This is a genomic window from Kitasatospora sp. NPDC001664 (assembly GCF_053596675.1).
Window position 1 is genome coordinate 165097 of the sequence record NZ_JBSFGS010000008.1, and the last position, 57237, is coordinate 222333.

Below are 57237 nucleotides of genomic sequence, written 5' to 3' on the forward strand. Positions count from 1 at the left end.
CGTCCCGGGCGCACTCGGTCACGTCGTCCGGCGTGGTCTCCAGGTGCAGACCACCCGGGACCGCGCCGACGCTCAGCAGCGCGTCCTGGAAGGCGCGCACCTCGCGGACCACGGTCTCCACCAGACGGGTCTTCAGCCCGCCCGGCCCGTTGACCGTGTTGCCGTGCATCGGGTCGGTCAGCCAGACCACCGGGTGCCCCTCGGCCTTGACCGCGGCCGCCATCGCGGGCAGCTTCCCGGCCACGTTGTAGGCGCCCATCCGGGCGATCAGCACCAGCCGGCCCGCCTCGCGCTCGGGGTCGAGCGTGCGGCAGAGCGTCAGCAGGTCCTCGATGCTCATGCTCGGACCGACCTTGGAGGCCACCGGGTTGGCCACCGAGGCCAGCAGCGCCACGTGCGCGCCGTCCAGCTGGCGGGTCCGGTCGCCGATCCACGGCAGGTGGGTGGAGGCCAGGTAGGGCCGGCCGTCGTCGGTGCGGCGCAGCATCGGCACCTCGTAGTCCAGCAGCAGCGCCTCGTGGCTGGTCCACACCGGAGCACCGGCGGCGGCCAGGCCGGCGTCGGCGCGCTCGCGCAGCGCGTCGAAGGCCCGCGCGGCGGCGTCGTAACCGGCCAGCAGCCGGGTCGGGTCCGGCCGGCGCAGCTCCGGGTCGGGCTCGGGGCTGTTCACCATGTGCCCCCGGTAGACCGGGAGTTCGACGCCGGCGACCGTCTCGGTCGGCTTGGAGCGCGGCTTGCCGAACTGACCGGCCATCCGGCCGATCCGCAGCACCGGGCGCCGGGTGTTCATCGAGACCACCCCGGCCATCGCGTCCAGCAGACCCACCTTGCGGGTCACGTAGCCCGGCTCGCACTCCGCCGGGTCCTCCGCGCAGTCGCCGGACTGGACCACCTGGAGGCGGCCGGTGGCCACCTCGGCCAGCAGGCCGCGGAGCTCGGCGAGCTCCGCCGGGGTGACCAGACCCGGGCGGTCGGACAGCTCGGCGGTCACCCGGGACAGCTGCTCGGCGTCCTCCCAGGCAGGCTGCTGCTGGGCGGGGAGAGATTTCCAGTACTGGAGTTCGCTCTCCGACAGCGGCGGGCCGGCCGGAGCCGACTGTGCCGCCATGACGTCGCTACTCACTCAGAACCTCCGTGGTCATGAATTCTTTTCCATTTGCCCGGAAAGCGCGGCTGCCGAATATCCGGACAATGTTGTGGATTCAGTGCGGAAGGCAACCTTTACTTGAGTTTGAGTAGCGCAAACTGGCTGGTCAACGGCGACTTTGACACTCCGTCAGGTGGACGCAACCCTGTCACTAGGAACCGTCCGGTTGGATTGTTTTGGCAATTGACCGGTCGCCGACGAAATTCCTGGCATCGGAATTCCCGAATTCCCGGTGGTCCGTCGGCCACTTCGCCAGATCAGCCCTTCCTGAGGCACCGGGCCCGGTACTGCGTCAGATCGCCGGCCGGGGGCGGGAACGACGGAGCGCCGCCCGGCGAAGCCGGACGGCGCCCTGGGGCCCTGCGCGTCGTGGTGGATCAGGCGACGCGGTCGCGCACCTCGGCCAGCCTCAGCCGGGCCCGCGCGGCCACCCGCTCGGCGGCGAAGGCCACCTGCTCGTACAGCGTCTGGTACGGCGCCGACAGGCCCGCGCCCGCCAGGCCCACCGGCGCACCGGCCTGGCCGGCCAGCGCGTACCAGCCCAGCGAGGCGCCGGCCCCGACCGAGACCCGCACCCCGGCACCGCGGGGCAGCACCCGCTCCCGGTACTCGCGCGGCTGGCGGTCGAAGCGCGCCGGACAGGACATCGCCACCACCCGGGTGGCCACCCCCGCCGCCTCCAGGATCTCCCGGGCCCGCAGCGCCACCCGCTCCTCACCGCCGTCCGCGATCAGGATCACCTGCGGCAGACCTGCGGACGCCTCCGCCAGCACGTGCCCGCCGCGGACCGCCGGCGTGTCCTCTCCAGGGATGCCCATCGCGCCCGCCCGCCTCTCCGTCGAAGCCGCTCCCCCACCGTACGAACGACTCTCCGCCCGCACCCCGACACGGACAATCCCGCTTCTGTCACTCCGTCACATGTCCATCACCGCACTGTGGTTGGATCGCCGCGAAGGATTTCCGACCGGAGAGGGGGCTCCGATGGGAGCGCTGGAGGGCAAGACCGCACTGGTCACCGGTGCCAGCCGGGGGATCGGCCGGGGCATCGCCCGCAGACTGGCCGCCGACGGCGCACTGGTGGTGGTCCACTACGGGGTGAACGAGGCCGCCGCCGAGGAGACGGTGCGGCTGATCGAGAAGGACGGCGGCCGGGCCGTCGCGGCCGGCGCCGACCTGGCCGAGCTGGACGGGCCCGACCTGCTCTGTGCACGGCTCTGGGAGGCGCTCGCCGCGGTCGGCGCCGACCGCGGCCTGGACGTCCTGGTCAACAACGCCGCCCTCTCCGGCGGCGGCCACCTGGCCGAACTCTCGGCCGAGCACTACGACCGGCTGCACCTGGTCAACACCCGCTCACCGCTGCTGCTGATCCAGCGGCTGCTGCCCGACCTGCGCGAGGGCGGACGGATCGTCAACATCTCCTCCGCCGCCACCCGGGTCTCCTTCCCCGAGTCGATCGGCTACGCCATGACCAAGGGCGCCCTGGAGGCCCTCACCCTGGCCCTGGCCAAGGACCTCGGCCCGCGCAACATCACCGTCAACACCGTGGCCCCCGGCTACGTCGCCACCGACATGAACGCCCGCCGCCGCACCACTCCCGAGGCGGCCGCGTCACTCGCCGCCCTCTCCGCCCTCGACCGCATCGGCTCCCCCGAGGACATCGCCGAGATGGTCGCCTTCCTCGCCTCCCCCGCCGCCGGCTGGACCACCGGCCAGCGCCTGGAGGTCAGCGGCGGCCTGCTGATCTGACGCCCGCTCGGAAACGACCGAGGCCCCCGACCACCTGGTGGTCGGGGGCCTCGCCGCAGCGGAGAGTGTGGGATTTGAACCCACGGTGACGGGTCACGCCACGACAGTTTTCAAGACTGGTCCCTTAGGCCGCTCGGGCAACTCTCCAGGCGGAGGTCAGCCTAACGGTTCCCACGGGGATCCGTGCACACCCTTTAGTTGTCGCCCTTGCGCTCGCCGAGGGTGACGGTGGTCTTGGCGGTCTTGCCGTCGCGGGTGTACTCGACCTCGACCTTGTCGCCGGGCTTGTAGGTCCAGATCTCGCTGACCAGGGTGGGGCCGCTGTCGATGACGTGGCCGCCGAGCTTGGTGATGACGTCGCCGGGCTTGAGGCCGGCCTGGTCGGCGGGGCCGCCGGGGGTGACGGCGGGCTTGCCCTGGACGGAGGAGGTCTGGATCTGGGCGCCGTCGCCCTTGTAGTCGTCGTTGCGCAGCACGCCGAGGATCGCGTAGACGGGGGTGCCGTTGGCGATCAGGTCGCCGGCGACGCGCTTGGCCTGGTTGATCGGGATGGCGAAGCCGAGGCCGATCGAGCCGGCCCGGCCGGAGCCGCTGCTGTTCGACTGGATGGCCGAGTTGATGCCGATCACCGCGCCGGAGGCGTCGAGCAGCGGGCCGCCGGAGTTGCCCGGGTTGATCGAGGCGTCGGTCTGCAGCGCGTTCATGTAGGAGGCCTGCGCGCTGGTCTCGTCGCCGGAGGCGACCGGGCGGTCCTTGGCGCTGACGATGCCGGTGGTGACGGTGCCCTCCAGGCCGTACGGGGCGCCGATCGCGATGGTGGCGTCGCCGACCGCGACCTTGTCCGAGTCGCCGAGGGCCAGCGGGACGAGCTTGTCCTTCGGCGGGTTGTCGAGCTTGATGACCGCGACGTCGTAGCCCTGGGCCCGGCCGACCACCGAGGCGGCGTAGGAGGAGCCGTCGGAGAAGCGGACCGTCAGCTTGCCACCGCTGGCGGCCGGGGCCACCACGTGGTTGTTGGTGAGGATGTGGCCCTCGGTGTCGAAGACGAAGCCGGTGCCGGTGCCGGACTCGCCGGAGCCCTGCGCCTTGATGGTGACGACGCTCGGCAGCGCCTTGTTGGCGATCCCGGCGACCGACTCGGGCGCCCGGTTGACCGCCTGCTGGTTCTGACTGGCCTGCACCGTGGTGCTGGAGCCCCGGCCGGAGGAGGACGAGGTGCGTCCGTCCCGGTCGGCGACGGAGACGCCGATCGCGCCGCCGGCCAGACCGGCCAGCAGGGCGACGGCCGCGACCAGGGCGATCAGACCGCCGCGCTTGCGGCCGGGCACCGGGGTGGCCGCGCCCGGGAACTCCGGGTACCCGGGCAGACCGGGGCCGCCGCCACCGGGCGGGGCGGCCCAGCCGCCGAGCGGGGTGCCCGCGCCGAAGGGGTGCGGGTGCGCCTGCGGCTGCGGGTGCGGGTGGCCGTGCGGGTCGGCGACCGGCGGCAGCGGGGCGGCGGCCGGGACCGCGTACGGGTTCTCGGACGGGACCACCGGCGGCGGCGCGTCGAGGTAGGACGGGGCGGCGGCAGCGGGCGCGGGCGGCGCGGCGGGCGGGGCGACGGGCGCGGGGGCCGGCGGGGCGGCGGGCGCGGGCGGCAGCACCGGCGGCGGCGCGTCCAGGTAGGAGGGCGCCGGGGGCGCGACCTTGCCGAGGGCCACCGTGTCGGCGGGCGCGGCGGGGGCGGCGGTTGACGCGGTGTCAGCCGCCTCCCGGGCCGTGGAGGTGCGCTCCTCCTCGGGACGCGAGTCCCCACTCACGTGCTCGGTGCTCACGGACGACCTCCATAGCTGACAGGACCTTGGGCCACAGTTTTCCGCATGTCCGATTCAGTTGTCGTAAGGAGCGTTCTGAAGGATTGGTGAGAATCCTTAGCCGTTCCCGACATCCCACGCCTTGGGCCCCGCCTTGGTGTTCGACGGTCCTGCGGCTAGCCTGGCGCTCCAAACTGACACGCGGGAGCTTGGACCGTCCAGGCTGAGAGTGCGCGGAACGACCGTACGCCATGCAGCAGCTGGCCGTGCGGCGAGGGAGCGCAGACCGCTCGAACCTGTCCGGGTAATGCCGGCGTAGGGAGCTTCGGCCATGACGGCTGCTTCGCCTTCCCCTGTCCAAGACGTCTCCGCGAGAGCCGAGGCGCCGCTGGTCCTCGACACGGCGCCGCCGCGCACGCTGGACTTCCGGGCGCTCTTCTCGCTCTGGGCCAACCTCGGCGTCAGCCTGATCGGCTTCACCAGCGCCGCCACCGTGATCGGCGTCAAGGGCGCCGAGCTCTCGCTGGCCGCCGCGATCACCGCGACGGTGGCCGGCACCGCGATCGGCACCTCGATGCTGGGCGTCGCCGCGCTGATCGGCGCCCGCACCGGCGCCCCCGCGATGGCCCTGCTGCGCGGCCTGTTCGGCACCAGGCTGTCCTACGTGCCGACGGTGCTGAACATCGCCCAGTGCATCGGCTGGGGCGTGTACGAGCTGCTGGTGATCGCGATGGGCGCCCAGGAGGTGACGGGCACCCAGGGCTGGCGGTGGCTGTTCGTGCTGCTGGCCGGGGTGCTGACCACGGCGCTGACCATCTGGCCGCTGGGCTCGATCGCGGTGCTGCGCAAGTACGTGACCATCGCGGTGGGCATCGCGATGGTGTACTTCACCGTCCAGCTGGTCCGCCAGGGCGTGCCGAACCCCGGTGCGGGCAACTGGACCGGCTTCCTGACCGCGACCGACGCGATCATCGCGGTCTCCATCTCCTTCGTGCCGCTGGCCGCCGACTACACCCGGCACGCCCGCACCGCCTCCTCCGCCTACTGGGCCACCTTCTCCGGCTACTCGCTGGCGCAGGTCTGGTGCTACCTGCTCGGCGTGGTGGCACTGCTGCAGTCGGACGGCGACGCGACCCGGATCTTCTCCTCCTTCACCGGCGTCGCGGCCGGCTGGGCCTTCCTGCTGGTGCTGGTGATCCGGGAGACCGACCAGTCCTTCGCCAACGTCTACTCCACCGCGATGTCGGTGCAGAACCTGCTGCCGAAGGTGGACCGCCGCCTGCTGACCGGCGGGATCGGCGCCCTGGTGACGGTGCTGGCGCTGAACATCGAGGAGTTCACCGCCTCCTACTACGCCTTCCTCGGCCTGATCGGCGCGGTCTTCGTGCCGATGTTCGCGGTGCTGGCGGCGGACTACTTCCTGGGCACGGGCCGCACCGCCCCGAGCCGAAGGGGCGCGCCGGTGTCGAAAAGGAGGAGCGAGGAAGGGAGCGAAGCGACCGCGGGAGGGACGACTGTCGACACCGGGTCGAAGCGCCCCGGAGGCGAGCGGGCGAGTACCAGCTGGAACCTGGACGAGGACGCGCCCGCCCGGCCGCTGATGCTGCTGCCGTGGGCGCTGGGCTTCGCGACCTACCAGTTCATCGCGCCGACCGCGATCGACGGGTGGCAGGGCTTCTGGCAGGACCTGCAGTCCTCGGTGGGCTTCACGCCGCAGGCCTGGACCTCGGCCTCGCTGTTCGCCTTCCTGGTGGCCGGTCTGGCCACCCTGGCCGTCCAGCCGCGCAAGTAGCGCGGCGGTACCGCCGCCACGGGGACTTCACCCGGAGTTTCCCGTGGCGGCGGCCGACGGCCACCGGCCGCCTCGTAGGGTGGTCCGCGTGGACACCCGGGACCAGGCCTTGACCTCGACGAACACCCCCGACCGCGCGGCGGTGAAGGTGATCGCCCACCGCGGCTCCTCCGCGGCCCGCGCCGAGCACACCCTCGCCGCGTACCGGCTGGCGATCGAGGAGGGCGCGGACGGCCTGGAGTGCGACGTCCGGCTGACCGCCGACGGCAAGCTGGTCTGTGTCCACGACCGCACCGTGCACCGCACCTCCGACGGCCGGGGCGCGGTCTCCGCCCTGACGCTGGCTCAGCTGGAGGCGATGGACTTCGGCTCCTGGAAGCACCCGGACGCCCCCGAGCCCAGCCCGGTGCTCACCCTGGAGCAGCTGCTGGAGCTGGCGGTGGACGCCGGCCGCCGGATCGAGCTGGCCATCGAGACCAAGCACCCCACCCGGTACGCCGGGCGGACCGAGGCCGAGCTGCTCCGCCAGCTGGCCCGCTTCGGCCTGCTGCCGGACAGCGCGGAGGAGTCCGCCGTCCGGATCATGAGCTTCTCCGAGCTCTCGCTGCACCGGGTCCGCCGGGCCGCCCCGACGGTGCCGACCGTCTACCTGCTGGAGCGCCGGCTGCCGCTGATCGGCCGCACCCGGGTGCTGCCCGGCGGGGCCCGGATCGCCGGCCCCGGGATCGAGCTGGTGCGGGCCAACCCCGGGCTGGTGCCGGCCCTGCGCCGGGCCGGGCACCGGGTGCACGTGTGGACGGTGGACGAGCCGGCCGACGTCGAGCTCTGCCTGGAACTGGGCGTCGAGGCCATCATCACCAACCGGCCGCGAGCGGTTCTGAGTCAACTCGGCCGATAGTTGCGTCAAGTCGGCCGGTATTCGCCCGCGCAGGGTTGTGAACGGGCGTGAACTGCGGCGCAGAACACCTGGAGTGGCCAATTCCGGTCGTTTTCACGACGTTCCGTGAGCAGCCAATCACCATGTGCCCACCGCGAGTTACGAAGGCCGTTAATGTCGTGCCGCGATCGATGAACGCCCGTTTCCGACGCATTACCAAGGGGCATCCATCCCTCGGCGAATGCTGAAGGAGGTCCGGGGGTGGCGTTGATGATGGCACACGAGGTGCCGACTTCATCGACCATGGCGGTGCCGCACGGGCCCGCCGGAGTCGGAGCGGCACGACGCCGGTTGCGCAGCGATCTCGGTGACCGCTCGGTGGACGAGACGGTGATCGACGACGCTGTCCTGATCCTGTCCGAACTGCTCAGCAACTCCTGCCGCTACGCCCGCCCGCTGGGCAGGCTGGCCGACCTCAAGGACGACGCGCCGGGCGGCTACCCGGCCCCGGTCCTGGTCGGGGCGGGGTGCGGCGAGGACGGCGAACCCGAAGGGGTGACGGTCCGTTGGCGGCTCCCCGGGGACGGCTCGCTCACCCTGGAGGTCACCGACGGCGGCGCGGCCACCCGGCCGCTCCCCGCCCGCCCCTCGCTCACCGCGCGCGGCGGCCGCGGCCTGGCCATCGTCGGACGGCTGGCCAGCGAGTGGGGCGTGCGGGACGCCCCGGGCCGGGTGACGGTCTGGGCCGCACTGCCGCTCCACCCCGACCACGGGGCGCGCACCGCCTGACGCCCCGTCCGGCGCCCGGTCCGGCGCCGCGGCTGACGGCCCGTCCGGGCCCGACGCGCGACACGGACGCGGTGGCGGCCGAAAGCTCAGTAGGCTTCCGGGGCAAGCCAGTCGCCGTACCGGGAGCCGCACCATGGCCAAGAAGGCCGCCAAGAAGTCGCCGCAGCGCCGTCCGTCCACCGCCGTCACCTCGGGCGAGATCCCCGTGGTGGGAGCCCGTGAGGACTGCCCCTGCGGCTCGGGCCGCCGGTACAAGGCCTGCCACGGCCGGGAGGCCGCGCACGCCGTCCAGGAGCTGGTGCACCGCCCGTTCGAGGGTCTGCCCGGTGAGGCCGACTGGGTCGCGCTGCGCGAGCTGGTGCCCGCCGCCACCGTGCCGCTGACCCTGGCCAAGGGCGTGGCCGACACCGCCAACGGCCCGGTCCCGTCCGTCACCCTGGCCACCGTGCTGCCGCTGGCCTGGCCCGCGCTGCGCCGCCAGGACGGCTCGATCCTGCTCGGCCTGCAGACCCAGTCCTCCTCCGGTGACCTGAGCCGCGACCTGGCGGACGCCCTGGAGCTGGCCCTGGCCACCGAGCCGGGCACCCCGGTGCCGGCCCGCCGGACGGTGCCCGGCGGGCGTCGTCTGCAGGAACTGCTGGACCTGGAGGCCGAGTTCACCCCCGAGGTGTTCACCGGCTTCGAGTTCTGGCTGGAGGACGCCGAGGCCGCCGAGGGCGAGGTGGCCGCCTCCCTGGAGCGGGCCAACGCCTCCGCCATCCCGACCGAGAAGATCTCCAGCGTGCCGTCCTCGTACTGGTGCGCCGCGGCGGACAAGAACCACCTGCGCTGGGTCATGACGGTTCCGGAGGAGCAGCTGCTGGACGCGCTGGCCCGGCTGGACGCGGCCGGCGACTCCTCGCTGGGCGAGGACACCCGCCTGGTCGGCTCGTTCCGTGCGCACGGCCTGACCGTCCCGGTCTGGGACCTGCCGCAGTCGATGACCGCCGCCGACTGCGAGGCGCCCGCCGCCGCGTTCGCCGAGCGACTGGCCGGCGCGCTGGCGGAGGAGGCCCCGCTGACCGTCGAGGAGCGCAAGGCCCGGGCCAATCTGGTGAACCGTCAGGTGACCCTCAACTGAGGATCCGCACGGGCGGAGTGACTCCGGTCACATTCGCCGCCCGAACGGAGAAACCCCAGGTGACAGAGTCCTTGGACAAATTGGCGCGGACGAGGATCTTTGTTACCATTTAAACAGTCCGGTCGCTGGTGCATCCCCCGTCGCCAGCGGCCGGATTCACTGTTTCCCGAGGGAAGTTGAGGCGGCGTCAGCCGAACTCGCCGCGATCAGCGCGCCGAGCAGGCCTCCCACCTCGGGCAGCCAGGGCCGGTCCCCGACCGGCGGCCGGACCCACCGCGCCGGCGCCGAGCCGGACCCGGCCCGCGAGGGCGGCAGCACCAGGTACCCGTCCGGTCCGTGGTAGCGCATCACCCCGGGCACGCACGGCTGTTCGGCCAGCAGCTCGCCCAACTCGGCCAGCGAGTACGGCGCCACCAGCAGAAGGTACCGCCCCTGCCCGGCCAGCACCGGGCCGACCGGCAGGCCCATCAGGTCGAACCAGGCCAGCGCGCGGGCCCCGGCCCTGGCCGGAACGCTCACCGCGCTGACCGTCCGCCCCGTCGCCAGCAGCACCGGGGCGTCCGGGCTCCGCCTCTCCCACCACCAACCCACCATCCGGGCATCGGTGGTGGCCGCCACCAGCGGCGGCTCGTGCGGATGCGCGCCGGGCGTGGGGCAGCCCTGGTCCGCACAGGAGCAGCCGCCGGGCCGGCCCGGCGCCGCGTGCGCTCCCGGCAGCACCGGCCAGCCGCGGCCGGCGGCCTCCAGCGCGGCTCCGCGCAGCGCGGCCCTGACCCGGCGCCGACTGCCCGGCCAGCGCAGCCAGACCCTGCCGGCGGCGGGGCCGGGTGCTCCGGCGGTGCCCCGTCGGGGACGTGACCATGGCATCGGCGCTCGTTCCTTTCCGCTTCCGCGGCCGCTTCCTGGACCGCTGGGCCAGAGGGGCTCTGGGGTCAGGCCGGGGCGGGGCCTGGGCCGGACGGCCCGGAACGAGAATCCCGCATACGACCGGACGGACGCTCCTCGGGAGCCTTCGGTTCCACCGTACGGGTGAGTGGCGCGCGGCCCGGGCGGCCGGTCGGCGGGCGAACCCTACGATCGCCGACGGCACCTGACGGACCGTCGGCCCCACCGGCCCGGACGCGGTCCGGCCGCACGCGGCGTCCGGGCAGGTCGACGGGCGGGCGGGAGCGGGCGAGAACCAGCCATCCGGCCTTGTCCCGATTCTGGACATGCCCCTTTCGGCCTGTGTACAAGTGGTGGATTGATGCCGAGTAGTGACATAGCAATCCTTTTGGGCGGTCCTGAGGGTCCTGCGTGACACGTACCAATGTGTGGGGAGTTGGGACATGACCGACGCCAAGCCACCGGCAGCGGCGACCACCGCCGTGCTGCCGGACCTCGGCTTCCTGGCCACCAGCGGAACGGCCGACCTGCAGGACCGTTTGGCCGGACAGCTGTCCGATCTCACGGTGCTCCAGGAGCACACCGAGCTGCTCACCCGGGCCCGCGGCCTGGCCGGCACGCTGGCCACCGTGCTGGCGTCCGGAGCCGCTCTGCTCGGCGCCCGGCGCGGTCTGATCACCACCACCGCCCGGGGCGCCGGCCGACCGGTCGGCCTCGGCCTGGACCGGGCCGAGCTGGGCGCCCTGGAGACCGTCCCCGCCGAACACGGGCCGTTCGCGGGCCTGTTGAGCCACCCCGACGGGGCCGGTCAGCTGCTGATCACCGATCTGGCGGAGGACCCGGCGGCCGGTCCCCGGTTCCGCGAGGTGGCCGAGCAGCTCGGTCTGGGCGCCTGCTTCGCCCTCCCGCTGGCCACCCCCGAGGACGGCCCGCTGGGCGCGGCCGCCTGGTTCTACGACGAACCGGCCGAGCCGGACCCGGGCCGCCGCCTGCTGGCCCACCGGTACTGCGAGTTCGCCGCCCAGCTGCTGGCCCGCCAGCTCGACCAGGAGCGGGCCGAGCGGCAGGCCGAGGCGCTGCGCCGCGGCCTGCTGCCGGACCGCCTGCCCGTCGGCGCCGGGCTGCGGATGGCCGCCCGCTGCCTGCCCGCCGCGCTGGACCGCTCGGCCGGCAGCGACTGGTACGACGCCATCCCGCTGCCCGACGGCACCTTCGGCCTGACCGTCGGCAGCGTGGCCGGTGACGGCCTGGGTGCCGGCCCCGGCTCCGCGCCCGGCGCGGCCGCCGCGATGGGCCGGGTGCGCGCCGCGCTGCGGGCGTACGCGGTGCTGGAGGGCGAGGACCCGGTCTCCGTCCTCGGCGACCTGGAGCTGCTGCTCAAGACCACCGAGCCGGCCCGGACCGCCACCGCGCTCTACGCCTGGGTGCAGCCCGAGGAGCGTCGGATCACCCTGGCCGGGGCCGGGCACTGCCCTCCCGTGCTGGTGACCCGTCAGGGCGCCGAGTTCGTGGAGACCTCGCTCTCCGCCCCGCTCGGCATGCTCAGCTGCTGGGAGGCGCCCGGCGTCGAGGTCGAGGCCGGGCCGGGCGACGTGCTGGTGCTCTACACCGAGGGCCTGGCCCGCCGCTGCGGCCCCACCCTGCACGCCGGGCAGAACGCGCTGCGCCGGGCCGCCGCCGACGCCCCCCGGGAGGTGCGGGCCGACCCGGACCGGCTCTGCGCCCACCTGCTGGCCGCCGCCGGCGCCGACGGCGGCACCGACGACCTGGTGCTGCTGGCCGCCCGCTTCGACTGAGTTCCTCCCCCCGGGCGGCTGACGGAGTCCGGACCCGCTGGCGGTGCCCGCTCAGCCGTTCGGTGGCGATCCGTACCATGGGGGCCGACGGCCGCCCACGTGCGTCGCGATCCGACGCGCCGAGGCGGGACCACATCGCAAGGAGGCGACGTAGTGACCGAGGACCGCAGCCCGGCGGCAGCCGAGAACCCCGAGGGTGCCGCAGGCGAGGACGCCGAGGAGCAGCCGGTCAAGGGCCGCAAGAACGGCCTGTACGGCGAGGTCTCCGACGAGCTGGCCGCCTCGATGAAGTCCGGCTGGGCCGACACCGAGCTGCGCGGTCTGGAACCGGTGGCCCAGGCGCCGTACGCGGCCGCCCGCCGCGCCGCGCTCTCCGCCGCGTACCCCGGCGAGCGGCTGGTGGTCCCGGCCGGGAACCTGCGCACCCGCGCCAACGACACCGAGTACTCCTTCCGCGCCGCGAGCGAGTACGTCCACCTGACGGGCGACCAGACCGAGGACGCGATCCTGGTCGGCGAGCCCCGCGAGGGCGGCGGCCACGACTTCCACCTCTACCTGCTGCCGCGGTCCAACCGCGAGAACGGCGAGTTCTGGCTGGACGGCAACGGCGAGCTCTGGGTCGGCCGGCGCCACAGCCTGACCGAGGCCGAGCAGCTGCTCGGCCTGCCCTGCCGCGACGTCCGCAAGGCCGTCGAGGAGCTCCAGGCCGCCCCGGCCGCCCCGACCCGGCTGGTCCGCAGGTACGACGCCGGCCTGGAGGCCGGGCTCGCGGACGTGCTGGACGAGGAGAAGGACGAGGAGCTCAAGACCTTCCTCAGCGGCCTGCGCCTGGTCAAGGACGAGTGGGAGATCACCCAGCTCCGGGCCGCCTGCGACTCCACCGTCAACGGCTTCACCGACGTGGTCCGCGAGCTCGGCCAGGCCGTCGCCACCTCCGAGCGCTGGATCGAGGGCACCTTCTGGCGCCGCGCCCGGGTCGAGGGCAACGACATCGGCTACGGCTCCATCTGCGCCGCCGGCCCGCACGCCACCACCCTGCACTGGGTCCGCAACGACGGCGACGTCCGCCCGGGCGAGCTGCTGCTGCTGGACGCCGGCGTGGAGACCCACACCCTCTACACCGCCGACGTCACCCGCACCCTGCCGATCAACGGCACCTTCACCCCGCTCCAGCGGAAGATCTACGACGCGGTCTACGACGCCCAGGAGGCGGGCATCGCCGCGGTGAAGCCGGGCGGCCGGTTCCGCGACTTCCACGACGCCTCCCAGCGGGTGCTGGCCGAGCGGCTGCTGGCGTGGGGCCTGATCGACGCCTCGGTGTACGACGTCGAGAAGGTCCTGGAGCTGGGCCTGCAGCGCCGCTGGACCCTGCACGGCACCGGCCACATGCTCGGCCTCGACGTGCACGACTGCGCCCAGGCCCGCCGCGAGGACTACGTCGACGCCGACCTCGTCCCGGGCATGTGCCTGACCGTCGAGCCCGGCCTCTACTTCCAGCAGGACGACCTCACCGTCCCCGAGGAGTACCGCGGCATCGGCGTCCGCATCGAGGACGACATCCTGGTCACCGCCGAGGGCAACGAGAACCTCTCGGCCGGCCTCCCCCGCCAGGCCGACGAGGTCGAGGCCTGGATGGCCCGCCTCACCGGCTGACGCAGGGTCACGCACGGCGGCGGCCGCAACCCCTCGGGCAGGGGTGCGGCCGCCGTCTCGGTCAGGGATCAGCCCAGACCGACCATCGGCCACTCGCCCGCGTTGCCGACCGACTTGAACTCCCCACCCGCCGTGGGCAGATAGGCTGCTCCGGCCATCCGCATCGCCATCCCCGGCTCGGTGTTGGTGAGCTTCATCCGGTACGTCACGGTCCGGCTCTTACCCGGTGCCAGCGGGAAGGCCGCGTCCTGCCCGGTCGTGGCGTAGTCCATCCCTCCGCCGATCCGGAGCATCGGCAACTGCTTCCACCGCGTGCCGTCCTGGCGCTCCAGCGTGCCGGTCGGCTGCTTGGCGACCGCCGCAGCGTCCGTGGGGTCCGCGCCCTCCCGGCCGGCCACCACGGGCTCGACGGAGGCGTAGGTGGTGGAGCTGACGTTGGTCCAGGTGACCGGGAAGGTGACCACCGTCTTGTCCCCCTCACGGGCCGTGGACGAGACGCCGAAGGTCACCTTCACGTCCGTACCGTGCCCGGGGTCCTTGCGTCCGGTCAGGTCGAGGCCGGCCACGATCGCCTCCAGGTCGGCCTGGTACTCCTCCGGCAGGCCGTTGGCGTTCACGAGCACCTGTTCCCGGTGGAAGCTCCAGCCTTGTGCGGTGAACCGCTTGCCGTCGTCGCAGAGCGCCTGCCAGCGGACCGCGTTCGCGTAACGCCCGCCGAGCTTCACCAGCGAACGCTCCACGGTCCCCACGGTATGGGCCTGGACGGCCCTAGAACTGCCCTGCGCGAAGCACACCGGCTGGTTGTTCCAGCCGCTGTCGGAGTCGAGGTCCGCCTCGCTGGGCCAGGCGCGTTCCTCCCCCGGTTCCCAGGCCGTGACCATCACTCCCTCCGGCAGGCAGCCGACCTTCGGCCCGCGCGGCGGCACGCCCGGTGGCAGCAGGCAGAGCCTGGCCTTGTCGTGGTCGTCGACGCTCCAGCCGGCCGGGACCTCGACCTTGACCTTGTGGAATTCCACGGTGGTCGTGGCCGGCGGCTCCTCGGTCTCGGTCGCCGATGCCGACGCCGATCCGCTCGGGGTGAGTTCGGCGCTCGGGGACGCGGTGGGCGTCGGGGACGGGGAGGGGGACGCGGAGGCGGTGACGGCGGGGGCCACGTCCTGGGCGACGGGGTGGCCGCCGGTGTTGAGGAGGCCGATGGCGAGGCCGGCCGCCAGGCCGAACATGGCGATGGTGGTGACCACGTGGAAGGGGCGGACCTTGCGCGTGCGTCGGGTGGGCGGGGCGGCGGGGCGCAGGTTCTGGGCCGTCACCTGCTCGGCGCGGGCGGCCAGGGCGGCCCGCAGCAGCTGCTCGGTCGGCGACTCGAGCCGGTCGGGATCGTTCGGCTTCTCGGTCATCGGGCCTTCTCCAGGTGCTTCTCGAGGGCATCCAGAGCCCGGCTGGCGGTGGACTTCACAGCGCCCCGGGAGAGCCCCAGGGTCTCGGCGATCTGGGCCTCGGAGAAGTCGGACCAGTACCGCAGCACCAGCACCTCGCGCTGACGCGGGGTCAGTTCCTGCAGGGCCACCAGCACCCGACGGTGCTCGTCGTTGAGGACGGCCTGCTCCTCGGCCGAGGCGGCGTCGGCCTCGTGCGGCGGCACGTAGTCGCGGGCGGTCCTGCGGCGGCGCAGCACGGAGCGGGCGCCGTTCACCACGGAGGTCCGCAGGTAGCCGAGCGCGTTCTCCAGGCTGTCGAGGTCCTCGCCGTGGCGCTGGTACAGCGCGGTGAACGCGTCCTGCACCACGTCCTCGGCCAGGTCCTGACGGTCCACCAGCAGGACGGCCATCCGCACCAGCCCGAGCCGGTGGGCGTGGTAGAGCTCGGTGAGCGTCGGGCGCTCCGCGCCGGGGCCGCCGACCCGGACGACCTTGAGGTTGGTGCTGGTCTCCGAGGCGGAGTAGGGCTCGGCGGCCTCGGCCCCGAACAGCAGCTTCCGGAACCCCTTGAGCACACCCGCGCCGGAGAACCCCCGCGCGGGTGCGATCGCTATGGACATGCTCGCTCTTCCGTTCCCCCCGCGGCACGGCCCGCTCGGCGGGCGGCACAACGGTAAATGTCTGTTCGGACGGCTGTTGACCTGCGCGATTGTGCCCGGTTCAGAACGCGGCGGGCACACCGGCCGGGGCGGAGGGCTGCGCGGTGGAGCAGCCGGCCGGGCCGAGCGGGGCCAGGACGGCGAGCGAGACGGTGATGTTCTTCGCGAAACGGCCGAAAACGGGCTCGTTCATGGTGCAGGTCCCCCTGGGCGGTGTGGTGCTCCGTCAATTGGCGAGAGCCGCCGGGCTCGGCCGTTCTCCCGGCCCCCCTTGCTCTCACCCTGATAGACGTGCATCCCCCCGGGGGGTTGCAGGTGACCTCAGAACTTTTTTCCGCGAGACATCGCCGCAGGTCAGCACACCAGGCCGAGGTCGTTCGGGGTGGCGTTCGCCGGGTCGATCGCCCGGCGGCCCTCGGTCGGCCAGCCCTCGCGGACCCAGTACTCCAGGCCGCCGATCATCTCCTTGGTCTCGCGGCCGAGCGCCGCCAGCTTCATCGCGCCCTTGGTGGAGCCGTTGCAGGCGGGGCCCCAGCAGTAGACCACCAGCAGGCCGGCCGGGAGTTCGGCCACCCGCTCGGCGGTGATCTCGGCGAGCGGCAGGCTGATCGCGCCGGGCAGGTGGGCCTTGCGGTGCGAGCCCTCGGCCCGGACGTCCACGATCGTGAAGTCCTGCCGGCCGTCCCGCATCGCGTACCAGACGTCGGCCGGGTCGGCCTGGCAGCCGAGGCGCTCGGCGTGGAAGGCGAAGGCCCGCTCGGGGGAGACGGTGGCGCCGAGCGAACCGTTGTAGGTCGCGGTGGTGGTGACAGTGGTCATCTGCGGGCTCCTGGTGGGCGGTTGTGCGCTCTTTCCGACGTGACGATCTTCCGATCCGGACACCCCGCCCCGACAGTGGCGCCCACGACTACACTCGCCAAGATCCCGCCAACCCCGTACCGCCGCGCCAGGAGCACCGATGGCCGACCACCCCGCCACCACCCGCCCCGTCCAGGTCAGCATCGGCCCCCGCCCCGAGCCGGTGCACACCATCGCGGTGTACGCCTTCGACGGCATGGCCCCGTTCGAACTCGGCGTGGTGGTCGAGGTGTTCGGCCTGGCCAGGCCCGAGCTGGCCGGGCTGCTGGCCGCGCCCTGGTACGGGCTGAAGATCTGCGCGGACCGCCCCGGGCAGCTGCTCGACGCGGTGGGCGGCTTCTCCCTGATGGCCCATCACGGACTGGACGAGCTGGCCGCCGCCGACACCGTGATGGTGGTCGGGGTGCCCAACGCGTTCAGCGGCGAGGTCTCCCCCGGGCTGGTGGCCGCGCTGCGCACCGCGCACGAGCGCGGGGCCCGGATCGTGTCGATCTGCTCCGGTGCGTTCGCACTGGCGGCCGCCGGACTGCTGGACGGCCGGGAGGCCACCACCCACTGGCGGTACGCGGAGCTGCTCCAGCAGCGCCACCCCGCGGTGAAGGTCAACCCCGACGTGCTCTACGTGGACAACGGCTCGGTGCTGACCAGTGCCGGCAGCGCGGCCGGCATCGACCTCTGCCTGCACCTGGTGCGCAGCGACCACGGCGCCAAGGTGGCCAACACGGTGGCCCGCCGCTTCGTCGTGCCGCCCCACCGGGACGGCGGGCAGGCCCAGTTCATCGAGGCCACCGTGCTCCCGGTGGAGGAGGAGGACGACGGCATCGCCCGCTCCATGCAGTGGGCCCTCGACCACCTGGCCACCCCGCTGACCATCACCCGGCTGGCCCGGGCCGCCCGGATGTCCGACCGGTCCTACCTGCGGCACTTCACCGCCCGCAACGGCACCAGCCCGATGCGCTGGGTCATCACCCAGCGCATCGCCGCCAGCCTGTCGCTGCTGGAGTCCCCGGAGGGGACGGTGGAGGAGATCGCCGCGGCCGTCGGCTTCGAGTCCGCCGCGACCTTCCGGCACCACTTCGGCCGCACCATGCGGACCTCCCCCACCGCCTACCGCCGGGCCTTCGGCCGGGGCGTGGCCTGAGCTCAACCGGCCAGGTGGGCATCCGCGTTGGCGACGATCGCGTCCCGCAGCCAGTGCGCCAGGCCGGGGGCCACCTTGTCGTACGTCGCGGTGAAGCGCGGGTCCGCGACGTACATCTCGCCGAGGCAGCGGTGCATCTCGTGGCCGCAGTCGTAGAACGCCCCGGTGATCTGCAGGCGGTGCTCCTCCGCCAGCGCCGTGCCGTCCGCGCTGCCCGGGGCCACCCCCGCCGTCATCGCGGCGGCCAGCCGCTCGTTGAGCGCGGCCTGCTCCTGCTGGAGCTTCGCCCAGTCCTCCTTGGTGTAGCGGGCGGTCCGGCGCCGGGACTCCTTCCAGGCGTCGGTGCCGCCCCAGCGCTGCTCGGCCTCGGTCTCCCAACTCTCCTGGTAGTCCTGGCCGAAGACCTCGAACTTCTCCTCCGGGGTCAGCTGAATTCCCATCGTGCTCGCCTCCATGGCGTGTTCGACCGCCGCGGCCAACTCCTGGAGCCTGGTGATCCGGTCCTGCAGCAGCGCGTGCTGCCGGCGCAGGTGCTCGGTCGGTCCGGCCGAGGAATCGTCCAGGACGGCCGCGATCTCCTCGAGGGAGAAGCCGAGTTCGCGGTAGAACAGGATCTGCTGCAGCCGGTCCAGGTCCTCGTCCCGGTACCGCCGGTAGCCGGCCGGGGTCCGCCCGGACGGCGACAGCAGGCCGATCCCGTCGTAGTGGTGCAGGGTCCGCACCGTCACCTTGGCGACGGCCGCGACCTGTCCCACCGAGTACTCACCGCTCATCCGGCCCTTCCTCCTTCACTGGCCCCAGCCTCCGCCCTCACGTCGCGTGAGGGTCAAGCCGGTGCGCGGGCGTGCGCCGTACGAGTCTCCGAGCACGGAGCCCGAACGGCCGCCGACCTTGGGCACACCGGCCAATTGTCCAGCTCAGCGGGGTGCCCCGACCATGGCCGCATGACCACCCCCTCGCTCCCCCGGCGGTTGGCCGCCGAGGCCTTCGGCACCGCCGTGCTGGCCGCCGTGCTGATCGGCTCCGGCATCCGGGCCACCGCGCTGAGCGCCGACGGCGGGGTGCAGTTCCTGGCCAACGTGCTGGCCTCGGTGCTGGCCCTGGCCGTACTGATCACCCTGCTGGGGCCGGTCTCCGGCGCCCACCTCAACCCGCTGGTCTCGGCCGCCGCCTGGTGGACCGACCGGCGCGGCTGCACCGGCCTGACCCTGCCCGAGCTGGGCGGCTACGTCCTCGCCCAGCTGCTCGGCGGTGTGGCCGGGGCGGCCCTGGCCAACCTGATGCACCGGCAGCCCGTGCTGGCCGCCTCCTCGCAGCCGCTCGGCGGCCCGCACCTCTGGCTGGCCGAGGCGGTGGCCACCGGAGGCCTGGTGCTGCTGGTCTTCGGCCTGCTCCGGACCGGCCGGGGCCAGTACGCCCCGGTCGCGGTGGCCGCCTGGATCGGTGCCGCCTGCTGGGCCGTCTCCTCCGGCAGCTTCGCCAACCCGGCCCTCACCCTGGCCCGCTCGCTGAGCGACACCTACACCGGCATCGCCCCGGCCTCCGTGCCGGCCTTCGTGCTCGCGCAGGGCGCGGGCGCCGTCCTCGGCCTGGCCCTGGTCCCGGTCCTGTTCGGCCGGCCCCGCCACCGCGCCCCGGACGACGCCCGCGAGCTCGTCCCCGAACTGCGGGGCTGAGGCCGCCGAGGCTCCGTCAGACGCCCGCGAAGAAGGTCCTCGCCTCGGCCAGGGCCAGCTCGTCGTTGCGGACGTCACCCGGGCGGGTTCCGTTGCCGAGCAGGGCGCCGCCCCAGGGCATGCCCATGTAGTCGGCGGTGAGCTTCAGGGTGCCGATCAGCGGGTCCACGTCGGAGCGCTCGCCGGAGTGCGAGGTGACGCTCCACAGGGTGGTGCCCCGCATCCGGGCGCGGAAGTCCGAGCCGGGGACGCGGAACCAGCCGGACCAGTGGTCGAGGTAGTGCTTGACGCTGGTGGAGACGGTGTACCAGTACAGCGGGGAGACGATCACCAGGTCGGTGGCCCGCGCGGTGGCCTCGAAGAGGGTCAGGGCGTTGCCGGCGAGGGGTGGGTAGCTGCCGTCGCCGGTGTGCCGGATGTCGCCGAACGGCTCCAGCCGGAGCGACTCCAGCCGGAGCCAGGTCTGCTCGACGCCGGCCGGGAGGTGCTCGGCGGCCAGCCGGGCGAGCTGCTCGGAGTTGCCGTCCTCCCGGACGCTGCCGAGCAGGAAGAGGAAGCGACGGTCCGTCAGCCCGGGGTCCGAGGGGACGGATTCGGCGGAAGATGCGGTCATCCGGCGATCGTACTGACCGCCCGGGCGGGTCCGGCGGGCGGCTCAGTCGGCCACCCGGGTCACCGCGACCACCTTCTCGATCGCGATCCGGACCAGCAGCTCGCCGGGCACCCCGTTGCGCGCCCCGTACTCCTCGGCCCGCTCCTCCCCCATGTAGCGGGCGGCGATCCGGCCGGCCCAGTACCGCACCTCGTCGAGGTCCTCGCTGAGCTGCGCCCGGCCCCGGACGGTGACGAAGTCGAACGGCGGCCGGTCGTCGTCCACGCACACCACCACCCGGCCGTCCCTCGCCAGGTTCCGGCCCTTCACCGTCTCCGCCCCGGTGTTGAGGATCAGCTCCCCGCCCTCCAGCAGGAACCAGACCGGCGCCACGTGCGGGCTGCCGTCCGCCCGGACGGTGGCGAGTTTGCCGGTCCTGGTCCCGGCCGAGAGGAACGCGCGCCACTCGGGCTCGGTCATCTGAGGCATGGGGTCATCGTGACCGACCCGGCGGCCGGGGCGGGCCCGGCGCGCCGGGGCCGCCCCGAGGTGCTCCGGGGGTCAGGACTCCAGGGCGTAGTAGTGCAGGGTCTCGTCGGAGGAGGTGCGGCGCAGACCGGCCTTCTCCAGCACCCGCTGCGAGCCGAGGTTGTCGTGGGTGGTGTCGGCCACCGCGCGGCGGGCCCGGCCTCCGGCGAAGGCCCGGTCGAGCAGGGCGCGGACGGCCTCGGTGGTGTAGCCCTTCCCCTCCGCCTCGGGGGCGACGCCGTAGCCGAACGCCACCGTGCCGGTCTCCTCGTCCGGCGGGCCGAAGAGGCCGATGCCGCCGATCACCTGACCGGTGCTCAGCAGCACGATCTGCAGCGGCCCGTACAGCGGCTCGCCCGCCGGCAGCCCCAGGAACATCCGCGCCACGTCCCGGTCGTCCTCCCGCGGGTACCCCGCGCTCCACTCCGGCGAGCGTCCGCCGCCCCCGGCCACCAGCTCGGCCTCCTCGGCCGTGTACGGGCGCAGCCGCAGCCGCGCGGTCTCGATGCTGAAGTCCGTCATCCCCAACTCCGTGATCACTCCCCGGGCCCCACCCCACCGGCGGGCCACCCGGCGCGGATTCCCCCGCACGGGTACGACAGTACGACCACCCCCCACGGGCCACCCCACCGCTCCCAAGCCCGCCGGAGGCGACCCGAGCCCATGTCAGCCGATCGGTTGACCCCCTTCGGTGCCGTCCCGGGCCAGGATGGAACCGTGAGCGAGACGAGTGGTGCGGAGCGCAGCGGCCTGCGGCTGACGGTCGTGATGTACGGCGCGTTCCTGCTGCTGCTCGGAGCCTCCCTCACCCGCTACCTGCTGCGGCACGGCGACAGCGGCCGGGCCGGCTGGGTGATCGCCCTCAGTGCCGCCCTCGCCCTCGCCCAGCTCCCGGAACTGCGCCGCCGCGGACGGGCCCTCCGGATCGCCCGCCTCGCCCTGGTGGCCGGCCTCTGGACCGTCCTGGTGCTGCTCGCCCCGAGCTTCGCCTGGTGCGCCGTCCCGCTGATCTACACCGCGCTCCGCACCCTCCCGGCCACCGCCGCCGTCCCCCTGGTGGCCCTGCTGACCGGCCTGGTGATGTACGCCGAACAGCAGCTCGCGGACGGCATCGACCCGGTGACCCTGCTCGCCCCGCCCGCCGTGGCCGGCCTGGCCACCGTGGTCTTCCTCCAGATGGAGCGTCAGGCCGAGCGCCAGCGCGCCCTGATCGCCGACCTGGTCTCGACCCGCCGCGCCCTGGCCGACACCAACCGCCGCGAGGGCGTCCTGGCGGAGCGTCAGCGGCTGGCCATCGAGATCCACGACACCCTGGCCCAGGGCCTGTCCAGCCAGCAGATGCTGCTCCAGGCGGCCGACCGCGTCTGGGACACCGACCCGGCCACCGCCCGCACCCACGTGCACACCGCCGCGTCGATCGCCGCCCGCAGCCTCGCCGAGGCCCGCCGCTTCGTCCGTGACCTGACCCCGGCCGACCTGGCCGACGGCGTGGGGCTGGACCAGGCGCTGCGCACCCTCGCCGACCGCGAGGCGGCGGAGAGCGGTCTGACGGTCCGCTGCCACCTGGAGGGCACCCCGGCCCCGCTGCCGGACGCCGTCCGCAGCGCACTGCTGCGGATCGCCCAGGGCGCGCTGGCCAACGTCCGCGAACACTCCGGAGCCCGCACCGCCGCGCTCACCCTCTCCTACCTCGGCGACCAGGTGGTCCTCGACATCGGCGACGACGGCCGCGGCCTGCCACCGATCCCGGCGGGCGCGGAGGCCGACCCGTCCCGGGGGCACGGCCTGCCCGCGATGCGGGCCCGGGTCCGCCAACTGGGCGGCACCCTGACCGTCGAGTCCGCCCCGGGCGAGGGCACCGTGGTCACGGCGGCCATCCCGCTCGAACTCCCCGCAGACGCCCAGTGACGACGACCGGAGGACCCATGACCGCGACCACCCCCGTCCGCCTGCTGGTCTGCGACGACCACGCGGTGGTCCGGGCCGGGCTCCTGGCCCTGCTGGGCAGCGCCCCCGACATCGAGGTGGTGGGTGCGGCCGGCAGTGGCGAGGAGGCCATCGCGCTGGCGGCCAAGCTGCGGCCCCAGGTGGTGCTGATGGACCTCCAACTGGGCGACGGCATCGACGGGGTGGAGGCCACCAGCCGGATCGCCGGGCGGCCGGGGGCGCCGTACGTGCTGGTGCTCACCACCTACGACACCGACGCCGACATCAACCGGGCGATCGCCGCGGGGGCCACCGGCTACCTGCTCAAGGCGGAGCGGCCGGAGGAGCTGTTCGCCGCGATCCACGCCGCCGCCGAGGGGCGCACCACCCTGTCGCCCCCGGTGGCCTCCCGGGTGATGGCCCAGCTGCGCACGCCGGTGCCCCAACTCACCGACCGGGAACAGGAGATCCTCGCCCAGCTGGCCCAGGGCCTGGGCAACCGGGAGATCGCCCGCGCGCTGTTCATCAGCGAGGCCACCGTGAAGACCCACCTGGGGCGGATCTACGACAAGCTCGGCGTCGACACCCGCTCGGGCGCGGTCGCCGTCGCCAAGGAACGCCGGCTGCTCCGCTGAACCTTCGCCGGATTCGCCCGGAAGGGCAGTGCCCAGGGGCGCGGGGAACTGCGCGCTGCGGCAGGCAACGACCCGTGTGCCGGGTACGGACGCTCACGTGCAAGTGGCTCTCCGTACCCGGCACACGGGTCTCGTTCTTCCGTCTCGCGCAGTTCCTCGCGCCCCTGGGCGCTGCCCTTCCGGGCCAGCCGGTGTCAGAGGCGGTCGAAGAGGTCTCCCACGCAGCGGTGGGCGTCGGCCAGGGCCCGGTTGGGGCCACCCGGCGAGGGGACGTAGTGGTTGTAGAAGGTGGCGCCCTCGCAGAGCGGGCCGAGCACCCAGAGCCGCTCGTCCACCGTGCCGTCGGCGCCGATCGGCTGGTTGCCCCGGGTGACGTCCACGCCGCGGCTGCTCGGCGCGGACGGGCGGTGCCGCCGGATCCGGCCGCTGTCGCGGAGCTGCCGCAGCAGCGGGCTGGCGGTGCGCTCCACGTCGGGCTGGCCGGAGGTGGCCAGGCAGAGCCAGTCGACCCACTCCTGGTGCGGGGTGGCCAGTTCGGTGGAGGAGACCACCCAGCCCAGGCCGTCCCACTCCACGGTCGGCGCCGGGCCGAACGGGATCTTCACGATCCCGGCCTCCACCAGTGCCAACAGCTCGGCGTGCCGGTCGAGTTGGGGCCCGGTGACATTGCGGTTGAGCACCCCGGTGTAGGAACCGTAGAACTCCTCGTGGGACTTCTCCTCCAGCCCGCCGAAGTCCACCGCGTAGCGGATCACGTCGCGCAGGTCTCGGAGCACCTCCAGGGCGGACTTCACCGGGCTGCCGGCCAGGCCCAGCCGGGCCTGCGCCAGGTCCTGGGCGATCCGGTCCAGGTACCAGGCCTGGTACGCCTCCCGGTCCTCGGTTCCGCCGACCGGCGGGTGCACCAGCTCGACCGGGTCGAACTCGCCCTGCTCACGGTCGAGCCGGTCCAGCTCGGCACCGATCCGGCCGGCCGCGTGGGCATCCCGGAGCGCCCGCTCGACCACCGCCTCCAGCTCCTCTCCTCCGTCCAGCGCGGCGGTGCGGCGGTGGAAGGCGATCCGCATCTCGGTCAGGATCAGCGGTTCGACCTGCTCGCGCAGGTCCAACTCCGGCCGGTCCGTGCGCAGTCGGTCGACGGCCTGGCGGGTGAAGGCGATCGGCTGGTAGCCGCCGCGCCGGTTGTTCTCCGGCCGGGCCCGGAACGGCAGCCCGGTGCGGGAGTAGAGCAGGATGCGCGGCTCGCGGCCGCTCGGCAGGTAGCAGCGGCGGCCGTCGGGGCCGGGCACGTGCTCGCCGCCCCGGCCGACGGTGAGCGCGGCCAGCGCGTCCATCGCGGACAGTCCGGTGCCGCCGAGCGCGACCGTCTGGCCGGGCTCGATCCTGGCCAGTTGGCCGGGCAGCGGGTAGATCTCCCGCAGGTACCGCTCGCCGCCCGGGCCGGGGGCCGGCTCGGCGGGCGGGGTGTGACCGGTGGTCAGGAAGACGTGGTCCACCTCGACCCGGCGGCCGTCCTCCAGGCTGATCGAACGGCCGCCGTCCGGGGCCTCGTTGAGGGCGATCGCGGTGGTCCGGTGCAGCTCCACCGTGACGTGCTCGGGGGCCCGGGCCAAGGTCCGGCGCAGGCACCAGGCCAGGTACTCGCCGAGGATCCGCCGGGGCAGGTAGTCGTCGGGTGCGACCGGTCGGCCGAAGGCGCCGAGGGTGAAGCCGTCCTCGGCCAGCCGGAGGCTGCGGCCGGTGACCCAGGTGTACAGGTCGGTGCCCCGGTCCGCCACCGCGTCGCCGACGGTGGCCTCCTCCGGGAAGTGCGAGACCTGTGCGGCGACGGTGTTCAGCAGCAGGTAGTCCGGCTGCTCCGGGTCGTGCAGCCCGCTGCCGTCGCCGACCGGGTCCACCAGCTCGACCCGGACCGGCCGCCGGCCCCAACTCTCCTGGGAGGCGAGGGTGATGATGCGCTCCAGCACCCCGAGCCCGCGCGAGCCGAGCCCGATGACGCCGATCCTGGCCTCCGCCGTCGTGTGCGCCGCGTCCGTCACGTCCGTCGTCACCACCGCTTGGTCTCCCCGAAGAAGTCGGCGATCTCGACCGCCTGGCCGGACCGCTGGGCCTCCTGGTGCACGAACCTGCCGACCGCGAGGTCCAGCACCCCGAGGCCGAAGGGCGAGAAGACCACCGGCTTGTCGTCGCCGACCACGGCGTCCCCGTTGATCACCTGGGCCAGCGTCCCGGTGACGAAGTCCCGGTTCCCGACCAGCTGTTCGGCCAGGTGCGGGGAGGTGTTGGCCTTCATGCAGTGCTCGACGTCGTCCAGCACGTTGTAGGAGCCGAGGATCAGCTCCGGGGCGATGTCGCGCAGCGAGATGTTCAGCACCAGCTGGCCGGGGGCGAAGCTGTCCGGGGCGGTCACGTACGGCTCGCCCGCCGTGGTCGCGAAGACCACCAGGTCGGCCCCCTTGAGCACCGGCGCCAGCTCGGGGGCGAACTCCGCCGCCCAGCCCAGCTCACCCGCCGTGTACTCCACCAGGGCCTCGCCGTACTGCGGCAGTTGGTCGTGCACCTGGACGGTGCCGAACTCCCAGTCACGGGACCGGAAGAACTCCAGGATGTTCCGGGCGATGATGCCCGCGCCGACCACGACCACCCGCTCCGCCCGGCGGCCGCCGGACAGCACCTCGGCCGCCAGCACCGCCGAGGCGGCGGTGCGGGCCGCGCTGATCTGGGAGGCCTCCAGCACCGCGTACGGGTAGCCGGTGGCGTAGTCGTTGAGCAGCAGGGCGGCCGAGGCGCGCGGGACGCCCTGCTCGATGTTGGCCGGGAAGCTGCTGATCCACTTGATGCCGGCCACGTCCTGGCCGCCGCCGAGGTACGCGGGCAGGGCGATGATCCGGGCGTCCGGCTTCTCGGGGAAGCGCAGGAAGTAGCTGTCCGGGTTGACCGACTCGCCCGCCTCGTGGGTCAGGTAGGTCTCCCGGACCTGCTCGACGATCCGGGGCCGGCTCCGGCCGATGATCTCCCTGGCGGCCTTGCCGCCGATCACGCTGAACTCGAACACGCTGCTGCTCCTTGCCACTTGGGCACTGGGGAAGAGTGGATGGGACGGGAAGGGTCAGTGGTGCGCCGCGGCGGCGGTCTCCAGGAGGTCACCGAATCGCTCGGCCACCCAGGCGTCGTCGTACACGGTGCCGAGGTAGCGCTCGCCGAGGTCCGGGCCGATCGCCACCACCGAGGCGCCGGGCGGGAGTTCGAGCCGCTTGCGGTCCACCGCGGCCAGCACCGAGCCGGTGGATCCGCCCATCGCCAGCCCGCGCTCGACGGCCAGGCGGCGGCACATCCGGACCGCCTCGGCCTCGGGCACCAGGACCACCTCGTCCACGCCCTCGGGGCGCAGGATCTCCGGGCGGCGGCTGGTGCCCAGGCCCGGGATGTGGCGGCGGCCGCCCGGGTGGCCGAAGGTCACCGAGCCCTCGGTGTCCACCGCGATGATCCTGGTCAGCGGCGAGTTGGCCCGGAACCACTCCACGCAGCCCATCAGGGTGCCGGTGGTGCCGGCGCCGACGAACAGCACGTCCACGTCGAGGAACTGCTTGCCGATGGCGGCGGCGGTGCGCTCCCGGTGGGCGGCCGGGTTGGCCGGGTTGGCGTACTGGTTCGGCCAGACCAGCTCCGGGTCCTCCCGCAGCCGCTCCTGGATGTGGTCGATCCGGGACTGCAGGAAGCCGCCGTTGGCGTCCCGGCGGTCGACCATCGCGACCTCGGCGCCGAAGGCCCGCATCAGCCCGATCGACTGGACGGAGGTGTTGGGGTCGATCACGCAGGTGAACGCGTAGCCGCGGGCCGCGCAGACCGAGGCCAGAGCGATCCCGAGGTTGCCGGAGGAGGACTCGATCACCCGGCCCCCGGCGCGGAGCACGCCGCGGGCCTCGGCGTCGTCCAACAGGCCCACCGCAGCCTTGAGTTTGATCGACCCGGCCGGATTCAGGCCCTCGATCTTCAGGGTCAGGTCGACCCCGGGCACGAAGCCGTTGAGGTCCAGGAAGAGATCGTCCAGCACGATCTCGTAGGCATGCCGAAATAACATCACGGAACCTGTCGGTAGGGGGAGTGGGGCTCTGACAGGCGCGGGGAGCGGACGCGGGAAGCGGGCGGGGCGACGAGCCGGCGGCCGAAGCCGCTCAGCAGCCCGTCATCCTGACGACCTGCCAGCTGTCCGCCACCGGCGCTCCGGCGGTGTCCAGCAGCAGCGCCGAGCGCTCCCGCACCGCGGCGGCCAGTTCGACCCCGGTCACCCCGGGGCGGTCGGTCAGGGCACCGGCCAGCGCGGCCAGCGCGGCCCGGACCCTCGGGGCCCGGCCACCGGCCGGGCGGCAGAGCAGTGCCCCGGCCGCAGCCGTACCGGCCAGCCGGGCGAACTCCGCCAGTTCACAGTCGTCGGGGAAGGCCAGCTGCCCGGTGTACCCGGACTCCCTGAGCCCTCTTGCCAGTTCGGCCGCCCGGTGGAACCGCGCGGCCACCACCACCGTGCGCAGCGCGGACGGCACCGGCCCCACCGGGCCGACGGTCCGCACCGGCCGGCCCGGCGAGTCGGCCCCCAGCAGGTGGACACCGAGCCGGTAGCCGTACGCACTGCCGTCGGTCAGCACACCGACCCCGGTGGCGCCCAGCGAGTCCAGCGCCGCCAACAGGGCCTTCGCCTGACCGGCCTCGTCCGGCGCCCAACTCAGCGCCAGCGGCTGCCCGTCGGGCCCGCCGCCCGGCTGCCCCGGGACGCTCGGCAGGGCCGTCACCGGCAGCAGACAGGGCAGCCCCGCCGCCCGGTAGAGCGGTAGCGCGGCGGCCGCGCCCCGGCTGCCCAGATGGCCGACCACGGCCCGGTACCCGCCGCTCTCCACCACCTTGCGGGCCACCCGACGGGCCCCGTCCAGGGCCGCCGACTCGTCGTGCAGCACCCACTCGATCGCCGGTCCGGTGCCGCCCCTGGCCACCGCCCGCAGCGTCCGGCCCCAGGCGGCCCGGGGGCCGGTGGCCGGCAGCACGAGTGCGATCCTGGGGCCGCCCACCGGGCCGCCCGCTCTCGCCGACTCCACCGGGGCTAGCCCCAGATCGCCGAGGACCGCACCGGCTCGGCCAGTTGCACCCCGGCCAGCAGGACGGTGCTCAGCAGCAGCCCGGCCAGGACCCGCAGACGTCCGCCACCGGACACGCCGGACACGGCACGCCCGCCGGAACGGCCGGACCGGCCGGACTCCTGACCAAGAACGGCACCCATTGGGTCAACTCGCCGCATGACAACGCCTCCTCGTCGGACCACTCGTCAGGGGATCCGGCCTGTTCAGCGCCGTGCGCCGGCCGGTGGATCCATCGTCACCCGCCGCCGCGACTTGGAACAGTACGTACGCCTTTCCTGTACAGGCCACGACCGGTCGCGGACACTTGCTCGGGTGATCCAACAGAGCGCTCAGAAGGCGGCCACCCCGCCCCACCAGCGCCGCACGGCCGAGCGGGACAGGCGGCCCACCGGCGCCGACCAGCCACAGCAGGCGCACCAGCCGTACCAGCCGCACGCCCCGCTCGCCGAGGACTACGGCACCCTGGCGGCGGCCCTGGCCGAGGACAGCACCGCCCTGGCCGACGCCCGCGAGATCTACCGACGGGCCCTGGACGACCCGGAGTGGGACCCGTCCCCGGCCCGGGCCCGGCTCGGCTGGGACGACGACCGCTTCGTCCGCGCCATCGAACTGCTGGACACCATGGGCCTGTTGGCCCCGGCCGCGACCACACCCAGCGGCTGGACCACCCTCTCGCCGACCAGCGCGATCAGCCGGCTGCTGGCCGACGAGGAGCAGCGCGTCGCGACCCGGCTGGCCGAGGCCGCCGCCGCCCGGCACACCCTGGCCCGGCTGCTGACCGACTTCCACCCGCTGCACGCGGACCAACTGTCAGGCGCCGCTACCGAGTTGGTGATAGGTCCGGCCCGGGTCACCGCCATGCTGGAGGACGTCGTCCGACGCGCCCGCTCCGAGTTCCTCTCCCTGCACCCCGGCCCCCCGGTGGCCCGCGAGATGCTGGAGGCCGGGCTCTCCCGTGACAAGCTCCTGCTCGAACGCGGCGTCACCATCCGCTCCGTCCACCTCGGATCCTCCGCCGCCACCCCCGCCCTGCACGGCTACCTCGCCGAACTCTCCTGGGCCGGGGCCCGGGTGCGCACCGCGCAGACCCTCCCCATGCGGATGATCCTGGTCGACGGCTCCCTCGCCGTCCTCCCCGCCCCCGCCGTCCCCGACGAGATCGCCGCCCTGGTGGTCCACGGCGAACAGCTCGTCGCCGTCTTCCGCCAGCTCTTCGAGCACTGCTGGGCGCTCTCCGCCGACTTCGCCCCCACCCACACCGGCCCCGCCGCCCCCGACCCCGACCTCACCGAGCGCCACCACGAGATCCTCCGCATGCTCGCCTCCGGCCTCACCGACGAGTCCATGGCCCGTCGCCTGGCCGTCTCCGAACGCACCGTCCGCCGCCTGGTCGCCGAGATCACCCAACGCCTGGGCGCCGACAGCCGCTTCCAGGCCGGCGTCATCGCCACCCAGCTCGGCTGGCTCGACCAGACCGCCCCGGCCCCCGCCCGCCCGGGCGCCTGACCCGCCCTGGCCCCCGCCTGACGGGCCGTCACGTCGCGGAGACGGCGAAGCCGCCCCAGGTCCGTCCGAACGGTTCCTGGAGCGGCTCCGGGCCGGGTGCGGCCGGACTCAGCCCACCGGTGCGGGGGTCTGCTCGGTGCTGAGGCTCCGGGCGTCCTTGCTCAGTGACAGGGTGACGCCGACCGCGATCATCGGCAGGGCCGCCATGACGAAGCCCCACTGGACGCCGACCGTGACCAGCATGCCCATGAGGGCGAACGAGAGCGGCTCCAGCACCACCCGCGGCAGGCCCATGATGCTGTTCATCCGGCCGAGGAAGTCGGTGGGCGTCCGGGTCTGGATGAAGGTCGGCAGCGCGACGTCGCTGGAGTAGGCGACGCCCACGCCGAGCACGGCCAGCAGCGCGGCCGCGGCCCAGGGGCTGGGCAGGAAGCCGAGGACCGCGAACGCCAGACCCTCGCACAGGGTCATGCCGATGATCAGCAGGCCCCAGCGGCGGGGCAGGCCGGTGACGGCCGCCGCGATGGTGCCGACCAGCTGGCCGAGGCCCCAGGAGGAGATCAGCACGCCCAGGGCGAGCGCGCTCTCCGAGAAGCTCCGCGAGAGAGCCGGCAGGCCGACCGAGAAGAGCCCGCTGTAGCTGAGCGCCGACGCCGAGATGAGCAGCAGGACGGAGCGGACCTCGCGGCTCCGCCGGGCGTACCGCAGCCCCGAGGCGATCTCCGACCGGATCTCCGCGACCGAGGGCGACTTGGCCTCGGGGTCCGCCGGGCGGGCCGGGGCCGCGCGCAGGCTCAGCGCCGCGAAGAGGAAGGTCGCGGCGTTGAAGAAGAGTGCGCCGGTGGCACCGGTCGCGGCCACCAGGGCGCCGCCGAGGACCGGTCCGAGCAGCCGCGCGCCCTGCTCGTTGAAGCCGGCCAGCGCGTTGGCCCGGGGCAGGTCCTCCTCGTCCACCAGCGAGGGCAGGATGCTGTCGCTGGCCGGCCAGAAGAAGGCCTCGGCGACGCCCATCACGATGGCGATGGCGTAGAACTGCCAGACCTGCACGCCGTCGAACGCGCTCGCCAGACCGAGGGCGACCACCGCGCTGCCGCGCGCCACGTGGGTCGCCAGCATCACGGTACGGGGGGACAGCCGGTCGGTGAGCGCCCCGCCGAGCAGCATCAGGAGGCCGCGCGGAATGGCCTGGGCCAGCACGACGCCGGCCAGGACGGCGGCCGAACCGGTCTCCTGGAGCACCAGCCAGATGAAGGCGACCTCGAAGCTCAGGTCACCGAGGATCGAGACGCCCTCCCCCGCCCAGACCATCCGGAACGGCCGGGACCGCAGCGGCCGCCGCAGTTGATCCAGCATCACTTGCCTTTCTGTCGAGGCGCGCCGGGCGCGCCGTCGGTGTGCGGGGCCGGCCGGTACGGCCGCCCCCGGGTCGCGGGCCGTGGTCAGGACACGCTCTGATAGGTGGCCACGAAGGTACGGGCCACCTGCTCCACGAGGTGCCGCAGGCCATCGTGGTCGATCACCCGGCCGTGCACCAGGCCGAGCGTCTGGTTGCCGATCCGCCAGTCGATCGGCTGGCCGGGCCGGGCCAGGACGTCGACGGCGGTGACGCCGTCCAGCGCCTCGGCCTCCTCCACCCCGTGCAGCCCGGTCAGCTCGCGGGCCTCGACGGGCGGGAGGAGCACCCACTCGAAGGTCACGCCGGAGAAGTCGAAGGAGGCCGCCGACGGGCGCCGGCCGAGCGCGAGTTCGAGCGCGGAGCGGACCAGGCTGGCGCCCGAGCCCCTCGGGACGAGGTCCACCACGTGCCCGCCGACCCGGCCGTTGACCTCGATGATCCGCGGGCCCGACGGGGTCAGCTTCACCTCGGTGTGGGTCACCGAGTCCTGGATCCCGAGCGCCCGCACCGCGTCGGCGGCCAGGGCCTGCACCTCGGCCGACAGCTCCGGGGAGAGCGTCGAGGGCACGAAGAAGCCCGTCTCCCGGAACGGCTCCGCCAGCGGCAGCTTGCCCGACACGCAGGAGGCCAGGACCTCCCCCCGGTGCACCAGCCCCTCCACCGACACGTAGTCGCCCCAGCCCTCCCCGGCGGCGGAGGGATCGCCGACCAGGCACTGCTCGACCACGAACACCCGGTCCTGGCCGACCTCGCCCGACATCACGGCGGGCAGCGCGCGGACGGCCTGCTCGGCGGAGTCCAGCCTCACGGTGTTCCGGCTGCCCGCTCCGGTCCGGGGCTTGACCACGACCGGGTAGCCCAGCTCCGCGGCCGCCTCCAGCACCTGCTCGGCGGACTCCGCCAGCCGGCAGCCGGTGGCGTCCACGCCGGCCGCCGCCAGGGCCGCGCGCTGCGCCAGCTTGTCGGTGAGCAGCCGCACCGTCGCGGCACCGTGGTACCGGAGGCCGAGCTCGGCCGCGAGCTCCGCGGTCCGGCCGAGGCAGTACTCGCTGAAGGTGACGATGGCCTCGGGCGCCTCCCGGCGGACTGCCTCGGCGGCCTCGGCCGGGCTCAGTCCGGTGATGTCGCACACCGTCGCCCGGCGGCGCAGGCCGCGCAGCAGGGGTGCGACGCCCGGCTGTGCGGCGTCGCACACGAGGACCACCTCGCACAACCCCTCGGCGTCCGCCAGCACCGTCCCGGGGCCGGCCGCGCCGTCGGCGTAGACCACGGCGACCCGGGGCAGCCGACGGCCCGTCACCGGTCCACCTCGACCTCGGACAGCGACCACTGGGGGCGGCCCGGGACGGGGACGGAGGCGGCGCCGGAGAACCTCAGCCCGGCGGCCGACAGCAGCCCGGCCAGCTCCGAGCGGCTGCGCAGCCGCCCGCCGAAGTGGACCAGCGCGTGCAGGTCGCCGATCGGCGCGAAGGCGCCGGCCGCCACCTGCTCCGGCATCTCGGCGTCCACGATGAGCAGCCTGGCCCCGGGCGTCATCACGGCGGCGAAGTGGCGCAGGATCCGCAGGGCCTCCTCGTCGCCCCAGTTGGGGAGCACCCGGACCAGCAGGTAGAGGTCCGCCCCCGGGACGACGCCGTCCAGGAACGATCCCGGCACCGCCGTGGCCCGGCCCGCCAGACCGGGATCGGCGAGCCGGTCGCGGGCCTCCTCCATCACGTGCGGGATCTCCTGGAGCGTGCCCGTCAGATGCGGGTGGGCCAGCAGGAGTTCGGCCAGGGTGGTGCCGTTGCCTCCGCCGATGTCGGCGACCGAGGCGGCCGCGCCGAAGTCGTACGCCTCGGCCAGCGCGTCACCGAGGCCCTCGACCGCGATGACGGCGTTGTAGTGCGCCGCCAGCTCGGGGTGCGTGCCGAGGAAGCCGTAGAAGTCGGTGCCGTGACGGCTCCGGAAGCCGTCGCCGTCCGTGTGGAGGAGGTCGTACAGGGAGTCGAAGGAGGGTGCGCTCACCGCACCGAAGTAGACGGCGGCGCTGTGCAGCGAGTCCGGCAGGTCGGTGCGCAGCGGCTCGCCGAGCTGGGTGAGCGCGAACGCCCCGTCGGGCCGGGACTCCAGCAGACCGACCGCGACGAGCGCGCGCAGCAGCTGGAGCAGGCGGTCCGGCCGCGCACCGGTCAGCTCGGCCAGCCGGCCGAGCCCGGCCGGCCCCTCGGCGAGGAGGTCGGCCAGCCCCAGCCGGGCGGCGGTGGTCACCAGCGCGGTGGCCCGGTAGCCGCCGATCATCTCCAGGAGGCCGGACCTGGCTTCGCTGCCGTCCATGTGCTCTCTTCTCTCTCGGGTCGGGTCGGGCGAGGTCATGCCGGCACGGCGCGGACCGACCTGGGGGTCATGTCGGTCCACTCGGTCTCGATCCGGCGCAGGCACTCCTCGCGGGTGGCCGCCTCGCCGCTGGCCCGCCAGCCGAGGGGGATCTCGTGGTACGTGGGCCAGATCGAGTACTGGTCCTCGTGGTTGACGACGACGTGGAACAGGTCCTGGGTCGGGTTCATCGGTCACTCTCCTTCGGTGGGGACGATGGCGGGGAGGCCGTAGCGCTCCACCGCGGCGTGGTAGAGCTCGCGCAGCAGCGGATCGCGCACCCGCCCGCGCTCGTAGTGGGCGCGGAAGGCGGTGTCGTACCTCTCGAACCAGTCGCGGCGGCTGGTCAGGAAGAGCACGTCGTGCGGGGCCATCCGGCGCATCGCCAGCAGGCCGACCGGAGCCACGGAGACCCGGAAGCCGGTGTTGCGCGCGGCCCGTTCGTCGCAGTTCGGGTGGAACTGACCGATCATCAGACCGGCGTCCACCGCCGCGTTCTTCAGCGACTCGTACGCGTCGTCGAGGCGCTGCCAGCCGGCCGGACCGGTCATCGGCATCACGACGATCCGGCACTCCAGCGAGGCGCCGGACTTGGGCTGCGGCTCCGCCGTGAGGGCGAAGTCGGCGAGCTCCTCGGTGAGCGCCTCGGTGATCCCCGCCGTGCTGGAGCCGTCCACCTCGTAGCGGAAACTGAACTGCACGGCCTGGTCGTTGAGGGCCGGCGGGACGAACGGGCAGACCGGCCCCGTCCTTCCGAGCTGCTCGTGCGAGCGTCCGACGTAGTCGCGCAGCCAGGCGTCGACGACGGCGAGGTCGGCGGCGAAGGCGTGCCCGGGCGGCTCGGTCCGGATGCGGAGCTCACGCCGCCCGGACGCCTTGCGGTCGGTCACGGCGGACCTGCTGGAGGCGGTCATGCGGCCGCCTCCGCACCCAGTCGGTCCGCTATCAGCCCGGCCATCTCGGTGTACGACTCCAGGGCGTAGACCTCGGCGAAGTCCAGCTCCACGCCGAGCCGGGTCCGGACGTCCTCGACCACTCGCATCAGGGCCAACGAACTGCCGCCGTCGGCGAAGAAGTCCGAGTCGGGGCCGGGTACCACCCCGGTGTGCCGCTGCCAGGAGTCCGCCAGCTCCGGGTAGGGCAGGGCGGCGGCCCGCTCGGGCGGGCCCTCCGGCCCGGGCCCGGCCGCGGACGGCAGCAGCTCGCGCAGCGCCCGGCGGTCCACCTTGCCGGTCGGGCCCAGGGGAAGGGCGTCGAGGGCGACGATCCGCTCGGCCACCAGGTGGCGCGGGACGGACCGGCCGACCCGCTCGCGCAGGGCCGCGGTGTCGAGGCCGGCCGGGGTCACGAACGCGACGAGCACGGCCCCCTCCTCGGTCCGGTCGGCCAGCACGGCCGCGTCCAGGACCTGGGGATCGGCGGCCAGCGCGGCCTGTGCCTCGGCCGGGTCCACCCGGAAGCCGCGGACCTTGACCTCGTCGTCGGTCCGGCCCAGGAACTCCAGCGCGCCGCTCGTCAGCAGCCGGACCCGGTCGCCGGTGCGGTACATCCGGGAGCCGGGGCTCGTGGTGAAGGGGTCGGGCAGGAACCGGTCGGCGGTGGCGGCCGGGCGGCCGAGGTAGCCGCGCGCCAACCGGCTTCCGCCGACGAAGAGTTCGCCGGGCTGCCCGTCCGCCACCGCGTCCAGCCGCTCGTCCAGGACGTAGCAGGAGGTGCCGGGGTGGGCGAAGCCGATCGGCAGCGAGGCGGACAGCGACCGGTCCCGGCCGGCGACCGGTCCGAGGGTGCTGAAGGTGGTGTTCTCGGTGGGCCCGTAGCCGTTGACCAGCGCGGTGCCCGGGTGGGCGGCGACGAAGGCGTCGGCCACGTCGGGGAGCACCACGTCGCCCCCCACGGCCAGCCGCCTCAGGGTGCCGAGCGCGGCGGGGTGGTGAGCGGCCATCAGGTGGAAGACCGCGGCGGTGAGCCAGGCCGTGGTGACCTCCGGACGGCTGAGCTCGGCGGCCAGCTCGTGCAGCGCCTGCGGGTGGTGCGGCACGGCGACCACCCGGGCACCCACCAGCAGGGCGTTCCAGATCTCGAAGGTGGAGGCGTCGAAGGCCAGGGTGGAGTGCAGCAGGGTGCCGTCCTCCGGGCCGAGCAGCAGCTCCCCGCCGCCGAGCGCGAGGCCGGTGACACCGCGGTGGGTCACGCCGACCGGCTTGGGCTCGCCGGTCGTCCCGGAGGTGAACATCACGTACGCGAGGTCGTCCGGGCCGGCCGTCGGACCGGGCAGCGGGCCGTCGCCCTCCCCGAGACCGAGCCCGTCCACCGCCCGGGTGACCAGGCCCGGCACGGGCGGGGTGCCGCCGTCGGTGCTCAGGTTGAGCACCGCGCCGGCCAGCCGCGCCATCAGGGCCGCCCGCTCGGGCGGGAAGGAGGGGTCGACGGGTACGTAGTGGGCTCCGGCGAACAGCACCGCGAGCATGGCCAGCACCGCCGGCCGGCCGCCGTGGCCGGTCAGCAGCACCGCGTCGCCCGGGCGCACGCCCAGGCGGCCCAACTCGGCGGCGGCGGAACGGGCGCGGGCCAGCAGCTCGCCGTAGCCGTACGCACCGCCCCCGTCCACGACGGCCGGACGGTCCGGCTGCCGTCGCGCGACGGCGGCGAAGGCCGCTTCGACGCGTGGGGCGGTCGGACTGCTCATCGGTTCTGCTCCTGTCCGTACTCGGTGAAGACGGCCTGCGGGTTCGGCTCGGGGGCGAGGGCGATGTGCGGGCGGAGCGCGGTCACCGGCTCCGGGTCGAGCAGCTCGACGAGCCCGTGCCGGAGCACCGTGGCGGCGACCAACTGGGCTTCCAGCAGCGAGAACTGACGCCCGAGGCACTGGTGCGGCCCGGCACCGAAGGGCAGGTACTGCTGGGCCGGCGGCCGGTCGCCGAGGAAGCGCTCCGGGCGGAACTCCTCCGGTGCCTCCCACAGTTCGGGGTCGTGGTGCATGACGTAGGTGGCGGCGAGCACCACGTCCCCGGGGACCAGCTCGATCCCGGCGGCCTCCAGCGGCTCCTCGATCGTGCGGACCAGGGCCCAGGCCGGCGGGGTGAGCCGCAGCGACTCCTCGACCACGGCACGCAGGTAGGGCAGCGCCCCGTTCGGGGCCGAGGGCAGCGCGGCCAGCGCGTCCAGGTCCTCGGCACGGACCTCCGCCAGACTGCGGCGCAGCGCCTCGGGGTTGTGCGCCAGGTTGTGGAAGATCCAGGTCAGCAGCGTGCCCATGGTCTCGACACCGGCGACGAAGACCGAGAGCAGTTCCTCGCGCAGCACCTGGTGCGGGTCCTCGCCGGCGGCGGCCTCCTCGCCCAGCGCGGCGACGATCTCGGCCAGGACGCCGGGCTCGGAGGCGGGGCAGCCGAACTGCCCGGCCCGGCCCGCGATGAAGGCCTCCAGCGCCGAACGGCGCTTGAGGAAGGCCTCGTGCTCGGCCTCGCCCACGCTGTCCGGGACGAACAGCCGGTGGTCCAGGTACTCGACGGCGTCCTGGAGGGCCTCGGTGAGCTCCTCCAGCTCCGCGCCGTCCAGCGCCGGGTCGACCGAGCGCAGGATCACCTGGACGCTGAGCCGCTGCATGGTCACCGCGAGGTCCATCGGCCGGCCGTCCCGGCCCTTCAGCTCGCGCCGGACGAAGTCCTCGGCGGCCCGCAGGATCACCCCGTGCCCGGACGCGACCGCACGCGGGGTGAACATCGGGCGCAGCAGCGCCCGGCGGCGCCGCCACTGGTCGCCGGTGGCGACCACGAACAGGCCGCTGCCGACCAGTTCGCGCAGCAGCGCCCGGTGGGTCCGGAGACCGTGCACCAGGGCCGCGTTGGCCAGCGCCGGCTCGGTGGTGATCAGGATGCGCTGCTCCCCCGCCCCCTCGCCCTCGTCGTACGGGATGACGCAGACCGTGCCCTCGGCGCGGATCCGGGTCAGGGTCCCGAGCGGGTCGCTGCGCATCCCCTGGTTGAACCCGTCGAGGTCGACGGGGCTGTCGGTGAGCGTCGCCATCTCAGCCACGCTCCGCGGCGGTGTCCTCGGCCGGCAGGATGATCTGCTGGGCGTACTCGCTCATCACCCAGCCCTCGGCGGTCCGCACCGAGGTCCGCTGGCGCTCCTTGAAGCCGCCGTCGTTCTCCTGGTGCCAGGCGAACGGCGGGCGGAGCAGCTGGCGCTCCACCGGCGTCCAGTCGTCGAAGTCGGTGTCCTCGGGCACCGGGGCGGGCGAGGTGTGCTGGACCATCCCGGCGGTGTAGCGGCAGAACACCACGCGCCGCTCGAAGTCGGCGACCCAGGGCCAGCTGCCGTGGGTGGCGGTGTCCGCGAAGAGCACCACCGAACCCGCCCTCACCGGCACCCGGTTGACGAAGTCGGCCGGCTTCTCCCAGGCCGCGTACTCGTCCGGGATCGGGAAGTGCGACTTGTGGCTGCCGGGCACGACGGCGAAGCCGCCCTGGTCGGCGAGCGCGTCGGTGAGGCAGAAGGCCACGATCAGGTGGCCGGCGTAGATCTGGCCCTCGCGGACCTGGTAGCTCAGCGGCGGGTACTCCCAAGGGGTGTTGCCGTTGTGCAGCACGAGCGCGCCGGCGCCCTTGCGGGAGAAGAGCACCTGGCCCTCGTCGTAGCGCAGGTCGGCGCCGAGCAGCTCCTCCAGGTACGGCAGCACCTTCGGGTGGGCCAGCAGGTCACGGACCGGACGCTGGGTCTCGTGCAGCGGTCCGGCGTTGGCGATGAAGGGGTTGTACTGCTTGAGCAGGCGGTAGTCGTGCTTGTTCTCGCCCTCCCACAGACCGTGCCCGTCCAGCGCGGAGTTCAGCCCGGCGAGCTCCTCGGCGCCGAGCACGTCCTCCAGGACGAGGTAGCCGCGCAGGTCGAACAGGTACTTCTCTTCCTCGTTCATGTCTCTCCCAGTGAGTGGTGTCGTGAGGTCAGACGGCCCAGCGGCCGAGGGACTCGGCGAGCTCGGCCGTCCAGCCGCGCAGCGCGGCGGGGTCGAAGATCAGCAGGTCGCCGGAGAGCAGCAGGCTCCTGGACCCGTCCGGCCCGGGCTGCACGTGCAGCACCAGGTCGAGGTCGGACCAGTGCTCGGGCACCTCGTCCGCCGGCGCGGAGCCGGGCGAGCCCTCCGGAACGCCCTGGTAGTCGTGCGTGAGCAGCGCCGCGGCGCAGACCGCGGGGCGCAGGGCCGGGTCGACCGGGTCCACCAGCCCGGCGATCCGTTCGAGCGGCAGGTCGGCGTGGCCCAGCGCGGTGAGCAGCGCCCGGTGAGCCGCCGTCAGGTCGCCCTCGGCGTCCAGGACGACCGGCAGCATGTCCACCGCACGGCCGACCAGACCGGCCTCGGCGGTGCCCGACCGGTGGCCGACCGGCGTGCCCACCACCACCCGGCCGGCCCCGGCGATCCGGGAGACCAGTCCGCCGAGGGCGGCCAGGAACGGGGCGGCCGGAGCGACCCCGAGCGCGGCGCAGCGGGCCCGCAGCCGGGCGTCCAGCTCGGCGGGCAGGGTCCAGCGCACGCCGTGGTTGCGGAAGCCGCGCCCGGTCGTGCGCAGCTGCGCGAAGGGGTCGAGCGGCAGTGGCTCCAGGGTCGTGGTCCAGTACCGTTCGAGCTCCTCGCCCCCGAGGGCGCGGCGGCGGGCGCGCTCGCCCAGGTGCCGCCGGTAGCTCGGCGCCGGCCCGGCCGGCTCCCGGCCCGCGAGCAGCCGGGTGAGCTCCTCGGCGAGCACGCCGGCCGAGGGCCCGTCGGCCCGGTTGCGGGCCAGGAGCAGCAGCAGCCGGTCGGCCCCCGCGCCCCCGCGCAACAGGACCGCCTGCAGGCCGGGGTGACCGTCAGGCAGGTGACGCTCGATCAGTTCGGCCGGCCAGTCGAGCAGTTCGGGCCCGGCCGGCAGCGCCGCCGTCACGCAGGGCTGCCAGTCGTCCGGGGCGCTCGCGCCGGGCAGCGGCCGGAGCGCGTCGTGGCGCTCGGCGAGCCGGCGGACGGCGTCCGCCACCCGCTCGGCACCGGTGCCGGCCTCCAGGTCCAGGACGACCGGGACCGGCGGGGCCGGTCGTCCGAGCAGCCGCTCCAGGGCGAGCACCTGCCGCTGCTCGGGGCCGGGCACCAGGTCGTCCGCGGGCGCCCCGGCCGGGGCCGCCCCGGCCGTCCCGGCCGCCAGCGCGGCGGCCAGGTCGGCCGCGCACGGGTTGCCGAGCACGAGGCGGACGGGGACCTCGGCACCGAGCCGGGTGGTCAGTTCGGCGGCGATCCCGGCCGCACCGAGCGAGGCCCCACCGAGGTCGTAGAGGTCGTCCTCGGGGGAGGCCGAGGGCAGCTCCAGCACCGCGGCGAAGGCCGCGAGCACCGCCGCCAGCACCGGATCGTCCCGCCGCGCCGCCGACGGCCCGCCGACGGGGCGGCTGCCGGCGAGCTCGGTCAGCCGGCGCCGGTCGGCCTTGCCGTTGGCGGTGGTCGGCAGCGCGGGCAGCACCCGCAGCTCGGCCGGCACCATGTACCCCGGCAGCGCCCGGGCGAGCCGGTCCCGCGCCGTCTCCGGAGTGAGGTCCGGCCCTCCGGCGAGGAAGCCGACCAGACGGTGGAAGCGCTCGCCGACCACCACGGCCGCGGCCTCCCGCACGCCGGGCACCGCGAGCAGCGCCCGGTCGACCTCCTCCAGCTCCACCCGGTGGCCGCGGATCTTCACCTGATTGTCGGCCCGGCCGAGGAACTGGACGGTGCCGTCCGGGTTCCAGCGGGCGCGGTCCCCGGTCCGGTACATCCGCGCACCGGGCGGGCCGGCCGGCTCCGGCAGGAAGCGCGCGGCGGTCTCGGCCGGACGGCCGGCGTAGCCGCGGGCCACCCCGAGCCCGCCGATGTACAGCTCGCCGGTCACACCGACCGGTACGCGCCGCAGCGCGGAGTCGAGGACGTGCAGCCGCACGCCGCCGATCGGCCGGCCGATGGACACGGTGCCCTCGGCCGTTCCCCCGTCGTAGCGGTGGGAGCTGGCGTCGATGCAGGTCTCGGACGGACCGTACTGGTTGTACAGGGTGCCGGAGCCCAGCCGACGGTAGCGCTCGGCCTGTGCGGCCGGCAGCGGCTCGCCGCCGCAGAACACCACCCGGGCCGGCAGCCGGCCCAGGTCCTCGTCCTCCAGGGCCGCGAGCAGGGAGGGCACCAGGTCGACCACGGTGGCGCCGTACGCGATCGCCGCGTCCACCACCGCGCCCGGGGTGGCGTCCGGATCGGCCTCCGGCAGCACCACGCCGGCCCCGGCCGCGAGCGGGCCGAAGCACTGCCAGAAGGCCGGGTCGAAGGCGAGCGGGATGGTCTGCAGGACCCGGTCCCGGCCGTCCAGGCCGATGGCCGCCCGCCGCCAGGCGAGCTCGTTCGCCAGCGCGCCCTGCGGCACGGCGACGCACTTGGGCGTGCCGGTGGTGCCCGAGGTGAACACCGCGTACGCGAGGTCGGCCGGGCGGAGGGCGGCGGGCGGGGGTGCCGCCCGTCCGTCGCCGGCCAGCTCCTCGACGGCCAGCTCGGCCACCCCGGGCAGCCCCGCCGCGGCGGCCGCGGCGGGCCGCACCAGGAAGGCCGCGCCGGCGCCGGCCACCAGGGAGCGCAGCCGGTCCAGCGGGTCCTTCACGTTCAGCGGGACGGTCCAGCCGCCCAGGTGCCAGACCGCGAGGGTGAGCGCCAGGTAGTCGACGGACCGCGGCAGGCAGAGCGCCACCGCACCGCCCGGGCGGACCCCGGCCCCGTGCAGGGCGGCGGCGAAGCCCTCCACCCGGTCGGCGAGCTCGCGGTAGCCGAGCCGGGACCGGTCGGCGTCGGCCGCGGCGAAGGCGTCCGGGGTCCGCTCCACCCAGTGGCGGAACGCCTGGTAGGGAAGGCCGAAGGCCGGTGCGGCAGCTGCCTCGGCCGACGCCGCGAGCAGCGCCCGGTCCCGGTCGTCCAGCAGGTCCGCCGCGGCCAGCGGGGCGTCCGGGTCGGCCAGCAGCGCGTCCAGGCAGCGCAGGTACGTACCGCCCAGCCGGTCCAGGTCGGCGTCGCCGTAGCGGCCGGGGGCGGCGGTCAGCGCACCCGACGGACCGTCGGGCCGCTCCACCAGCTGGACGGTGAGCTCGTTCTGACTGCCCTGCACCCGGACCGGCAGCGTCTCGACGACGAGTCCGCCGGGCACCTCCCGGCGGCCGCCCTCCCCGGTGAACACGAACACCGCGGCGGGCGAGGCCGGCGTCGGTCCGCCGAGCGGGGCCGCGGCGTGCTCGGACCCCTCCAGCAGGGCCTCGGTCACCCGGCGCACCAGCTCGGTGAAGGTCCGCGCCGGGTCGACCCGGACCACCAGCGGGAGCGTCGTCACGAAGGCGCCGACCGCGCCGTCCCAGCGCGCCTCGCCGCGGTTGGCGGCGGGCACCCCGACCGGCACGGCCCGGACGCCGGTGACCAGGTGCCAGGTCGCCGCGAAGGCCGCGAGCCAGACGGCGTGGGTGGTCGCCCCGGCCCGCCGGGCCAGCTCCGCGACCCGCTCGCGCAGCCCGGCGGGCGGCACGAAGGCCGACACCGGGTCGCCGACCGCCCCGGGGCCGTCGGCGAACGGCAGCTCCGGACGGTCCGTCAGGTCCTCGTGGTGACCCGCCCAGTAGGCGGCGTTGCGGCCGAGCACGTCCCGGCCGGGGGCCGAGTGCTCCCACCGCGCGTAGTCGAGGTGCTGGGCGGCCGGCCCGGCCGGCAGGGCCGGGGCGCCCGGCGCGCCGTACGCCTCGAACAGCTCCCGGAGCAGGACCTCCAGGGACCAGCCGTCGCAGAACGCGTGGTGCAGCGACAGCACCAGCACCCGGGCCTGCGGGCCGGTGCTCAGCAGCACCGCGCGCACGTGCGGCGGCCGCGCCAGCGAGAAGACCCGCGCGGCCTCCTCCCGGAGGGCCGCGGCGAGCCCGGCCTCGCCGTCGGCGAGGTCCCGCCGCTCCAGCGGGATGCGCGCGGGCAGGTCGAAGCGCTGCCGGGGAGCACCGCCCTCCTGGACGATCCGGGCGCGCAGGGCCAGGTGCCGCTCGGCGAGCAGGTCGAGGCAGGCCTGGAGGCGGCCGGTGTCCAGTGCGCCCTCGACGCGGAGCGCCACCGGGACGGTGAAGGCGGCCGACGGGCCGTGGGCCTGCTCGGCCAGCCACAGGCGGTACTGGGTGTCGGAGAGCGGGTGACTCGCGGTCAGGTCGACCGGGGCCTCCTGCCGCTCCCGGGGCGGAGCGGTCCGGCGGCCGGCCAACCGGCGCTCCAGCTCCGCCCGCTGATCGGGCGTCAGCCGGTCGAGACGTGCGGTGTTCACAGGGCCCCCTCGGCCTCGGCTACCAACTGCTGGATCAACAGGTCCTCCACCAGCGCGACGTGGCCGTCGACCGTCCGGGCGGCCAGCAGCTCGCGGACCGGCACCTCCACCCCGAACACCTGGCCCATCCGCCGCGCCAGCCGCGTCACGGCCAGCGAGTCCCCGCCCACCTCGAAGAAGTCCGCCCCGCCCGGCAGGGCGTGCACGCCCAACTGCTCGCGCCAGAGGTCCTGGACCAGCTCCACCGGACCGCGCTCGTCCTCGGTCCCGGGCCCGTCCTCGGCCCCGTCCGAGGGTCCGGGCGAGGGCACGGCCGCGGCCACGGGTGCGGCCCGGCGTGCGGGCAGCGGCCACCTCGGCCCCTCGAAGGAGTAGGTCGGCAGGTGGAGCCGGCGGCCGGGACCGGCCAGCAGCTCCACGGCCACAGGCTCGCCCGCGGCCCACAGGCCGCCCAGGGCGGCGAGCACCGATCCGGCCGCGCCCCCCTCCGGCACCGCCGGGCAGAGCGGCGTGGCGTCCAGACCGGCCGCCTCGGCCAGGGCGGCCAGCACCCGGCCCGGGCCGACCTCCACCGCCCGGGCGCCGGGGAACTCCGCCGCCAGCGCGGCCAGTCCGTCGGCGAAGCGGACCGGACGGCGCAGCTGCTCCGCGAACCGCTCGGCCGCCACCACCTCCCCCGCCGCCACCAGCACCCCGTCGGTGTTACCCACCCACGGCACGGTCGCGGCCCCGGGCCGGACGTCGGCCAGCAGCTCGCGCAGCCCGGCCGCCGCCGGGTCCATCGACGCCGAGTGGAAGGCGTGGCTGGTGCGCAGCCTGCGGCTGCGGTACCGGCCGTCCAGGGCCGCCGCGAAGGCGTCGACCTCCGCGACCGGACCGCTGAGCACCGTGTCCGTGGCGGTGTTGACGGCCGCGATCTCCAGGCCGGCACCGGAGTCGGCGAGCAGGCGCCCGGCCTCCTCCGCCGAGCAGGCCACGGCGAGCATCGCGCCCGGCTCGCACGCCTGCATCAGCCGGCCCCGGTGCTCCACCAGCCGGGCCGCCGTCACCAGGTCGAGGGAGCCCGCCAGGCAGGCCGCGGTCAGCTCGCCGAGGCTGTGCCCGATCAGCGCCGAGGGTCGCAGGCCGAGCCCGGCCAGGGCGGTGGCCGCCGCGAACTCCACGGCGAACAGCGCCGGTTGGGCGAGCCGGGTGGCCTCCAGCCGGTCGGCCGGGAAGCCCCGGTCGTACAGCGCCTCGGCCAACTCCGCGGCGAGCTCCGGGCCGAAGGCCGCGAGACAGGTCTCCAGCGCCTCGGCGAAGCCCGGCAGGGCCAGCGCGAAGGGCCTGGCCATGCCGGGGGTCTGGGTGCCCTGACCGGGCAGGAGGAAGACGAGCGGGGCGGGCTCCCGTCCGGCGGCGACCGCGTCCGGGGCCGGAGCGCGCAGCGCGGCGGCCAGTTCGGCGGAGGTCGAACCCGCCACCGCGCTGCGGTACGGGAACACCGCCCGGCGGGCGAGGGTGGCGGCCACGTCCGTGGCCGCCTCGCCGGTGGCGTCCAGGTGGTCCGCCAGCCGGGCCCTGGCCCGGCGCAGCGCCTCCGGGTCGGCGGCCGACAGCACCACCAGCCGGTCCTCCCCTGACGGTGCGTCGGCGCCGGGCGCCGCCTCGGGCGCCTGCTCCACCAGCACGTGGGCGTTGGTGCCGCCGATGCCGAAGGAGCTCACCGCGGCCCGGCGGGGCTCGGGGCCCGACCAGGGCTCGGCGGCCGTCGGCAGGGCCAGCGGCGAACCCTCCTGCTCCAGCAGCGGGTTGGGGCCGGTGAACCCCGCGATCGGGGGCACCGTGCCGGTGCCGACCACCAGCAGGGCCTTGACCAGACCGGCCAGCCCGGCCGCCGCGTCGAGGTGTCCGATGGTCCCCTTGACCGCACCCACCCGGACCTGGCCCGGGGCCGCGCCGAGCTCGCTCAGCACCGCCGAGGCCGCGGACCACTCGATCGGGTCACCGATCCGGGTGCCGGTACCGTGCGCCTCCAGGTAGCCGAGCGAGGAGGCCTCGATCTCGGCGGCCGCGAAGGCCTCCCGGATCACCCGTTCCTGGCCCGCCGCCGCAGGGGCGGAGAAGCCGGGCTTGGCCTCGCCGTCGTTGTTGACGGCGGAGCCGAGCAGGACTCCGTACAGCGGCGTGCCCTCGTCGGCGGCGTCCGCGAAGCGGCGCAGCACCACCCCGACCACGCCGGAGCCGCCGACCGCGCCGTCGGCGGCCTCGTCGAAGGGCCGGCAGACGCCGGAGCCGGAGAGGATGCCGCCGGGGAGGTGGAGGTAGCCGGCCTGCGGGGCGTTGGCGGAGGCGGCGACCACCAGCGCCTGGTCGCACTCGCCGTTGTTGAGCGCCTGGACGGCCAGGTGCACGGCGACCAGCGAGGACGAACACGCCGTCAGGACGGCCATCGCGGGGCCGGTGAGACCGAGCTTGTAGGCGATCCGGGTGGCGAGGAAGTCCCTCTCGTTGGCGACGATCGCCGCGTCGAACTCCGGCTCGTCCAGCTCGTCCCCGGCCAGCAGCATGCGCAGGTGCTCGCTGCTGCTGGCGGCCGCGTAGACGGCGGTCCGTCGGGTGTCCGGCTCGCGCAGCCGGTGTCCGGCGTCCTCCAGCGCGGACCACGCGCACTCCAGCATCAGGCGCTGCTGCGGGTCGAGCAGCCGGGCGTCCCGGGGGCTGACCCCGAAGAACTCGTGGTCGAAGCGGTCGGCGTCGGCGAGCCGGCCGTGCACGGGCACGTAGGCCGGGTCGCCCGCGAGCGCTGCCGGGACCCCGGACCGCTCCAGCTCCTCCGGGGTGAGCCGCTGGAGCAGCGTGCGGCCCTGCTCGACCGCCTCCCACAGCCGTGCGACGTCCGGGGCGCCCGGGAATCGGCCGGCCATCCCCGTGACGGCGATGTCCAGCGAACGGTCGCGGCTCATCGGTTTCCTTCCTGGTTCTCCGGGGTCGCCTCGGGCCGGACTCGGCGCAGGCGCAACTGCCGGGAGGACTCCCGGCGGGATCGGGACGGGGGCTCGGCGGGCCGACCGGGCTCTCCGAGCGGCTCCGGCCGCAGCCGGGCCGCCGTGTCGGCGACGGTGCCGTGCCGGAAGAGGTCGAGGATCGGCACCCGCACACCGGTGCGCCGGTACAGCGCCTCCTGGAGCGCGGGCATCAGCAGCGAATGGCCGCCCAGCTCGAAGAAGTTGACGTCCACCGGGACGTCCGCGACGCCCAGCACCTCGCACCAGGCCGCGACCACCTCGGCGTGCTCCGGGCGGACCCGTCCGCCGGGAGCCGCGGGCGGCACCTGCCGGTCCGCCTCCTCGGCCAGCCGCTTGCGGTCGACCTTGCCGTTGCTCGTCAGCGGCAGGCGCTCCACCCTGTGCACGGCCGCCGGGACCATGACGGCGGGCAGCCGTTCGACGGCCTCCTGCCGGACCCGGTCCGGATCGGCGTCGCCGGTGACGAACGCGGCCAGCCGGCCCCGGCCGTGGGCGACCACGGCGGCCTCCAGCACCCCGGGCGCCCCGCGCAGCACGGCCTCGATCTCGCCCGGCTGGATCCGGTGGCCCCGGATCTTGAGCTGGTCGTCGGCCCGGCCGAGGAAGAGCAGCCCGCCGTCCCCGGCGAGCCGCACCCGGTCACCGGTGCGGTACATCCGCGCGCCGGGCAGCCCAGCGAACGGGTCCGGCAGGAAGACCGCGCCCGTGTCGGCGGGGCGGCCGAGGTAGCCGCGGGCCACACCGGGCCCGCCGACGTACAGCTCGCCGGGGACGCCCTCCGGCACCGGCCGCAGCGCGTGGTCCAGCACGTAGAGGGCGTAGCCCGGCACCGGACCGCCGATGCCGACCGCTCCCGGTGCCCGGTAACGGCGGTAGCTGGACCAGACGGTGGCCTCGGTGGGCCCGTACTCGTTGACCAGCTCCACCCCGGGGAGCAGCTCGAAGTGAAGGTCCATCACCTGCTCCGGGAGCGGCTCCCCGGCCACCACCGCACGGCGCAGCGAGCGCAGTGCGGCCGGTCCGGTGCGCCGGGCCTCGGCCAGCACCACTCCGTGCAGCGAGGGCACGCACAGCAGGTCGGTGACGGCGTGACGCTCGATCAGACCGAGCAACCGCCCCGGGTCGCGGACGTCGTCCGGCCCGGCGACGACCAGTCGGCCGCCGGCCGTGAGGGTCCCCCAGATCCCGGCCACCGAGGAGTCGAAGGCCAGCGGCGAGAGCAGCAGGAAGACCGGCTCGCCCGGGTAGACCTCGCGCCGGGCGGCGGTCGAGGCGGCCAGCGGGCCGTGCTCGACGACCACGCCCTTCGGCCGGCCGGTACTGCCCGAGGTGAAGATCATGTAGGCGGCGTCGCGCTCTCCCCGGGCCGGAGTGGCGGGGCGGCCGGCCGGCTCGGGAAGGGCGGTCACGTCCAGCGCGGTCAGGCCCAGCGCCCGGCCCCGGTCCACCGTCGCGGCCGTGCCGAGCAGCACCTCGGCACCGCAGTCCGCCAGGGCCTGCGCCAGCCGGGCGTCCGGGTGGTCCACGTCGAGCGGGACGGCGACCGCACCGGCCAGGTGGGCACCGAGCAGTGCCGTGATCATGGCTGCCGAGCGCGGGGCCAGCACGGCCACCCGGTCGCCCGGGGCGACCCCGGCCCCGGCCAGGGCGGCCACCACGGCCAGTGCGCCGGTGAGCAGCCCGCCGTACCCGAGCCGCTCCTCACCGCAGACCACGGCCTCCCGCTCCGGGTCCGCCAGCGCGATCCGCTCGACCAGGAGGCCCGCCTGGGCGTAGGCCCGGGGCTGCACCGGCGGGCGGCGCAGGACCGACCCGCCCTCCAGCGGCACCCGCGCCGGCGCGTCCGGCTCGGCCGCCAGCAGGACCAGGGTGTCGCGCAGCGCGGTGGCCAGCCGGGCGGCCTGGGCCTCGTCGTACCGGCCGCGGCGGAAGCCGACCTCGATCTCCGCGCCCTCGGCGGTCTCGCGGAGCACGACCTCCAGGTCGTACTTGGCCACCTCGGCGGGGATGTCGACCGGCCGCACCTCCAGCCCGGCCGGGGCGGTGGCCCGGGCGGCCGGCTCGTGGTCGACGAGGGCGTGGAAGAGCGGGGTCCGGCCGGGCTCGGCGCGCAGGCCCAGCCCTCGGACCAGCTCGTCGAAGGGCACGTCCCGGTGGGCGTGGGCACGCAGCAGGGCCTCGTGCGTCCGGCCGAGCAGCCGGCCGCCCGTCAGGCCGGGCTCGGCCCGCAGCCGGACCGGCACCGGGTTGACGAACAGCCCCACCACGTCGTCGAAGCCGGGTGGCCGGACGTCCATGGTGGTGCCGGCCACCACGTCGCCGGCCGCGCCGTACCGGTCCGCCGTCAGCGCGAAGGCCGCCAGCGCCAGCACCAGCGGAGTGGTGCGGTGGGCACGCGTGGTCTCCAGCGCCTTCGCCCAGTCGGCAGCGCCGACGAGGGCCCGGACCGTGCCGGCCCGGTCCGCCCGCTCGGTGGTGCCGGGCCCGCCCAGGTCGATGCCGGGCGCCGCCACCGCCTCCGCCAGCTCGGCCGTCCAGAAGGCCCGGCCACCGTCGATCCGCTCCCGCGTACGGGCGGGGGCCTCCTGGTAGGCGCGCCGGGGCGGTGCGGACGGGTGGCCGTCCAGCCCGCGGAAGAGCTGATCGGCGATCAGCTCCACCGAGCGCCGGTCCAGCACCATGTGGTGCCCCGTCAGCAGCAGGACGTGCTCGTCCGGCCGGTCGGAGAGCGAGATCAGCTCCAGCGCGGCCAGCGGCCCGCCGAAGACGTCGAAGACCTGCCGGGACGCCGCACGGAGCTCCTCGTCGAGCCCGGCCTCGGGGAGCGTCCGGGCGCGGAGCGCGAACTCCTCGGCCGGCCAGGCCGACCTGCCCGGCTCGCCCGCGTCGTCCAGCACCCGGAGCCGCAGCTCGCCGTGGTTCTCGACCACCGCGCGCCAGGCCTCCGCCAGCCGGTCGCGGTCCAGCGCGCCGCGCAGCCGCACCGCCCAGTAGACGGTGAACTCGGGGCTCTTCGGGTCCAGCAGGTGCATCAACCACAGCCGCCGCTGGGCCGGGGAGAGCCCGACGGCCGGGGCGGCGGCCGCCGTCCGCCCGTCGCCGGCCGACTCGAGCTGGTGGCGCAGGCCGCGCAGGGTCGGCTCGGCGAAGAAGGCCGCGAGGTCGATCTCGGCCCGGAAGGCCTGGTTGACCCCGGCCACCAGCCGGGCGGCGTCCAGCGAGCTGCCGCCGCAGGCGAAGAAGTCGTCCTCGTCCGAACCCGCCGCCGTGCCCGCGGCGGCCTGCCACATCCGGGCCAACTCGTCCTTCGCCGGGGCGACTTCGGGCACGGCGTGGGACGGGGCGGGCAGCGCCCGCTCGTCGAGCTTGCCGCTCGCGGACAGCGGGAAGGCCTCCAGCACGAGGACGTGGGCCGGCACCGCCGCCGGTGCCAGTCGGCGGGCACAGGCGGTGCGCAGCCCGACCGGGTCGAGCGGCCGGTCGGCCCGCTCCGGCAGCACGTAGGCGAGCAGGCCGTTGGAGGTGCCGGGCGCCTTCCGCGCCACGTACGCGTCCCGGACGCCGGGCAGATCGCGCAGCACGTTCTCGACCTCCACCGGGTCGACCCGCTGCCCGCGGACCTTCAACTGGTGGTCGGCGCGCTCCAGGTAGCTCAGGAAGCCGTCCTCCTCCAGCCGCACCCGGTCGCCGGTGCGGTACATCCGTGCCCCCGGCACGGTGGAGAAGGGGTCCGGCAGGAAGCGATCGGCCGTCAGGCCCGGCGATCCGAGGTAGCCCCGGCCCACCTGCGGCCCCGCCAGGTGGAGTTCACCGGCCACACCGGTCGGCACGGGCCGCAGGTCCGGCCCGAGCACGTAGGCGCTCACGCCCGCCAGTGGCCGGCCGATGCCCGGGGCGGCCCGCTCCCCGAACCCGCAGACCGTGACGCAGATGGTGGTCTCGGTCGGGCCGTAGGCGTTCACCCCCTCGACGCCGAGCTCGCGCAGCAGCTGCCAGGTCGGCTCGTCCAGGGCTTCGCCGCCGAGCAGCAGGCCCACCCGCCCGCGCCGGAGCACCTCCTCGAAGCCGAAGTTCCGCATCGCCCCGAACATCGAGGGCGTCAGGCCCAGGAAGCGGACGTCGTGCCGCTCCACCCACTCCACCAGCGCCTGCGGGTTCCGGTAGGTCTGCTCGTCCGCCACCACCAGGCAGGAGCCCGTGAAGAGGTCCAGCAGCTGGAGGTAGAACAGGTCGAAGGAGACCGAGCTCACCAGGCCGACCCGGTCCGCCCCGCGGCCCGCCGTGGACGCACCGACGAAGGCCGCGTAGGAGGCGTGGTCGATCATCACGCCCTTGGGCAGCCCGGTGGTGCCCGAGGTGTGGATGACGTACGCGAGCCGTCCCGCCGTCGCCCCGGGTGCGACGAAGCCGTTCGCGCCGAACCCGTTCGCGCCGAGCGCGACGACCTCGCGCCCGGCCGGCAGCTCCAGCACGCGGGCCGGGCCGGCCTGACGCTCCGCCAGGGACGCGCTGCGCAGCACCACCCGGGCACCGGAGTCGGACAGCACGTAGGAGATCCGGTCGTCGGGGTGGAGCGGGTCGAGCAGCACGGCGCAGCCGCCCGCCCGCCAGACCGCCAGGACCGCGGCGACCAGGGCCACCCCACGCTCGGCGAGGATGCCGACCACCTCGCCCGGGACGACCCCGTCCTCCGCCAGGCGGGCCGCCAACCCATCGGCGGCGGCGTCCAGTTCGGCGAAGGTCGTGAGGCCGGCCGGGCAGCTGACGGCCGGCTGCTCCGGCCGCTCGCGGACGAGCTCGGCGAAGCGCTCCATGACGAGCCGGACCGGCTCCGCCGAAGGCTCGGCGCGCAGGACGGCGTCCGCCTCGACGTCGCCCAGCCGGGCGGTGCCGGCCACCGGCGCGCCCGGGTCCGCGGCCAGCCGGAGCAGGGCCGCCCGGTAGTCGGCCAACAGCCGGGCGGCCGCCGGGGCCGTGGTACCGCCCGTCAGGCGCCGGGTCAGGGCCAACTCGCCGCCGTCCGGGCGCAGGTAGAGGTCGAACTCGAGGTCGTTGCGCACCGTTCCGTGGCCGCCCTCGGACAGCGCCCGCACCTCCGCGCCCGCCAGGACGGGCGCGGGCAGCGGGCCGTGCGCCTGGAAGGCCACCGTGACCCCGGGCTCGACCGCGCCGAAGAGGTCGGCCGCCTCCCGGATCGGCTCGGCCAGGTGGCTCAGCGCCCCCGCCATCGTCCGGCGGACGGCGGCGACCAGGGCCGCGCCCGTGTCGTCGGCCGCCCAGCGCTGACGCATCGGCACCACCCGGGCCAGGCACGCGACCAGACCCGCGGTGGCCGGCGTGCGGTCCGCGAAGGGCGTGGCGACCATGACGTCCCGCGGGCTGCCGTGCGCGGCGAGGGTGCCGTACAGCGCGGCCAGACCGAGCAGGTGCGGGGTCGCCCGCAGGCTCCGGGCCGCCGCCCGGAGCAGACCGGCCTGCTCCGCGGTCAGCGGCAGCGTGGTGGTCTCGGCCTCGGGGGTGCGCGCCCCGGGAGTGCGCGGCAGCGAGCCCGGCCACTCGGCCTCGGCCAGCTGCCCGGCCCAGTAGCCGGTCGCGGGCGCGGGGCCCGCCGGCCGGCCGTCCACGACCGGCGGCAGCGCGGGCCCGCCCGCCGTCCGGGAGGCGTAGGCCAGCCCGATCTCCTCCAGGAGGATCTCCAGGGAGAGCCCGTCGCAGGCGATGTGGTGGACCAGCAGGGAGAACAGGTGGCGCTGCGGGGTCTGCCGCAGCAGTGCGACGCGGACCGGGCACTCGGCCGCGAGGTCGAACCGGTGGGCGCCCTGCTCGGCCTGCCAACCCGCCTCGTCCGCCACCTCCTCGGCCGAGGACCAGGCCGCGACGGCCTCCCCCCGCGCCCAGAACGGGACCTCACCGCTCTCCCGCAGCCGCCGCCCGAAGACCCGGTGACGGCCGACCACCTCGTCCACCGCCGCCCGCAGGGCGGCCTCGTCCAGGGCACCGGTGATCTCCCAGACGCGGTGGATGTTGTACGTCTCCGGATGCCGGCGACCGGCCAGCCAGATGCCGAACTCCGGTGTGGTCAAAGCTTCGTGATGAACCGTCTGTCCCATGACTGCGTCCCTGCCGTCCAGTGCCCATGTGTCTTCCACCGCCCGGCCGCGCGCCGTCGGCCCGCCCGCCGTCTGTCCGCCCGCCGTCCGCCCGTCCGCCCTCACCGCGCCGCCGCCTCGTGCCAGGCCGCGAGCAGCCGCGGATGGTGCTCGTCCAGGAAGAAGTGGCCGCCCGACAACCCCTCGAACGCGACCCCCGCCCCCGCCAGCCGGGCCCAGCCCGCCACCGCCGCCGCGTCGACCAGCGGGTCCTCGCTGCCGTACAGCACCTCGAGCGGTGCGGGCAGCAGGCCGTCGGAGCAGCGGTAGCCCTCCACCATCGCCAGGTCCGCGCGCAGCACCTCGACGGCGAGGTCCAGCAGCTGCGGCATGTCGAGGAGCTCCTGCGGCACGCCGCCGAGGAGCCGCAGCAGCTCGTCCGGGCGCCGGGACGCCACCGCCGACCAGCAGGCGTGCCGGGGAGCGGCCGTCCCGGCCACCACCACCGTGAGCGGCGGCCGGGCCCCGAGCCCGTCCAGTCCGAGTGCGACCTCGTAGGCGAGCAGGCCGCCCATGCTGTGCCCGAGCAGGACGTAGGGCGTCTCGTCCCGGGCCAGCAGTGGAAGGAGCTCCCCCGCCACCGTCGCGGCGAGGCGGTGCAGGTCCGTGGCGTGCGGCTCGGCGATCCGCGCCTCGCGCCCGGGCAGCAGCACCGCGGTCACCGAGGTCTCCGGACCCGCGGCCCTGCGGAGCGCGGCGAACGAGCCCGCCGCCCCGCCGGCCGGCGGGAAGCAGACGACGTTCAGCTCCACGGCCGGGCCCGCACCACTCGTGCGCAGCCAGCGGCTCGGCGGACCGGGGCTGACCCGGCTCCCAACGGAAACGCTCACGACCTCGGACCTCATTTGCATATGCCTGCGGATAATCGCACCGGCGCACCGGGGACAATCCGCAGGGGATACCGGAAAGAACGGCGAAACCCGGCACCCGGGGCCGGAAGCGGGCACGGGCGATCCCACGCACCCGGAAGAGGTCGTGAATCATTTCCCCGACGGGGAGTCCGCCCGCCCGGAGGAATTCCGTTCCGTGCCGTGCACGGCGGTGGCCACCGGGCCGCGCCGAGCGCTCACGGACCCCAGGTGACGTCGCTCAGCGCGGCCCCCGGCGCCTCGCCGGACGGCGCCCCGAGCGCCTCGACCCGCGACTGCCACTGCGTCCCGCCGGGCTCCGCGGCCACGGCCGACGCGGCCGCCCCGAACAGGCCGGCGCCCACCAGAAGGGCGGTGGCGACGAAGGTGGCAGCACGCGGTCCGAGCATGGTTCTCTCCCCCAAGAGCAAGCGGGGGAGCGGCGGTGAGGGTGTCTCGACCTCCGCACTCCCCGTCGGTCGACTTGATGAACAGCAGTCTCTCCACGCCTCAGAAGCCGAGGAAGGGGTTTCCACTGTCATGATCCGGCCTTGGCATAACCCGTCCAGGAGAGGACCGGCCGAACATTCGGTCGAAGTACGCGGCGACCAGCCGGACCTCGCAGCGGAGCAGCAGGAACGCACCCAATTGCGGGTGGTTCCGCAGCGCCCTCGCACATACCGCGGCCCCGACCGCCTCCGCGTCCTCCAGCGAGCGGGCGACCAGGAACAGGCCGACGACCGGGCCGATAGGAGCATCCGGATGTACGGTCACGTACTCCACGGATTCGCCGGGTTCCGCGCTTGCCCGGAATAGCTTTGACGCGTCGTCAGGCAGCGGCGCGCCGGTTCGGGTGCCCAGTTGAGCGTGAACCATATACATGGAGCCAGAGTTCCATCCCCGGCAAACGCTCCGGAACCGGGCGGATTGGACACTTTAGGCCATTGCCTAAACCTGCAAGCTCGGCAATAATCGCCTGAACACGGTCAAGGGAACACCAACAGTGTATGGGGGAATGGTGCTCGAGCCACTCGGCCTGGACTCTGCGGCGGAACGGCTGTACAAGTCCATGCTGGCCCACCCGCAGGAGGATCTGGCCGTCCTGGCCGGCCGCCTGGGGGTCGCCGAGCAGGACCTGCACCGAAGCCTCGACTCCCTGAGCACCCTCGCACTGGTCCGGCCCTCGCTCCAGGAGGGAGGCGGCTACCGGGTCGTCAGCCCCGAGATCGCCATGGAGATGATCCTCAGCCGGCAGCAGGCCGACCTCGCCGCCCAGCAGCTCCGGATCGAGACCTCGCGCGCCGCCGCCGCCCAACTGATAGCGGAGTGCTCCGCCCTGACGAGCGCCGCGGCCATCGCCGGCGAGGACGCGGAGCGGCTCATCGGCCTGGACGTCATCCGCGAGCGGCTGGCCCTCCTGGCCGCCCAGGCCGAGCAGGAGATCACCACCTTCGCGCCCGGCGGCGCCCACCCCGCGGCGGACCTGGAGGCCAGCCGGCACCCGAACGCCGCCCTGCTCGACCGGGGCGTGCGGATGCGGACGGTCTACCTCGACAGCGTGCGCAACCACGCCCCGACGCTGGAGCACGTGAACTGGCTGAGCGCCCGCGGCGGACAGGTGCGGACCGCGGCCACCCTTCCCGTCCGGATGGTCATCATCGACCGCCGCCAGGTGGTCCTCCCCCTCGACACCTCCGACGCCCGCACCGGGGCGGTCCTGCTCAAGGGCGAGGGCATCGTCGCCGCCCTCTGCGCACTCTTCGAGAGCACCTGGACCAGCGCGAACCCCCTCGGCGAGGCCCCCACCGTCGACCGGCACGGCCTGAGCAGCCAGGAGGCCGAGATCCTCCGCCTCCTCGACACCGGCCTCACCGACGAGGTGATCGCCAAGCGCCTGGGCGTCTCCTCCCGCACCGCCCGCCGCCTCACCGCCCTCCTCATGGAGCGCCTCGAGGCCCGCAGCCGCTTCGAGGCCGGCGCCAACGCCGTCCGCCTCGGCTGGCTCTCCTCCACCCGCTGACCTCGACGGGGCCTCAGAACGCAAGCGACCCAGGCCAGTTGGGATCTGACCTGGGTCTCGCTGCGGTGGGCCGCCAGGGGTTCGAACCCTGAACCTACGGATTAAAAGTCCGCAGCTCTGCCAATTGAGCTAGCGGCCCGTTCGGGCTTCGCCACCGTGGTGCCTGGGCGCTGCCACGGTGATCCTACCCGGTGATCCCTCGGCGGCCGCCACCCGTTTGCCTCCGGGCGGTTCGCGCCGACGGCACGTCGGGAGGGCGGTGCGGCAGCCGTCGGGCGGAGGTGCGGACGCCGTCAGGCGGGGGTCAGGTGGGCGGCGCGGACGCGGCGCAGCCAGGCTTCGGCCGGTGCCTCGTCGGGTGCCTCGGGGAGGACGCCGGGGCGGGAGAAGCGGTCCTCGGCGTCGGAGAGCAGGGTGGTGGCCAGCGAGGCGTCGTCGGCGATCCGTTCGGCCTCGGCGCGCACGGCCTCCGGGTCGGGCAGCCGGATCTCCAGGTGGCCGGTCTCGTGCAGGGTGACGCCCTGGCGGACGAGGCGGATCAGGTGGCGGGCGTGCTTGGCCGCCCGGGCCCGACTGGCCACGTCGGCGGGGTCACGGGTCGTCAGTTTCCTGAACTGCTGGGTGGCGTAGCCGAGGTAGGAGTTGCGGACCGCCCGGGTGCTCAGGAAGGAGGTGCGGATGCCGATCAGCTCCTCGCCGAGGGGCGTCCTCACCTCGTGGAGCTCCTCGGGCAGCCAGACCAGCTCGGAGGCGGTGGGGTTGCCGCCGAGGGCGAGGCGGCACCACTTGGCGGCCTCGTGCAGGGTGCGGTCGGGGGCGGTGGTGACGTGCGACTCGGCGGGGCGGTGCAGGCCGTGGAACTCCTCGGTCGGTGCGGCGAACAGGCCGAGCCGGTCGAGGTCGGAGCCGGCGTGGGCCAGGCCGTACGCGGTGGAACCGACGATGCCGGAGAGCAGGACGTTCACGGGTGTCGCCTCCTCGGCGGGTACGCGGGACGCGTCCAGTCTGGGGGCGCCCCGCACCCGGAGTCGAACGGTTATCCGGAGGCCGACCGGCGACGCGCCCGGACGGACCGGACGGACCGCGACGCGCCCGGACGGACCGCGACCCGCCCGGGCGTCCGCTCCGCGCCCTCGCCGCACCTCCCGCCGATACTGACCCCATGGCCAACCCCGAGCCCCCGCCCGCCCCGATCGAGAAGCTCCGCGCCTGGTGGTCCCGGCGGCAGTGGCTGGACGGGACGCACGGCGGCGCCACCCCGGCCGAGGTGCTGGACGCCACCGGCTGGGCCCGCTCGGTCGGCGGCGCGGCCCCGTACCTGGGCCTGTTCGCCCGGGCCGGGCTGGACCGGGAGGCGGTGGACGGGGCGGTCGCCGCGCTGGAGGTGCACGAGCTGCCCTCCGCCCGGGGCTGCACCTACGTGCTGCCCGCGGCCGACTTCGCGCTCGGCCTGGCCGCCGGGGCGGGCGCCCCGGAGGGCGAGCTGGCGGCGGCCGAGAAGCACCTGGGCGTGACCAGGGACGAGATCGAGAAGCTCTGCCTGGCGATCAGCCAACTCCTCTCCCGGAACGGCCCGTTGGATCCCTCGGCCATCCGTGCCGGGGTGGGCGGCGCCTCCCGGAGCCTGGGCGAGGCGGGCCGGAAGCGCGGACAGTCCACCACCCTCCCGCTGGCCCTGGGCCTGCTCCAGGCGCGCGGCCTGATCCGCCGGGTGCCGCCCAACGGCCGTCTGGACCAGCAGCGTTACGCCTACGCGGCCTGGGACCAGCCGGTGGTCGGCTCGGCCGCCGAACTGGCCGAGCGGTACTTCTCCTGGGCCGCTCCGGCCTCGGTGAAGCACTTCCGCTGGTTCTCCGGCTTCACCGCCGCCACGGCCAAGGCCGCACTCGCCCCGCTCGACCTCACCCCGCTCCCGGGCACCGACCTCCTCCTCCCCTCCGAACTCGTGGCGGAGTTCCAGGAGTTCACCGTTCCGACCACCCCGCACCACACCCTGCTCGCCGGGATCGACGGCATCCACCTGCTGCACCGCGACCTCCCCCGGCTGCTCGACCCGGCCGATGCCGCCCGCCCCTCCCCCACCGCCAAGGGCGGCCGAGGCTTCGGCACCGAGGCCGACCCGCAGAGCCACGTCGTCCTCGACCGGGGCCGGATCGTCGGCATCTGGGAGTACGACACCGAGCGGGAGGAGATCGTCCACCTGCCCTTCGTCCCGGTCGACGACGCACTGCGCGCGACGGTGGACCGCACCGGACGCTTCATCCGCGAACAGCTCGGTGACGCAAGGGGGTTCAGCCTGGACTCCCCCAAGAGCCGGGCCCCGAAGATCGCCGCCCTCCGCGCCGCCGCGGCGGCGAGGCCGAACGGCTGACCCCGCCGGTCATCCGTACCCGCCCCGTGGACTACCGTCGGCCCATGAACGACGAGAACGTGATCCTGATCACCGGCGCCGGCCGAGGCATCGGCGCCGCCACC

46 protein-coding genes and 2 tRNA genes (2 of these 48 cut by a window edge) are annotated in these 57237 nt (G+C 74.7%); 15 read left to right on the forward strand and 33 right to left on the reverse strand.

What is annotated here, in order from left to right; translation table 11 throughout:
- Window positions 1-1108, reverse strand: partial view of a 3-deoxy-7-phosphoheptulonate synthase gene (locus ACWCYY_RS13940; RefSeq protein ID WP_449796199.1) — the 5' portion only. It extends 101 nt beyond the left edge of the window; 1108 of the gene's 1209 nt are visible here — the first part of the coding sequence; it begins with the start codon at window positions 1106-1108; its stop codon lies off the left edge, out of view.
- A gap of 416 nt (window positions 1109-1524) precedes the next feature.
- Window positions 1525-1965, reverse strand: coding sequence for a transketolase-like TK C-terminal-containing protein (locus ACWCYY_RS13945; RefSeq protein WP_449796138.1), 441 nt, complete (start codon window positions 1963-1965; stop codon window positions 1525-1527).
- Between the two features lie 163 nt (window positions 1966-2128).
- Here ACWCYY_RS13945 and ACWCYY_RS13950 point away from each other — a divergent pair, with 163 nt between their 5' ends.
- The gene (locus ACWCYY_RS13950; RefSeq protein ID WP_345287198.1) at window positions 2129-2893 is read left to right on the forward strand and encodes an SDR family NAD(P)-dependent oxidoreductase; all 765 of its coding nucleotides are present in this window, start codon (window positions 2129-2131) and stop codon (window positions 2891-2893) included.
- 59 nt (window positions 2894-2952) lie between these two features.
- Here ACWCYY_RS13950 and ACWCYY_RS13955 read toward each other — a convergent pair.
- Window positions 2953-3040: transfer RNA gene (locus tag ACWCYY_RS13955), tRNA-Ser, on the reverse strand.
- Between the two features lie 47 nt (window positions 3041-3087).
- Entirely contained in the window at window positions 3088-4710 is a 1623-nt protein-coding gene (locus ACWCYY_RS13960; RefSeq protein ID WP_449796139.1) for a S1C family serine protease, read from the reverse strand.
- A 310-nt stretch (window positions 4711-5020) separates the two neighbouring features.
- Here ACWCYY_RS13960 and ACWCYY_RS13965 point away from each other — a divergent pair, with 310 nt between their 5' ends.
- From ACWCYY_RS13965 to ACWCYY_RS13980, 4 genes are all read left to right on the forward strand, one after another.
- Entirely contained in the window at window positions 5021-6481 is a 1461-nt protein-coding gene (locus ACWCYY_RS13965) for a purine-cytosine permease family protein (RefSeq protein ID WP_449796140.1), read from the forward strand.
- Between the two features lie 88 nt (window positions 6482-6569).
- On the forward strand, window positions 6570-7379 hold the full coding sequence (locus ACWCYY_RS13970) for a glycerophosphodiester phosphodiesterase (protein WP_449796141.1): 810 nt from the start codon (window positions 6570-6572) through the stop codon (window positions 7377-7379).
- Window positions 7380-7619: 240 nt separating this feature from the next.
- Window positions 7620-8147, forward strand: coding sequence for an ATP-binding protein (locus tag ACWCYY_RS13975; protein ID WP_380149493.1), 528 nt, complete (start codon window positions 7620-7622; stop codon window positions 8145-8147).
- 133 nt (window positions 8148-8280) lie between these two features.
- Complete coding sequence (locus ACWCYY_RS13980) at window positions 8281-9267, forward strand: DUF5926 family protein (RefSeq protein WP_449796142.1); 987 nt, start codon at window positions 8281-8283, stop codon at window positions 9265-9267.
- Between the two features lie 156 nt (window positions 9268-9423).
- Here the strand turns inward: ACWCYY_RS13980 and ACWCYY_RS13985 are convergent, their stop codons facing one another.
- Entirely contained in the window at window positions 9424-10134 is a 711-nt protein-coding gene (locus tag ACWCYY_RS13985) for a bifunctional DNA primase/polymerase (protein WP_345287210.1), read from the reverse strand.
- A gap of 461 nt (window positions 10135-10595) precedes the next feature.
- Between ACWCYY_RS13985 and ACWCYY_RS13990 the strand changes: the two genes are divergently transcribed.
- Both ACWCYY_RS13990 and ACWCYY_RS13995 read left to right on the forward strand, forming a co-directional pair.
- On the forward strand, window positions 10596-11948 hold the full coding sequence (locus tag ACWCYY_RS13990) for a PP2C family protein-serine/threonine phosphatase (protein WP_449796143.1): 1353 nt from the start codon (window positions 10596-10598) through the stop codon (window positions 11946-11948).
- A 153-nt stretch (window positions 11949-12101) separates the two neighbouring features.
- Window positions 12102-13601 (forward strand): aminopeptidase P family protein, encoded by a 1500-nt coding sequence (locus ACWCYY_RS13995; RefSeq protein WP_449796144.1) that lies wholly within the window; start codon window positions 12102-12104, stop codon window positions 13599-13601.
- A 68-nt stretch (window positions 13602-13669) separates the two neighbouring features.
- Here ACWCYY_RS13995 and ACWCYY_RS14000 read toward each other — a convergent pair whose 3' ends face one another.
- From ACWCYY_RS14000 to ACWCYY_RS14015, 4 genes are all read right to left on the reverse strand, one after another.
- Window positions 13670-14998 (reverse strand): hypothetical protein, encoded by a 1329-nt coding sequence (locus ACWCYY_RS14000; RefSeq protein ID WP_449796145.1) that lies wholly within the window; start codon window positions 14996-14998, stop codon window positions 13670-13672.
- Entirely contained in the window at window positions 14995-15639 is a 645-nt protein-coding gene (locus ACWCYY_RS14005; protein ID WP_449796146.1) for an RNA polymerase sigma factor, read from the reverse strand. The genes ACWCYY_RS14000 and ACWCYY_RS14005 overlap by 4 nt, the downstream gene beginning before the upstream one ends.
- A 100-nt stretch (window positions 15640-15739) precedes the next feature.
- A complete protein-coding gene (locus tag ACWCYY_RS14010; RefSeq protein ID WP_345287220.1) occupies window positions 15740-15871 on the reverse strand; it encodes a hypothetical protein in 132 nt (43 codons plus the stop codon).
- 161 nt (window positions 15872-16032) lie between these two features.
- Entirely contained in the window at window positions 16033-16497 is a 465-nt protein-coding gene (locus ACWCYY_RS14015; RefSeq protein WP_449796147.1) for a rhodanese-like domain-containing protein, read from the reverse strand.
- A 202-nt stretch (window positions 16498-16699) separates the two neighbouring features.
- Here ACWCYY_RS14015 and ACWCYY_RS14020 point away from each other — a divergent pair, with 202 nt between their 5' ends.
- Window positions 16700-17677 (forward strand): helix-turn-helix domain-containing protein, encoded by a 978-nt coding sequence (locus ACWCYY_RS14020; RefSeq protein WP_449796200.1) that lies wholly within the window; start codon window positions 16700-16702, stop codon window positions 17675-17677.
- Between the two features lie 2 nt (window positions 17678-17679).
- Here ACWCYY_RS14020 and ACWCYY_RS14025 read toward each other — a convergent pair whose 3' ends face one another.
- The gene (locus ACWCYY_RS14025; RefSeq protein WP_449796148.1) at window positions 17680-18450 is read right to left on the reverse strand and encodes a MerR family transcriptional regulator; all 771 of its coding nucleotides are present in this window, start codon (window positions 18448-18450) and stop codon (window positions 17680-17682) included.
- Window positions 18451-18621: 171 nt separating this feature from the next.
- Between ACWCYY_RS14025 and ACWCYY_RS14030 the strand changes: the two genes are divergently transcribed.
- A complete protein-coding gene (locus ACWCYY_RS14030) occupies window positions 18622-19353 on the forward strand; it encodes an aquaporin (protein ID WP_449796149.1) in 732 nt (243 codons plus the stop codon).
- A gap of 16 nt (window positions 19354-19369) precedes the next feature.
- Here ACWCYY_RS14030 and ACWCYY_RS14035 read toward each other — a convergent pair whose 3' ends face one another.
- The 3 genes from ACWCYY_RS14035 to ACWCYY_RS14045 all read right to left on the reverse strand — a co-directional run bounded on the left by ACWCYY_RS14035 (window position 19370) and on the right by ACWCYY_RS14045 (window position 20995).
- Complete coding sequence (locus ACWCYY_RS14035; protein WP_345287230.1) at window positions 19370-19966, reverse strand: flavodoxin family protein; 597 nt, start codon at window positions 19964-19966, stop codon at window positions 19370-19372.
- A gap of 42 nt (window positions 19967-20008) precedes the next feature.
- A complete protein-coding gene (locus ACWCYY_RS14040) occupies window positions 20009-20434 on the reverse strand; it encodes a PPOX class F420-dependent oxidoreductase (RefSeq protein ID WP_345287232.1) in 426 nt (141 codons plus the stop codon).
- Window positions 20435-20506: 72 nt separating this feature from the next.
- Window positions 20507-20995 carry a GNAT family N-acetyltransferase gene (locus tag ACWCYY_RS14045; protein ID WP_345287234.1) on the reverse strand — a complete coding sequence of 163 codons (489 nt, stop codon included), beginning with the start codon at window positions 20993-20995 and terminating at the stop codon, window positions 20507-20509.
- A gap of 246 nt (window positions 20996-21241) precedes the next feature.
- Here ACWCYY_RS14045 and ACWCYY_RS14050 point away from each other — a divergent pair, with 246 nt between their 5' ends.
- Entirely contained in the window at window positions 21242-22381 is a 1140-nt protein-coding gene (locus ACWCYY_RS14050) for a sensor histidine kinase (protein ID WP_345287274.1), read from the forward strand.
- Window positions 22382-22398: 17 nt separating this feature from the next.
- Window positions 22399-23034, forward strand: a complete 636-nt coding sequence (locus tag ACWCYY_RS14055) for a response regulator transcription factor (protein ID WP_345287236.1) — start codon at window positions 22399-22401, stop codon at window positions 23032-23034.
- 194 nt (window positions 23035-23228) lie between these two features.
- On the opposite strand, the gene ACWCYY_RS14060 is transcribed toward ACWCYY_RS14055, so the two are convergent.
- From ACWCYY_RS14060 to ACWCYY_RS14075, 4 genes are all read right to left on the reverse strand, one after another.
- Window positions 23229-25088 carry an FAD/NAD(P)-binding protein gene (locus ACWCYY_RS14060; RefSeq protein ID WP_449796150.1) on the reverse strand — a complete coding sequence of 620 codons (1860 nt, stop codon included), beginning with the start codon at window positions 25086-25088 and terminating at the stop codon, window positions 23229-23231.
- Entirely contained in the window at window positions 25082-26089 is a 1008-nt protein-coding gene (sbnB, locus tag ACWCYY_RS14065) for a 2,3-diaminopropionate biosynthesis protein SbnB (RefSeq protein WP_345287240.1), read from the reverse strand. The genes ACWCYY_RS14060 and sbnB overlap by 7 nt, the downstream gene beginning before the upstream one ends.
- 54 nt (window positions 26090-26143) lie before the next feature.
- Entirely contained in the window at window positions 26144-27115 is a 972-nt protein-coding gene (gene sbnA, locus ACWCYY_RS14070) for a 2,3-diaminopropionate biosynthesis protein SbnA (RefSeq protein WP_345287242.1), read from the reverse strand.
- Between the two features lie 94 nt (window positions 27116-27209).
- Complete coding sequence (locus ACWCYY_RS14075) at window positions 27210-28070, reverse strand: ABC transporter substrate-binding protein (protein WP_345287244.1); 861 nt, start codon at window positions 28068-28070, stop codon at window positions 27210-27212.
- A gap of 405 nt (window positions 28071-28475) precedes the next feature.
- Between ACWCYY_RS14075 and ACWCYY_RS14080 the strand changes: the two genes are divergently transcribed.
- A complete protein-coding gene (locus ACWCYY_RS14080; protein ID WP_449796151.1) occupies window positions 28476-29669 on the forward strand; it encodes a helix-turn-helix transcriptional regulator in 1194 nt (397 codons plus the stop codon).
- Window positions 29670-29777: 108 nt separating this feature from the next.
- On the opposite strand, the gene ACWCYY_RS14085 is transcribed toward ACWCYY_RS14080, so the two are convergent.
- The 14 genes from ACWCYY_RS14085 to ACWCYY_RS14150 form a co-directional block, all read right to left on the reverse strand.
- Window positions 29778-31022, reverse strand: coding sequence for an MFS transporter (locus tag ACWCYY_RS14085; RefSeq protein ID WP_380149496.1), 1245 nt, complete (start codon window positions 31020-31022; stop codon window positions 29778-29780).
- A gap of 86 nt (window positions 31023-31108) precedes the next feature.
- On the reverse strand, window positions 31109-32365 hold the full coding sequence (locus tag ACWCYY_RS14090) for an ATP-grasp domain-containing protein (RefSeq protein ID WP_345287252.1): 1257 nt from the start codon (window positions 32363-32365) through the stop codon (window positions 31109-31111).
- Window positions 32362-33381, reverse strand: coding sequence for a methyltransferase (locus ACWCYY_RS14095; RefSeq protein ID WP_449796152.1), 1020 nt, complete (start codon window positions 33379-33381; stop codon window positions 32362-32364). Before ACWCYY_RS14095 ends, ACWCYY_RS14090 begins: the two co-directional genes overlap by 4 nt.
- 35 nt (window positions 33382-33416) lie before the next feature.
- On the reverse strand, window positions 33417-33611 hold the full coding sequence (locus tag ACWCYY_RS14100; protein WP_345287255.1) for an MbtH family protein: 195 nt from the start codon (window positions 33609-33611) through the stop codon (window positions 33417-33419).
- 3 nt (window positions 33612-33614) lie between these two features.
- Window positions 33615-34334, reverse strand: coding sequence for a DUF6875 domain-containing protein (locus ACWCYY_RS14105; RefSeq protein ID WP_449796153.1), 720 nt, complete (start codon window positions 34332-34334; stop codon window positions 33615-33617).
- Window positions 34331-36106: a non-ribosomal peptide synthetase gene (locus ACWCYY_RS14110; protein WP_380149497.1), complete on the reverse strand. Its 1776-nt coding sequence runs from the start codon at window positions 36104-36106 to the stop codon at window positions 34331-34333. The genes ACWCYY_RS14105 and ACWCYY_RS14110 overlap by 4 nt, the downstream gene beginning before the upstream one ends.
- Window positions 36103-37446: a cytochrome P450 gene (locus ACWCYY_RS14115; protein ID WP_380149498.1), complete on the reverse strand. Its 1344-nt coding sequence runs from the start codon at window positions 37444-37446 to the stop codon at window positions 36103-36105. Before ACWCYY_RS14115 ends, ACWCYY_RS14110 begins: the two co-directional genes overlap by 4 nt.
- A gap of 1 nt (window position 37447) precedes the next feature.
- Window positions 37448-38335, reverse strand: a complete 888-nt coding sequence (locus ACWCYY_RS14120; protein ID WP_449796154.1) for a phytanoyl-CoA dioxygenase family protein — start codon at window positions 38333-38335, stop codon at window positions 37448-37450.
- Window positions 38336-38363: 28 nt separating this feature from the next.
- Window positions 38364-42737 carry a non-ribosomal peptide synthetase gene (locus ACWCYY_RS14125; protein WP_449796155.1) on the reverse strand — a complete coding sequence of 1458 codons (4374 nt, stop codon included), beginning with the start codon at window positions 42735-42737 and terminating at the stop codon, window positions 38364-38366.
- The gene (locus ACWCYY_RS14130) at window positions 42734-45682 is read right to left on the reverse strand and encodes a type I polyketide synthase (protein WP_380149501.1); all 2949 of its coding nucleotides are present in this window, start codon (window positions 45680-45682) and stop codon (window positions 42734-42736) included. Before ACWCYY_RS14130 ends, ACWCYY_RS14125 begins: the two co-directional genes overlap by 4 nt.
- Window positions 45679-51828 carry an amino acid adenylation domain-containing protein gene (locus ACWCYY_RS14135; RefSeq protein WP_449796156.1) on the reverse strand — a complete coding sequence of 2050 codons (6150 nt, stop codon included), beginning with the start codon at window positions 51826-51828 and terminating at the stop codon, window positions 45679-45681. Before ACWCYY_RS14135 ends, ACWCYY_RS14130 begins: the two co-directional genes overlap by 4 nt.
- A 128-nt stretch (window positions 51829-51956) precedes the next feature.
- The gene (locus ACWCYY_RS14140) at window positions 51957-52724 is read right to left on the reverse strand and encodes a thioesterase II family protein (protein WP_449796157.1); all 768 of its coding nucleotides are present in this window, start codon (window positions 52722-52724) and stop codon (window positions 51957-51959) included.
- 236 nt (window positions 52725-52960) lie between these two features.
- Window positions 52961-53152 (reverse strand): hypothetical protein, encoded by a 192-nt coding sequence (locus ACWCYY_RS14145; protein ID WP_345287985.1) that lies wholly within the window; start codon window positions 53150-53152, stop codon window positions 52961-52963.
- A 100-nt stretch (window positions 53153-53252) separates the two neighbouring features.
- On the reverse strand, window positions 53253-53624 hold the full coding sequence (locus ACWCYY_RS14150; protein ID WP_345287986.1) for a hypothetical protein: 372 nt from the start codon (window positions 53622-53624) through the stop codon (window positions 53253-53255).
- Window positions 53625-53757: 133 nt separating this feature from the next.
- Here ACWCYY_RS14150 and ACWCYY_RS14155 point away from each other — a divergent pair, with 133 nt between their 5' ends.
- Window positions 53758-54762, forward strand: a complete 1005-nt coding sequence (locus tag ACWCYY_RS14155; RefSeq protein WP_449796158.1) for a helix-turn-helix transcriptional regulator — start codon at window positions 53758-53760, stop codon at window positions 54760-54762.
- Window positions 54763-54828: 66 nt separating this feature from the next.
- Here ACWCYY_RS14155 and ACWCYY_RS14160 read toward each other — a convergent pair.
- Window positions 54829-54901 (reverse strand) — tRNA-Lys (locus ACWCYY_RS14160).
- A 154-nt stretch (window positions 54902-55055) separates the two neighbouring features.
- Entirely contained in the window at window positions 55056-55766 is a 711-nt protein-coding gene (locus tag ACWCYY_RS14165) for a nucleotidyltransferase domain-containing protein (protein ID WP_449796201.1), read from the reverse strand.
- A gap of 158 nt (window positions 55767-55924) precedes the next feature.
- Between ACWCYY_RS14165 and ACWCYY_RS14170 the strand changes: the two genes are divergently transcribed.
- On the forward strand, window positions 55925-57133 hold the full coding sequence (locus ACWCYY_RS14170; RefSeq protein WP_449796159.1) for a DNA glycosylase AlkZ-like family protein: 1209 nt from the start codon (window positions 55925-55927) through the stop codon (window positions 57131-57133).
- Between the two features lie 44 nt (window positions 57134-57177).
- Window positions 57178-57237, forward strand: the 5' end (the start) of a protein-coding gene (locus tag ACWCYY_RS14175; RefSeq protein WP_449796160.1) for an SDR family oxidoreductase. Its footprint extends 693 nt past the window's final position; only the first 60 of its 753 coding nucleotides appear in the window; the start codon lies at window positions 57178-57180; its stop codon lies off the right edge, out of view.

What these genes read in the sequence shown, in the direction of transcription:
- ACWCYY_RS13965 (WP_449796140.1), top strand. Translation starts at nt 5,021, where the DNA reads ATGACGGCTGCTTCGCCTTCCCCTGTCCAAGACGTCTCCGCGAGAGCC.
- ACWCYY_RS14010 (WP_345287220.1), bottom strand. Translation starts at nt 15,871, where the DNA reads ATGAACGAGCCCGTTTTCGGCCGTTTCGCGAAGAACATCACCGTCTCG.
- ACWCYY_RS14040 (WP_345287232.1), bottom strand. Translation starts at nt 20,434, where the DNA reads ATGCCTCAGATGACCGAGCCCGAGTGGCGCGCGTTCCTCTCGGCCGGG.
- ACWCYY_RS13985 (WP_345287210.1), bottom strand. Translation starts at nt 10,134, where the DNA reads ATGCCATGGTCACGTCCCCGACGGGGCACCGCCGGAGCACCCGGCCCC.
- ACWCYY_RS14170 (WP_449796159.1), top strand. Translation starts at nt 55,925, where the DNA reads ATGGCCAACCCCGAGCCCCCGCCCGCCCCGATCGAGAAGCTCCGCGCC.
- ACWCYY_RS13990 (WP_449796143.1), top strand. Translation starts at nt 10,596, where the DNA reads ATGACCGACGCCAAGCCACCGGCAGCGGCGACCACCGCCGTGCTGCCG.
- ACWCYY_RS14115 (WP_380149498.1), bottom strand. Translation starts at nt 37,446, where the DNA reads ATGGCGACGCTCACCGACAGCCCCGTCGACCTCGACGGGTTCAACCAG.
- ACWCYY_RS14130 (WP_380149501.1), bottom strand. Translation starts at nt 45,682, where the DNA reads ATGAGCCGCGACCGTTCGCTGGACATCGCCGTCACGGGGATGGCCGGC.
- ACWCYY_RS14105 (WP_449796153.1), bottom strand. Translation starts at nt 34,334, where the DNA reads ATGACCGCCTCCAGCAGGTCCGCCGTGACCGACCGCAAGGCGTCCGGG.
- ACWCYY_RS14015 (WP_449796147.1), bottom strand. Translation starts at nt 16,497, where the DNA reads ATGACCACTGTCACCACCACCGCGACCTACAACGGTTCGCTCGGCGCC.
- ACWCYY_RS14095 (WP_449796152.1), bottom strand. Translation starts at nt 33,381, where the DNA reads ATGGACGGCAGCGAAGCCAGGTCCGGCCTCCTGGAGATGATCGGCGGC.
- ACWCYY_RS14025 (WP_449796148.1), bottom strand. Translation starts at nt 18,450, where the DNA reads ATGAGCGGTGAGTACTCGGTGGGACAGGTCGCGGCCGTCGCCAAGGTG.
- ACWCYY_RS13945 (WP_449796138.1), bottom strand. Translation starts at nt 1,965, where the DNA reads ATGGGCATCCCTGGAGAGGACACGCCGGCGGTCCGCGGCGGGCACGTG.
- sbnA (WP_345287242.1), bottom strand. Translation starts at nt 27,115, where the DNA reads ATGTTATTTCGGCATGCCTACGAGATCGTGCTGGACGATCTCTTCCTG.
- ACWCYY_RS14030 (WP_449796149.1), top strand. Translation starts at nt 18,622, where the DNA reads ATGACCACCCCCTCGCTCCCCCGGCGGTTGGCCGCCGAGGCCTTCGGC.
- ACWCYY_RS14045 (WP_345287234.1), bottom strand. Translation starts at nt 20,995, where the DNA reads ATGACGGACTTCAGCATCGAGACCGCGCGGCTGCGGCTGCGCCCGTAC.
- ACWCYY_RS14150 (WP_345287986.1), bottom strand. Translation starts at nt 53,624, where the DNA reads ATGTATATGGTTCACGCTCAACTGGGCACCCGAACCGGCGCGCCGCTG.
- ACWCYY_RS14145 (WP_345287985.1), bottom strand. Translation starts at nt 53,152, where the DNA reads ATGCTCGGACCGCGTGCTGCCACCTTCGTCGCCACCGCCCTTCTGGTG.
- ACWCYY_RS14120 (WP_449796154.1), bottom strand. Translation starts at nt 38,335, where the DNA reads ATGAACGAGGAAGAGAAGTACCTGTTCGACCTGCGCGGCTACCTCGTC.
- ACWCYY_RS14005 (WP_449796146.1), bottom strand. Translation starts at nt 15,639, where the DNA reads ATGTCCATAGCGATCGCACCCGCGCGGGGGTTCTCCGGCGCGGGTGTG.
- ACWCYY_RS14100 (WP_345287255.1), bottom strand. Translation starts at nt 33,611, where the DNA reads ATGAACCCGACCCAGGACCTGTTCCACGTCGTCGTCAACCACGAGGAC.
- ACWCYY_RS14055 (WP_345287236.1), top strand. Translation starts at nt 22,399, where the DNA reads ATGACCGCGACCACCCCCGTCCGCCTGCTGGTCTGCGACGACCACGCG.
- ACWCYY_RS14085 (WP_380149496.1), bottom strand. Translation starts at nt 31,022, where the DNA reads ATGCTGGATCAACTGCGGCGGCCGCTGCGGTCCCGGCCGTTCCGGATG.
- ACWCYY_RS14000 (WP_449796145.1), bottom strand. Translation starts at nt 14,998, where the DNA reads ATGACCGAGAAGCCGAACGATCCCGACCGGCTCGAGTCGCCGACCGAG.
- ACWCYY_RS14110 (WP_380149497.1), bottom strand. Translation starts at nt 36,106, where the DNA reads ATGAGCAGTCCGACCGCCCCACGCGTCGAAGCGGCCTTCGCCGCCGTC.
- ACWCYY_RS14035 (WP_345287230.1), bottom strand. Translation starts at nt 19,966, where the DNA reads ATGACCGCATCTTCCGCCGAATCCGTCCCCTCGGACCCCGGGCTGACG.
- ACWCYY_RS14155 (WP_449796158.1), top strand. Translation starts at nt 53,758, where the DNA reads ATGGTGCTCGAGCCACTCGGCCTGGACTCTGCGGCGGAACGGCTGTAC.
- ACWCYY_RS14050 (WP_345287274.1), top strand. Translation starts at nt 21,242, where the DNA reads ATGTACGGCGCGTTCCTGCTGCTGCTCGGAGCCTCCCTCACCCGCTAC.
- ACWCYY_RS13950 (WP_345287198.1), top strand. Translation starts at nt 2,129, where the DNA reads ATGGGAGCGCTGGAGGGCAAGACCGCACTGGTCACCGGTGCCAGCCGG.
- ACWCYY_RS13980 (WP_449796142.1), top strand. Translation starts at nt 8,281, where the DNA reads ATGGCCAAGAAGGCCGCCAAGAAGTCGCCGCAGCGCCGTCCGTCCACC.